Genomic DNA, 57,671 nt, shown 5'->3' with positions numbered 1-57,671 from the left:
CGGTGTCTTCTGTCACAACAACACTCTCGTTCTGATCGGAGAGATCATTGGCAGGAGTAATTGTCAGTTCCAGTGTGGACTGAACCGTGTCAGTACCATCAGTATCGACATAGGTGGCAGGAGGTACAGCGCCATCATAATTGGGGGCTGGTGTGAAGGTGAAACTGCCGTCAGCGTTAATGACGAGGCTGCCGACACCATCAATTGTGACAGTGGTACCTGCAGCAACGTTGACGTTATCCCCCCAGCTGAAGAGCAGCACAGACGCCGCATCAGGGCCATCCGTATTGACTGTGTTGGTGAGAACATTACCATTCAGTACCCCATCTTCGGGCACGGTAAGCTGCTCACCTTGATCCGCCAGTTCGTTGGCCAGCAGTGGTTCTGCCAACTGCCGAGTGTCAACAACAGGCTCGGTCTGGTAAGTGGTATCAAACCCGGCTACGGCAATCGTTGCATCACCGATTCTATCGATGATGACAAAGCCGCCATTACCACTTGCGCCAGCGACCCCACCGATCCCACCGCCGCCCGCAGCAGGCGCCCCACCGGCAGCAGCTGCCTCAAAGTTTTGGGTCGGGTCTACCCCTTGCAAGATCGATTGTTGCAATGCGGCAATATCGGGAGAGGTCGCACTCCCTGCATCCGAAGCTTGTGGCTGTCCCGGTACCTGAGCATCCGGGGCGGCTGCATCTGGGGTGCCAGATGCAGGAGAATCGTCATAGGGGGCAAGTACCAGCTTGGCATCATCTGCAATATTGAGCTTGGCGCCGGGCTGGAGGATTTCCCCCCTCTGCAGAGGGCGACTGCTACCATCGACCAGCAATATTTGAACGTTGCCTTCAACAGAAGAAACCACCACGGTTTTGTCGATTACTTGGGTACGCATATCCATTGCTCCAACATGACAGATCTTGATGTCTACACCATAGATGCCTGTCCGCCTCGCTTCCGTTGCAAAAATGTACAAGATGGGGTGAAACCGGAAGCAATGCTGAGCATTAAATCGAAGGATCTTTTTTTATATTGTTGAATCATTCACTTGGGAGGGATTCAAGTAAAGCCAAGCAAGGCTCATCAACTAAAAATCTTAATACTTATTTTTCATTCGCATAAAAAAAGGGTCCTTAACGGACCCCATTTTTGATGCTGATGGCTCAGGACAAAGGAAATGCAGGGTGTACGAAACCCTGATAACCATCGATATGCAACTTAGAGAGCAACTCGACCTGATGCTGATCCTCAACACGGGTTGCAATGGTAGTCACACCCGCATTGTGAGCGGCGCGGCAAACTGCGGCCAGGAAGGAGGTATCGGCCCCCGTTTCCATGACCTGACTGGTATAACCATGGTCAACCTTGACATAGGCTGGCGCCAGCTCCTCGAGATAACCCAGAGACTGGAAGTGGCGACCATAATGATCAACGCCCCACTGGAACCCATGTTCCTGCAAGGTATTCACCAAGGTGATCACATGCCCCTTGTGCTTCATGATGGCGGCCTCAGGTATCTCAAACAGCAACCTGTCCTTCAATTCGACGTGAGTCGACAGATACCCGGTCAACCAAGTCAAAAACTCATCAGAACAGAGAGAGCCAGCCGTGATATTGATGGCCAGCACCAGATCTGATTGCCGTTCAAACAGGGGCACGCAGGCATCCAGTACCGCCTGATCAAACTCACTGCCCAGCTTGAACTGCTCAATGGCTGGCAAGAATTGGCCGGCAAAGTAGTCGGTACCGTCGCGTGAAATAGAGGCAAACAACTCGGCATGCAGTCGTACCCCATTGTCGAAGCGGCAAGCTGGCTGGGCCTTAAAGCGCCACAAGTGCCGAGCAATGGCATCTTGCACCAGATCGCGCCAGGCCAGACGCCCCATCAAGCTCTGATCGGTACCGCCTTCCATCACAACGGCGCCACGGCGCTCATTGCGCGCCTTGCCCAAGGCATTGTCGGCCTTGGTCAGCAAGACCGACAGATCGTCATTACCGTCACGCCCCGCAATACCGATGACGGAGAGGGCATCTCCTTCACCCATCGGATTAACGACCAGGTCGGCAATTCGGCTGTTGATCACCTCCGCCAGGTCTTTCAACTGGGTCAGATCGTCGGTTGGACAAAGCAGCGCATATTCAGTGGCAGAAATCCGCGCCAGAGCCGCGCCATCCCACCCCTTCAACTGATCTTTCAAGGTCTGGGCGATGGACTTGACCATGTTGTCCCGCGCGGCAAAACCCTCTTCGCGGTACAAATCATCAAGCATATCGACCGCCACCAGCATGACACCGCCTTGTCCTGCTTCGGCAATCCATGCATTGACCTGACCGACAAAATAGGCACGGTTACCCAAGCCGGAGACGGCGTCCACATAGACACGCTCCCGCAATTGCACGGCCTCTTCCGCTTGCACTTTAAACTGCAGCGCCAACTTGCTGGAGAGGGTGTTGATGGCCTGTACCACCTGTTTCAACTCGTGGGTTTTGGGCTCTGGAATGGCGTGACCGAAATGGTGAAGCTCGATCTCCACCGCCTGCTCGCAAATCTGCTTGAGTGGCTTGAGCAGATAATTCAGTGCCCTCATCAGTAAAATGGTGGTGATTAAAAAACCGATCAGGAACCAGCTTGCCAGTTCGCTCATACCCCGCCACAGCTCGTAATAGGCTTGTCCTGGGTGGCCCACCACTTTCAGTTTGCCCAGTTGCAGCCAGCCGGATGTCAGAATTGACTCGTTGGATACTTCGGGAAACAAACCCAAGCCGATAAACCACTGTGGTACGCCCTGAATGTTGCTGGTGTTCTCTTGCTCGATGACATCTTTGGACGCCAGCAAATCCAATCGGATCAACTGATAATAGCCGCCATCAAATATGGCCTGGATGACCGATTCAGCTCCCACCTTGTCACCGTTTTCCAAATACGGGGTCAGCGCCAACCCGAGCGAGGTTGCGGTATTGATGACGGTGGTCTCCTGCTGCTGAGCCAGATAGGTTCGGGTCGAATTGAACTGCACCCAATAGGTAGCTGCAAACAACAAACCGAACAGGATCAACATGGTTGCCAATAATTGTCTGTAGAGCGTCATAGGTTAATCATCCAAATTCACCACAGGCCGAGCCAATCGCCCGGAAGTCATGCGATTGCGTAAATCACTCCATAATCCCAAGCGTGACGACTGCCCGGCCAGTTCCCCTTGACCACGCGCCTTCATCAACCACAAGTGACTACCGTTAAAGCTGTATATCGGCACCAGATCCGTGCGTTGGCTGGCAGGACGGATCGATCCGATCAAATTATCCAAAATCACAGGTTCGGAGGAAGGGGTGTCATAGTAGGCAACAACCATATGAAACTGGTTATAATCCAACGCCTTGACATATACCATCCGCATTTTCTCATCGGGAATACCAAGCTCCAGCAGGGTGAAGTATTTTGAAATGCTGAAGTCTTCGCAATCACCACCGGCCGCCCCCAGAAACTCCAGCGGGGTAGCCCAGTAATCTTTCTTGCGCCACAACTTGATGTCATCAATGAAGCGCATCTGGTTGAAAAACTGGTTTACCTTCTCCAGTTTCTGGCGCTCTGTCAGTCCGGCATCACGATTCTGCATGACCAGCGTACGCCAGCTTGTCACCCGCTTGCCTGCCCTGGCCCCATAGGTTTCCTCGGCGCGCTGAACCAGCTTGAGGTCTTCGGGTGTCAAGGGTTGACTGGCAGAGAGGATGAGCGGAAGCAAAACCAGCAACCACCACAGTGAGTAACGCAGCCAGCGAGCGCGCAACCCCAAGGCTGACGCCCTGCTAAAACCGCTTGCCTTCCACCACACCGTCACACTCATCCCATGGGCATCCAATGACTGTCACTGCACCGATCAAGCATTAGAGCATTAGAGACAAGGGATGGTAGCAGCAAAGCGCGACCATCCCTTTCACTCGCATCAAACCTGATGCGTTGTCCATTAGCGTTTGGCTTGCCAGTCGGCCGGCTGCTGCACGTTAAACGCGTTGAGCAGGCTACCTGTGGCGTTGAGGATACGATAGTCAGCCAACAGAGCGTCATACTCGGCGGTAATGTAGGTTCGGCGCGCCTCAAAGAGTTCGTTTTCGGTGTTCAACACGTCCAGCAAGGTACGCTGGCCCAGGCCAAACTGTTTCTTGTACGCCTGTACAGTGTCGTAGCTGGCGTCAACATGCTCTTTCAGAGAGGTCTTTTGCCTAGCCAGCGACTCTTTCGCGTTCCAAGCCAGACGAGTGCCTTCCTCTACTTGGCGGAACGCATTCAGATGAATGTCTTTCGCCTGAGAGTAGAGCGCAGATGTTGCATTGCTCTCTGCCACATCAGAACCGCCACGGAACAGGTTGTAACGCATCCGTACCATGGCGGTCAGATCATCGTTACGCCCTTTGACTGAATCGATATCCTCATTCCAGTTCTGATCTACCTCAAATGTCACATTGGGATAGAAACCGGATCTGGCGCCTTCATGCTGATACTTGGCTGCTTCGATATCCTGCAGGGAGGAGAGCAGGGTCGGGTGCACTTCGGTGGCCGTTTTCAATGCGGCATCCAGACTGGCGGGAATAAGCGCCCCATTGGGAACTGGTTGCACCAGATCCTTTGGCATCTCGTTAACGACGCGAATGAATTCGCTCTCCGCATCGCGATAGTTGTTCTCGGCGGCAGCCTCATTGGCATAGGCTCTGGCGACACGACCATCGATCTGGGTCTGGTCCGCAGTCGAGCCCAGACCAGAGTCGGTCCGCTTACTGATATCGCTGCGGATCTGCTCATGGGTTTCCAGGTTCTGTTTGGACAACTCCAGGAGCTCCTGCTGGCGCAGCACGTTGAGGTAAACCTCGGCCACCCGCAGCGCTGTGTTCTCTGCCTCGGAGATCATGGCCAGACGCTGAGCGTTGGCTTCGGCATCGGTCCGGGCCACGTTGCTGCTGACATCGAAACCGTCGAAGAGCATCTGGCGCAGACTGATCCCGGCCTCTTTGCGAGTCATGCTGTCATCCACACCAGCACCGCCCGCACGAGTGGTTGGGCTATCGGTCTTTTCATAACCCACACCACCACGCAGATCGATGGTGGGATAATAACCACCTTTGGCGCCATCATGCTGATACAGTCGCGCCTGATAGAGGTCAAAAGCTTCCTTGATTTTCGGATGGGTAGCCAGTGACTGTGCCACTGACTGTTCCAGCGTTTGGGCCAGGGTAAGGCCCGGGAACAGCACGGTGCCACTTACTAACATGGCAACAATCGTCTTCTTCATGGTATCTCCAGTCATGTTGTTTTTAGATTGTTGGCTTATCGTTCTCTCAGTGCAGACTGCCTAGCCCGTAATAGCGGCTTAAGCAAATAGTCTAGGACACTTTTTTTACCAGTAATAATATCTGCACTGGCTAACATACCGGGGATGATGGGAAGTGCATTAAGCTCATCGCCCAAGTAGCTTTTCTCGGTGCGAACTCGCACCAGGTAGAAGGAGTTGCCATCTTCATCCTGGATGGAGTCAGCACTTATCTGTTCAACCTTTCCATGTAATCCTCCATAGATAGTGAAGTCATAGGCAGTGATCTTGACCACGGCGGCCAGCCCTGGTCGCAAGAATGCGATGTCTTTCGGGGACACCTTGGCCTCGACCAGCAAGGTGTCTTCCAACGGCACGATTTCCATCAAATCCATCCCTGGTTGCACCACACCACCCAGGGTATTGATCTTGAGCTTCTTGATAGTGCCTTTGAGCGGCGCAATCACACTGGTCCTATCAACCCGGTCCTGCAACCCGACCTGCCCCTCGGAGAGCTGGCTCAGTTTCCCCTGCCGCTCGTTGAGTTCAGTTTGTGAGTCGGCCCGAAACTTCAACGCTATGTCATTACGCTTGGAAATACTTTCTCTCAGCACTGAGTTGAGTTTGGGAATAATAAGCCGGTTGCTCTCCAGCTCCCCCTGCATCTCGTTGACCTGGCGTTCCAGCTTGATGAGCTCTACCTGGGGGACTATCCCTTCTTTGGCCAGGGGACGACTGATGTTCAACTCCTGCCGGGCCAGATCGACACTGCGTCCGACGGTTCTTATCTTGGCATTGAGCTCGATCAGTTCCTGCTCTTTCTGCTCAATCTGCTGACCGAGTATATAGAGCTGGTTGTTCAGGTTATTGAGTCGCTCATCCTGCACCGATTTTTCACGGGCAGCGTACTCGGCAAACACATTCTCGAATCCATCTGGAAAAGCGATCGGCTGCTTGTCGATGACCACCTGTTCACGCCAGCCCAGATTGGGGTCAGTCTTGACCACAACGCTCAGGATCTCGGCCTTTAGCCGCGCGATATCACCCTTGAGGGTCACCAGCTCTTGCTCACGCTCCCGAAAATCGGAACGGAAACGGGTGTCATCGATTCGCAGCAGCGGCTGCCCCTTCTCAACGATGTCACCCTCCTTGACGAAGATCTCCTTGACGATTCCCCCCTCCAAGTTCTGGATCACCTGCAACTGACGGGATGGGATGACTTTGCCCTGCCCGACCGTCACTTCATCCAGCTCGGCCCAGGCAGCCCAGACGATGGCGCTCATAAAGAACAGGAAGCAGGCCCACAACAATACTCTTGCCCGGGTCGGGGTACTCAGCAGAACGGCAGCAGCGCCATCATCGACAAACTCCAGATGTTCGGGTGCGGGCAGCACTGTATCGGACGGCGACTTTTTGAACAGACCAAATTTAGCCATTGGACGCCTCCTGCACTCGCACCTTGCCTTCCTTCAACTGTTGCAACACTACATCTTTGGGTCCATCTGCCACTATTTGCCCCTGCTCCACGACGATGACCCGCGATGCGACATCAAGCATGGAGGTCTTGTGAGTAATGAGGATCAGGGTGGTTTCCGGTCCCAGTCGTGCCAGCTCATGCTTGACCTGCATCTCTGACTGGTTGTCCATGTTGGAGGTGGGTTCGTCCATCACCAGAATGGGGGGATCATTGAGCAAAGCACGAGCCAGCAGGATCGCCTGACGCTGACCGCCAGAGAGCTGACGTCCCCCTTCTCCTATCTGCCTGTCCAGACCATTCGGGTCACGGTTGGTGAAGTTGGTGACCCCGGCCCGTTTGGCCGCGCGCAGAACCCGCGCATCGTCCACCAGCGGATTACCCAACATGATGTTGTCACGTACCGAGCCAAAAAACAGGGTCACATCCTGGGGGACACAACCGATATTACGCCGGATCACAGACGCGGGCAGTTGATCCAATTCGAACCCGTCGAGACGAACCGAACCATCAGTGGGTCGATAAAGCCCCATAAGAATCTTTTCAAGCGTGGTCTTGCCCGCCCCGATCCGACCTATGATGGCCACCTTCTCACCCGGCTCAATACGCAGATTGATATTGTGCAGCGTGCTTGTCTCCATCCCCGGATACTTGAACGACACATTATCAAATTCGATCCGGCCGGCGATGATAGGGTGATGGATGTACTGCTTACCCTCCTCCTGCTCACCCGGCGTCATCATGATCTTCTCCAGGATCTCCAGCGCGGATTTAGCCTGGTTGTAACGGGTGGAGAGAACCGAGAGTTGCACCATAGGGGCGATAGCGCGGCTGGAGAGCATGACGGCGGCAATCATGCCGCCCATGGTGACCAACCCTTCCGATATCTGATAGACACCGACGATCACCAGGCCCACTGTCACTACCTGCTGGATGTAGCTGGCCAGGGATGACATGGAGTTGGTGATACGGCGCGTCTGCACACCCCAGGTCGATATATGGGATACCGCCTGCTCCCAGCGATGCTGGAACATGCTCTCGGCGCCGAAAATCTTGACGGTCTCCAGCCCGGAAATACTCTCGATCAGGTTGGCGTTTTTCTGGGAAGCGAGCCGCGATCCCTCTTCGATGGACTGTTTGAGCGGCGCCTGGATATAGAAGCTGTAGGCCACCAGGATCAACATGGCGACGATGGGCACCACCACCATGACGCCAGCAAACATCCAGATGATAAAGAGGAAGAAGAGCGCAAAGGGCAGATCGATGAGGGTCGAGACAGTGGCGGAGGTGAAAAACTCCCGCACGGATTCGAACTCCTGCAGGTGTTTGGCAAAGGCACCGGTGGAGGCAGGTCTGGACTCCATCCGCATACCCATTACCTTGGCGAAGATCTTGGCCGACAGCAGCACGTCTGATTTCTTGCCCGCGATATCGATAAAATAGCTGCGCAACTGACGCATCACGAAATCGAAGGTAAACACCACCATGGCCCCCGCCGCCAGTACCCAGAGCGACTCGAACGCCAGGTTGGGGACTATCTTGTCATAGACGTTCATCGTGAACAGCGGGCTGGCCACCGCAAACAGGTTGATCAAGACGGAGGCGATCAGCACATCCCGATAAATGCCACGGGATTCAAACAAGGTACTCCAGAACCAGTGTCCATCACGGGTCTCCAGCACCTTGGGGGAACGATCATCAAACTTGAACTGTTTTTTGACGAAGAAGAGCCTGCCCAGATACTCATCACCCAGGTGGGCTATGCTGAGCCACTCGGCCGCATCCCCTGCTTGAGGAAAAATCACCTTGCCCTGGGTTCTTTCTTCGTTCCACTCCAGCAGTATGCAGGCACCGCCGTTGCGCATCTGCAGCACGCAGGGCAACAACAGGGAGGAGATATCGGCAAGGGGCTGGATCACTTCCCGTGCAGACAGCCCCCCCCGTTCGGCGGCGCGACTGAACAGGTTCGGGGTCAGCAGGCCGGATACCAACGGCAATCCAGTGGTCAGGGCATCCCTGCTGTTGGGTACGCCATAAAAGCGGGTCAGGAAGACCAGGCTCTCCAACAACTCATCAATACGGTTAGTTTCTGCTTGCATAGCATCCTGTCACTGCATGATTAGGCCGACTGTGGTGGTCACACATCGCTGTCCGGCGAACGCGATCTCGTGGAATAAAGAACCCTGACTCCACGGCAAGAGATCAACAGCCTGATTAACGTTAAAACACAGGTAAATGACACTGGATGGCATCGTCAGACCTGAGAGGCATTACGCCCAAAGGCGGTACGGCTTGTTCGGTTCTTAATAGCGACACAAGATGGCGCCATGTCCGGTCTATCCCGCCGGTCCATTGGAAATAATACAAGATCATTGATAATGATTTCTTTTTCAAGCCTAGTCATATTATCAAGGCAACTTTACTGCAACTATACTGCAAAGACTGAATTTCATCTAATAACCCTCTGTTTTTTTGACGAAACTTGATTGATCACGCAATACATCCGGCGAGGGAAAAAGGTCGCCCCAGCCTCTGCCCCTGAGCGCCGGAACGAGCCAGTTCACTAGCAATATTGGCCATGGCTGTCCAGCGATTCTCGCACCAGACAGGCGCCAACAAGGTCGGACGACGAGCCGAGGCCGAGATGCGGTGATAAACCACCTCGGGGGGCGTGTGCTGGATCATGGCCACGGCTGCCTCCACATATTGCTCCAGAGTCAGCACTTCCAGTCGACCCGCCAGCCAGGCCTGGCCGAGGGTACTGCCCTCAACCACATGGAGCGGATGCAGCTTTATCCCCTCCAGGCCCGTCTCCACTATGCGGTGCAATGTATCCAGGCTGTCCATGGGTACTTCACCGGGCAGGCCGACGATCAGGTGGGCACATACCTTGATCCCACGCCGATGAGCTCGCTCGACCGCATCGGCATAGGCCGCGTAGCCATGACCCCGGTTGATGCGATGCAAGGTCTTGTCATTGGCACTCTGCAATCCCAGCTCCAGCCATACCTCGTAGCCACGGGCCTGATAGCTGGCCAGCAAGTCCAGCACAGCATCCGGCACGCAATCGGGCCGGGTGCCGACACACAACCCCACCATGTCGCTGACCGAGAGCGCCTCTTCATACATACGCTGTAGATATTCAACTTCGGCATAGGTGCTGGTATAAGCCTGAAAGTAGGCGAGATAGCGCTTGGCACGGGTCACTTCATCCCGGCGCGCCAGCAGTTGCTGCACCACCGAGAGCTGCTGGGCTGACTCGTCGGCAAAAGAGGAGACATTGCAGAAGGTGCAACCACCGCGGCCCAGGGTGCCATCCCGGTTGGGGCAGGTGAAGGCGCCATGAATGGAGAGTTTGTGGATCTTCTGGCCGTGGCGTTGCTTGAGATCCTGACCGAATGTATTGACGAGTTCGTGTAACTGCATGGCACCTCCGCTAAAGGAGCGTCATTGTACGAGCTTGCGCAAACAGGGCGCTGAGCTGGATCAAGGGAGGCGAGGGTCAGAAAACATATAAATATTCACCAATATTTGGATAAATATTGGCAAGTGGGTAGCTATTGACGCTTTCGAAACACGTCAGCTAAAAAGCGCCCCCAGGTCACAACCGAATAGCAGCACGCTAACCACCTGTTGAACAATGAAATTTTTCTCATAGTCCCGTTGGCGACAAATGCAAGATACAGGGTGCATAATTGTGATCGTCACCGCTCACCGATCGGATAAATTGGTAAAATTACTACAAATCCCCGTCCCCACTGAGTCAACCAACAAACCCCAAGATATCAGTATTAAATCCCGCAAAAACAAAAACAGCCAGAGCAATAGCCAATTCAAGCCCCATATACACCCGCACCCCGACATTTTGTTATGAGTTTGTAATATTGAAAACAGCCGGGATGTCCAATTGACCTTGCCGAAAAATCCCATTAGTTTGGAGATTCGCCACGTCAGGCGGACGGAACCACAAGAGCCAATCGCAATTTATGCAGTTTGCGATGCAAGGCCGAGCAAGGGAGAAATGCAATGTCACTATATGATCCAAAGCTGGAGAGGGATAACTGTGGCTTCGGCCTGTTGGCCCACATGGAAGGTGAAGCCAGCCACAAGCTTGTCCGTCTCGCGATGTCAGCATTGGCTCGCATGCAGCACCGCGGTGGCATCTCCGCCGACGGCAAGACCGGCGATGGCTGCGGTCTGTTGCTACAAAAACCGGACAGCTTCTATCGCGCGATCGCCGAAGAGAGAGGATGGCACCTGGGCCGCAACTATGCCGTCGGCATGCTGTTCCTGAATCCGGACCCCCTGTTGGCCCAGCAGACCCGCGACATCATCGACGAGGAGCTGGAAAGAGAGACCTTGAGTCTGGTGGGTTGGCGCAAAGTGCCCATCGATACCAATGTGCTCGGTCCCATCGCCAAAGCCTCCCTGCCCAGCATTGAACAGGTCTTTGTCAACGCACCACCCGGCTGGGTCGACAAGGATCTCGAGCGCCGCCTCTATATAGTGCGTCGCCGCATCGAGAAGCGCATCAGCGACGACTACTTCTACGTGGTCAGCCTCTCCAACCTGGTCACAGTCTACAAAGGACTGTGTATGCCGGTGGACTTGCCGCGCTTCTATCTGGATCTCGCCGACATTCGCATGCAGGCCGCCATCTGCGTGTTCCACCAGCGTTTCTCCACCAACACCAGCCCGCGCTGGCCGTTGGCGCAGCCATTCCGCTACCTTGCCCACAACGGTGAGATCAACACCATCGCGGGCAATCGCCAGTGGGCCAAGGCGCGCAGCTACAAGTTCGCCACCCCGCTCATTCCGGATCTGCAAGAAGCCGCCCCCTTCGTCAACACCACGGGCTCCGACTCGTCCAGCCTCGACAACATGCTGGATCTGTTTCTGGCCGGTGGTATGGACCTGTTCCGCGCCATGCGCCTGCTGATCCCGCCTGCATGGCAAAAACACCCGAACATGGATGACGACCTGCGCGCCTTCTATGACTTCAACTCCATGCACATGGAGCCCTGGGATGGCCCGGCTGGCATCGTCATGACAGATGGCCGCTACGCCACCTGCGCGCTGGACCGCAACGGCCTGCGTCCGGCACGCTATGTCATCACCAAAGACAAGTTCATCACCCTGGCCTCCGAAGTCGGCACCTGGGATTACACCCCGGACGAGGTGCTGGAGAAGGGCCGGGTCGGCCCGGGCGAGCTGTTCGTGGTGGATACCCGCAACGGCAAGGTGTGGACCAGCTTCGAGATCGATGACGATCTCAAGAGCCGTCACACCTACAAGCAGTGGATGGACAAGCATTGCAAACGGCTGGTGCCGTTCGAACAGATGGATGATGCCAGCACAGGTGCCCGCGAGCTCTCGGACGATCAGCTCAAGACCTATCAGAAGCTGTTCGGCTACTCCTACGAGGAGCTGGATCAGATCATCCGCGTGCTGGGCGAGAACGGCCAGGAGGCGGTGGGTTCCATGGGGGATGACACCCCGATGGCAGTGCTCTCCTCCAGCCAGCGCACCCTGTATGACTACTTCCGCCAGATGTTCGCCCAGGTGACCAACCCGCCCATCGATCCCCTGCGGGAAAACCACGTCATGTCGCTGGCCACCTGTATCGGTCGCGAACAGAACGTCTTCAACGAGACCTTCGGCCACGCCCACAGGGTGCTGTTCCAGTCACCGATCCTGCTCTATTCCGACTTCCATCAGCTGCTGGCGCTGGAAGGGGAGCACTATCGTCATGCGGTGCTGAGCCTCAACTACCAGCCCGAAGAGGGGCTGCAAGGGGCGCTGGAGCGGCTGTGCAACGACGCCGCCGACAAGGCGCGTGGCGGTACTGTTCTGCTGATCCTGTCGGATCGGGACGTCAGTGCCAATACCCTGCCCATTCCTGCCGCCATGGCGGTGGGCGCGGTACAGCGCACCCTGGTAGACCACAACCTGCGCTGCGACGCCAACATTCTGGTGGAAACCGCCAGCTGTCGCGATCCGCACCACTTCTCGGTATTGCTGGGCTTTGGCGCCACCGCCATCTACCCCTACCTCGCCTACGAGACGCTGGCCAAACAGGTCGAGGAAGGCGTGCTCAAGATGAGCCTGCGCCAGGCCATGCTCAACTACCGCAACGGCATCAACAAGGGGCTCTACAAGGTGATGTCCAAGATGGGCATCAGCACGATCGCCAGCTACCGCTGCTCCCAGCTGTTTGAAGCCGTTGGCCTCTCCAGCGCGGTGGTCGCCATGTGCTTCCGGGGCGTCTCCAGCCGTATTCAGGGCGCCGATTTTGCCGACATACAGCAGGATCAGCTCAACCTGGCTCGTCAGGCCTGGTTGCAACGCAAGGCCCTCACCCAGGGCGGCCTGCTCAAGTTTGTCCACGGCGGCGAGTACCACACCTACAACCCGGACGTGGTACAGACCCTGCAAACCGCGGTGCGCTCCGGCAACTATGCCGATTACAAGGAGTACGCGCGGCTCGTGAACGAGCGCCCTGTCTCCACCCTGCGCGATCTGCTCGCCCTGAAGACGGTCGACAACCCGGTCGCGCTGGATCAAGTGGAGCCTGCGACCGAACTGTTCCCCCGCTTCGACTCCGCCGCCATGTCCATCGGCGCCCTGGGGCCTGAGGCCCACGAGGCACTGGCGGTCGCCATGAACCGGCTCGGCGGCAAGAGCAACTCGGGCGAGGGTGGCGAAGATCCCAAGCGTTTCGGTACCGAGAAAAACTCCCGCATCAAGCAGGTGGCCTCGGGGCGCTTCGGCGTCACCCCCCACTACCTGATGAACGCGGACGTGGTACAGATCAAGGTGGCCCAGGGCGCCAAACCCGGCGAAGGGGGTCAGCTGCCCGGTGACAAGGTCACGGCCCAGATCGCCAAGCTGCGTTATTCCGTGCCCGGTGTCACCCTGATCTCGCCGCCGCCGCACCATGACATCTACTCCATCGAGGATCTGGCCCAGCTTATTTTTGACATCAAGCAGATCAACCCGGACTGCCTGGTGTCGGTCAAGCTGGTCTCCGAGCCCGGCGTCGGCACCATCGCCTGCGGTGTGGCCAAAGCCTATGCCGACTTCATCACCGTCTCGGGTTATGACGGCGGCACCGGCGCCAGCCCGCTGAGTTCGGTCAAATATGCCGGTTCTCCCTGGGAGCTGGGCCTGGCCGAAACCCAGCAGGCCCTGGTGGCCAACGGCTTGCGCCACAAGGTGCGGTTGCAGGTGGATGGCGGTCTCAAAACCGGTCTGGACATCATCAAGGCGGCCATCCTCGGCGCCGAGAGCTTCGGCTTCGGCACAGGCCCCATGGTGGCGCTCGGTTGCAAATACCTGCGCATCTGCCACCTGAACAACTGCGCCACCGGCGTCGCCACCCAGGATGAGAAGCTGCGCCGCGAGCACTTTACCGGCCTGCCGGAGATGGTGATGAACTACTTCCAGTTCATCGCACAAGAGACGCGCGAGCTGATGGCCCAGCTGGGTGTGACCCAGCTGACGGATCTCATCGGTCGCACCGATTTGCTGCAGGCCCTGCCAGGGCTCACCGCCCGTCAGGCCAAGCTGGATCTCTCCGGCATACTGGCGAGCCCGGTGGCACCGGCAGGTTCCAGCCTGTTCAGCCAGCAGCACAACCCCACCTTCGACAAGGGTCCGCTCAACCTCAAGATGGTGGAAGACCTGCTGGCGGCGGTCGAGCACAAGTCTGGCGGCGAATTCCGCTATGACATCCGCAACACGGATCGCTCCGTGGGCGCCCGCCTCTCCGGCGAGATCGTGAAACGCCACGGCAACCAGGGCATGGCGGCCGATCCGGTACGGATTCACTTCAACGGCACCGCAGGCCAGAGCTTCGGCGTCTGGAACGCGGGGGGCCTCGAGATGATACTCACAGGCGATGCCAACGACTACGTGGGCAAGGGCATGACAGGCGGCAAGCTGGTAGTCAAACCCCACGTCGGCGTGGCGTTCAAGTCCCACGAGGCGGCCATCATAGGCAACACCTGCCTCTACGGCGCCACTGGCGGCAAACTCTACGCCGCAGGCACTGCTGGCGAGCGTTTCGCAGTGCGCAACTCCGGTGCCCTGGCGGTGGTCGAGGGGATTGGCGACAACGGCTGTGAATATATGACTGGCGGTATCGTCACCATACTCGGCGCCACCGGCGTCAACTTCGCGGCGGGCATGACCGGCGGTTTTGCCTACGTGCTGGACGAGTGCGGCAATTTCGCCAAGCGCACCAACCCCGAACTGGTGGAACTGCTGGACGTGGCAGACCTCGCCATCCATCAGGAGCACCTGCGCGGCATCATCACGGCGCACCTCAATGAGACCGGCAGCTCACGCGCCGAGGAGATCCTGGCCCATTTCGACACCTATGTGCCCAAGTTCAGGCTGATCAAACCCAAGTCCAGCGACGTCAAATCCCTGCTTGGCCACACCAGCCGTTCCAGTGCAGAACTCAGAATCCAGGCGCAATAAGGAGGGAACCCTATGAGCCAGAACGTATTCCAGTTTATCGATGTCCAGCGGGTTGACCCGCCCAAGAAGCCGCTCAAGATCCGCAAGATCCAGTTTGTGGAGATCTACGAGCCCTTCAACCAGGCCCAGGTCGGCATGCAGGCGGATCGCTGCCTCGACTGCGGCAACCCCTATTGCGAGTGGAAGTGCCCGGTGCATAACTACATCCCCAACTGGCTGAAACTGGCCAACGAGGGGCGCATCCTGGAGGCGGTGGAGCTTTCTCACCAGACCAACAGCCTGCCGGAAGTGTGCGGCCGGGTCTGCCCGCAAGACAGACTGTGCGAAGGGGCCTGCACCCTCAACGATCGCTTCGGCGCCGTCACCATAGGCAACATCGAGAAATACATCACCGACAAGGCGTTCGAGATGGGCTGGCGCCCGGATCTCTCCAATGTGGTGAAAACCGACAAACGGGTAGCCGTCATAGGTGCTGGCCCGGCCGGGCTCGCCTGCGCCGACGTGCTGGCGCGCAGCGGTGTCAGCGCCGTGGTGTTTGACAAGTACCCCGAGATCGGCGGCCTGCTCACCTTCGGCATCCCCTCCTTCAAGCTGGAAAAAGAGGTGATGCAGCGTCGGCGCGAGATCTTCGAGGGGATGGGGATCGAGTTTCGCCTCGAAACCGAGGTGGGCAAGGATGTCACCTTCGCCGACTTGCTCGGTGAGTTCGACGCCATCTTCCTCGGGGTCGGCACCTACAAATACATGAAGGGCGGTTTCGACAACGAGACGGCCCCAGGGGTGTATGACGCCCTGCCCTACCTCATCTCCAACGCCAACCGGCTGTTGGGCTTTGAGAAGGCGCAGGCCGATTACATCGACTTCGCCGGCAAGCAGGTGGTGGTGCTCGGCGGTGGCGATACCGCCATGGACTGCGTCCGTACCGCCATCCGCCAGGGTGCCGACAAGGTGATCTGCGCCTACCGTCGCGACGCCGAGAACATGCCCGGCTCCAAGCGGGAAGTGAAGAACGCCCAGGAGGAAGGGGTGGAATTCATGTTCAATCTGCAGCCGGTCGGCGTCGAACTCGATGCCCATGGCCGCACCTGCGGCATCAAGGTGGTGAGCACAACGCTCAGTGCTCCCGATGCCAACGGCCGCCGCAATCCTGTGGTGATCGCGGGTTCCGAGCAGGTGCTGGCGGCCGATGCGGTGGTGATGGCGTTTGGCTTCCAGCCCAACCCGCAGCCCTGGATGGCGGAATACGACATCGAGCTCGACAGCCGGGATAGGATCAAGGCCCGTGAGCAGGCGGACTATGCCTTCCAGACCAGCAACCCCAAGGTGTTCGCCGGTGGCGATGCGGTGCGCGGCTCGGATTTGGTAGTGACCGCCATCTACGAGGGCCGCAAGGCCGCCGAAGGGATCATGGACTACTTGTCCGTTTAATCTGCCGTTTGAGCCGCGTCCAATACCCTCCCCAAGCAAACAGCCCCGCAGATGCGGGGCTGTTTTTTAGGGCGCGTACTTTTTTCATGATCCACTTCGTTATGTTGATAAACACCCAGCATGCTTGCCAAATAAAACACATTGGCGCCATGCAATTGTTTTTTCCCAAACCAGGATCCGTAGCGGACTGATTATTATCATTCACTGCAATATCAAAGACTAATCCGGCTGGCTATCGGCATGGACAACACATAACGCGGACCATTCCATTGCCAAACAATGAAATGTGGGGATATGCAGCGAAATAATGGATACGGGAATAAATGGAAGGTAACAACACAACATACTCATTCCCCCCAGGGTGGCATGGCTCACCCTGGGGGTCGGGATCAGGCGAGTTGCGACTCCCGGGGGATCGGGGTCACCCAGGGACGACGCCAGTGGGGAGCCTCGTGGAGATCAGGCCAGAATTCGGTCTGGTGCAGGATGGCGTCCCCGCACACAGAGTGAAAGGTGATGGCACGAGCCTGTACCAGGCCATCGGTGATCAACACCTCGGTCACCACCTCCCGCCCCTGCTCCAGCAGGCGGACCACCTCAAAATCCCAGGGACCCGCCGCCGGATAGCGGCGGTTGATCTCGATGAAGTTGCAGCGCCCCGCGATCCGCTCGCCCGACTGCGGCCAGTCACAGACATAATCCTCGCACAGCCACCTGGCCGCCTTGGCAAAATCGTTGCTCTGCATGGCCTGCCAATAGGCCTCTACCACAGCTTTTGGTTCCATGGTCTTGAATTCCATGCTCACTCTCCCTACAGACGCACCACCAGCCACTCCCCCTTGCCTACCGGCACCAAGGTGCTCTGGAAGGCCGGATCGCGCTGCACCTCACTCATCCACTCGCTCATCTCATCCCGATGGGAGATGGCGTTGTCCACCACCAGCAGGCCACGAGGGGCCAGCAGGCGCCGGATCTGCGGCCACCAGGCCCGATAGTGCTGACGATCTGAATCCAGGAAGACAAGCTGATAACCTTCCGTCGGCAGCTCGGCCAGCAGGGCCCCCGCCTCGCCCCCCAGCTGGGTGATCCAGTGGCTCAGGCCGGCACGCTGGAAGTTGGTGCAGGCCAGCGCACGCTTGCCCTCATCCAGCTCTATGGTCGTGACCCGGCCATCGAGCCTGCGTACCGCCTCGGCCAGCCAGAGGGTGGAGTAACCATTGGAGGTGCCTATCTCCAGCACGGCGTCGGCCCCTCTGGTCTGTACCAGCACCGCCAGCAATTCGCCGGTATCGCGGGTGATATTGAGCATCTTGCTGCCACGGGTCTGCTGCTGGCTGTCGTTGTATGCGCCAAACTGCTCCAGCTCCCGTTTAAGCTGTTCCAGTGCCATGTATCCTCCTTCACGGTTAAACGAGTCGGCCCTGTGCATGGCATGGTTGGGTCGACACTCATGTTCATCATGTTTCTGATCACGCGTCGGACGGCGGCGTCTCCCCCAGCAGATAGCGGGGACCGGCACCCTGTCTTGCTGCCTGATCATCCGGGTTATAAAGGGCGCAGTGCTCGAGCGACAGGCAACCGCAGCCGATGCAGGAGGTGAGCTTGCCCTTGAGCTGCTGCAGGGCCTCGATACGCTGATCGAGCAGCCCTTGCCACTGGCTGGCGATTTGCTCCCAGTCGCGGCGATCCGGTGTGCGACCATCGGGTAAACCGGCGAGGGCATCGGCAATGTCGCCAAGGCTCAACCCCATCCCCTGCGCCACCCGAATAAAGGCGATCCGGCGCAACGCATCCTGCGGATAGAGACGTTGACCCCCATCGCTGCGCACGCTGCGAAGCAGCCCCTTCTGCTCGTAAAAACGCAAGGCACTGGCGTTGACGCCGGAGCGCCTGGCTATCTGGCCTATGGCTAACCACTTGCGATCCGCATCCATCCTTGACCTCAAGTTAGCTTTAACTTGCACAATCCTCTCTCCCTCAACGAAAGGAGTCAAATGGATTATGCACTATCTTCATCGCCTGCTCGACGCCAACCGTGCTTTTGCCCTCAATGGCCGGGGTACCACCAACCACTGCCCGATGGCGCTGCATGCCCTGCACGAGATGGGAGCCAGCTCCCGCCAGCTGCAACACTTCTTCGATCATTGGCAGGCAACCCATGCGCTGCCGAGCGTGGAAATAGGTCAGGGGGAGGATGAAATCCGCTTCGTCAGGCTGCGTCAGCAACTGGCAACGCGGCTTGCCACCCAAGGCTGGCAGCCCACCTTTGAAACCCTGCTGGCACGCCGGCTTTCCCCTGCGGGAGGGGCCTTTCATCCCCTTATCCGCTTCGCCTGCGCCCTTGAAAATGGCCATGTGGGTGAGCAGGCCTCGGCGCTGGCCGCCTGGCAGTGCCGCTCCCTGATACTGCCCGCCGGAGAGGCCGCACCCAGCCGGGATGTCGCCAGCCTGCTGGCCGGGGTATCTGAACAGTGGGAGGGCGCGAGCTGGCAGGGAGAGTGGATCACAGAACGATTGCAGCAGGTGGCAGAGGCGCCACGCTGGCCGGGCACACTGCCACGCTCACTCGTCGAGTCGTCGGCGGTATTGGCCCAGCTGGCCGATATCGCCCTGAAGCTCTATTGGCAGACCGGCAATTTCACCGTGCTGCACATGGTGACCGGCAGCCGGGCAGCCATCTTGGTCGGGCAGCAGTTGCCCGGCGAGTGGCAAGCGCCGTGGCAAACCCTGATGTGGCAGGCGGTGGCGGCCGCTTATCTCACGGTCGGGGCGCCCGCGTTACGATCTCAACGCTGGCCGGACACCACTGGGCTGGATTGGGAGAGGGTGTTGCCGCGGGCACTGGCTAGCCTGGACGATCATGTGATCAAGCTGGTGCACTGCTGCTGGCGGGAACGGGAAACTTCGCCTCGTTATCTGGCGGTGGCGGCCCGCGCTGTGGGGCTGCTGGATGCGAGCAGCGGCAAGGCGTGACAAGCCCGCCCAGGGCGCAGCTGCTGGCCGGGCAACGCGGCGCAACCCTCAGGGTCAAGGACTGGGTGTGATACCGAGGTGATAAAGGCCAGGGCGCGACAGATCGTAGACCTGAGTCAGACCCACATCCGCCTGGCTCTGCTGGCCCGGCCCCAACATGGGCAGTAGCCACTTGAGCCGGCGGATGGGCTAGTCACCCGTGTTGATCAGCATCTGGCCGGGGGTTGGGAACAACCGGGGAAGGCGCTCGCCGTCAGGCTTTCGCCTCGGCCAGCAGCGCCAGCGCGGGCTGCAGGTTGGCCGGCACCAGACAATACGCCTTGTGGTGCTTGACCAGCGTGGTCTTCTTGTTGCCCTGGCTCAGCAGCAGGCCGTGGCGAAAGGCTGCCTCGGCCAGTTGGGTTTCATCACAGCGCGCATAGAGGGTCAGCGGCTTGACAAGCTCCCCCTGGACCAGGTGCTCGCCATATTCGCGGCTGGAGATCACCAGGCTGGATTGGCCCTGCCCCTGCAGACGCAGCTTGGCGCTCACCTCGCTGTCGGTAAACACTAACCAACCCGCGCTTTCCAGCTCGGCCAGCATGGTGGCCAGCTTGGTGCCGAGCTGTTGGGAGTCCGCCTGCACACGGGCGTACTGGAAGGCGATACGCTCCAGCAAGCCCTTGAGGTCGGCGCCAGCCCCCAGGGTGCGGCCCTGCTGGATCCAGCCTTTCAGATCCTCCATCACCAACCGGGAGAAGCGCTTCTCCTTGAGGGAGTCCGCCATCCAGGTGCAGAGAAAATGGCTCTCCTGAGCCGGGGTGCGCTTGCCCGCCTTCTGCTCGGCGGTACGCGCCAGCTCGGCAAGGCTCTGGGTGGCCATGTCGAGCAAGGCCTGATTGTAGTTGGGAGGTGTCATCACGAGTCCTCAGAGAGACGGGCGGGCCAGAGGCCGGGTCATCAACAGCATAAAGGCGCCAGTGGCGCCTTTATAGACAAAATCGCCCCGTCCGGCCTGCCCTGACAAGGGGAAGGCCCGGGCGGGGTTGGGCGCGCTTATTTCGGCTGGCGCGGCTTCTTCATTGCCGCCAGACGCTTGAGGCGCTGGCCCTGCAGCTTGGCTTCGGCCATGGCCTGGGCGGCGGCATTGTCATCGCGCTGGGGGCGCTTGCCGAAGCGACGACGCTCCTGCAACTGCTTGATCAGCTCGTCACGGTTGCCCACCTGGTAGCCCGGCACCATGACGCGGCGGATCTTCTGGCCGATCAGCGCCTCGATCTCGAGCAGGGTGCGCTCTTCTTCGCGGCTGACGAAGGAGATGGCCATACCGCTCTTGCCGGCGCGGCCGGTACGACCGATGCGGTGCACATAGTCTTCGGCCAGGAACGGCAGATCATAGTTGACCACGTACTGCAGATCCGGGATATCCAGACCACGGGCGGCCACTTCAGTGGCGACCAGCACCCGCACCTTGCCTTCCGTGAATTCACGCAAGGCGCGGCGACGGCTGCCCTGGGCCTTGTCGCCATGCACCACGGCGGACTTGATGCCATCCAGGTTCAGCTCGGCCACCAGCTCGTCGCAGCTTTCACGGGTACTGGCAAACACCAGCACCTGCGGCCAGTTCTGCTTGCCGATGAGCTCGGAGAGCAGCTCGCGCTTGCGCTTCTGCTCCACCGGATAGACGGTGTGGGTGACAGTGTCAGCGGTGGAGTTCTGCTTGTTGACGCTGATGATCTGCGGCTTGTCCAACATGACGTTGGCCAGCTTCTTCACCCCGTCGGAAAACGTGGCGGAGAAGAGCAGGTTTTGGCGGTCCTTGTTGACCGCTTGCAGGATCTGCTGCACATCGGCGCTAAAGCCCATGTCGAGAATGCGATCCGCTTCGTCCAGCACCAGACACTCGACGCCAGAGAGGCTGAGGTTGCAGGCGGTCAGGTGCTCCAGCAAACGACCTGGGGTCGCCACTATGATGTGAGCACCCGCTTTCAGCTTCTTGGCCTGCACATCCTGCTTGCCGCCGCCAACGAGCGTCAGCACAGTGACATCCAGGTACTTGGCGAAGTCATTGATGTTGCTCGCCACCTGGGCCGCCAGCTCGCGGGTCGGGGTCAGGATCAGCACACGGGCGTTGGACGGTTGCAGCTCGGCCGGCTTGTCCACCAGGCGCTGCAGTATCGGCAGGGCGAAGGCGGCAGTCTTGCCGGTCCCCGTCTGGGCACTGGCCAGCACATCGAGACCACGACGTATGGTCGGGATCGCCTGGCGCTGCACAGGGGTCATCTCCTGATAACCGCAATCTGAGACGGCACGCAAAATCTCGGGGGCAAAATCGAACGATTCAAATCTCATAAATTGGGTTCCTGTGTTCCAGCTGGGCTGTGTTTGGCTTGCGGCTCGGCGTAGGCGAGGCGGAGGTTGATACCACCGGTGGCTGCGTCCGACATCAAGTCAGAAAGTGAGCCGGAAAATGGCGGGCGCGAAGTGTAACAGATAGGCATCACAAATTCTGCCTCAAATGACCTGAGTTTTTATCCTCCTGCCAGGTACCTGCTTGAACGGGGATAGGCGACCCTGGCGGTTAGCTCGGCACCGCACCTTGGCCAGGTGAACATTCACAAAAAACACGCGGGTGACCTTGGCCACCCGCAGCCGATCAGCGGATACGGTTGGTCGGGCGCTTGAACAGCCGGATGGCAATGGCCGCCATGGCGATGACGAACAGGCCAAGGGAAGTCACCAGCAGACCCTTGGTTATCAGCTCGTGATACTGCTCAAACACGGGGGCCGCCATCACGAACTTGCCCACCAGACTCAGCAGCAGGGCCCAGAGGAAGGCGCTGGCAAAGCTTGCCATCATCACCCGCGGCAGATGCAGGCGCGAAACCCCCATCAGCATGGGCGTCAGCACCCTGACAAAGGGCACGAAACGGGAGGAGAACAGAGCCCAGAAACCGTAGTTCTGCAGCAGACGCGAGGCTCGTGGCAGACTGCCAGCGGGGATCATCCGCTCCACATGGCCCATGAAGGAGGTGCCGTGCAGCGCATGGCCCTGCAGATAGGCGATCAGGCTGCCAAGCCCGGCGGCAAGGGGCAAGTAAATCAGTGTGACTTCGGGGCCAAGCACCCCCATGCCCACCAGACCACCGGCCAGCAGCACCAGACTGTCACCAGGCAGGGGCAAAAAGACGAAGCTTGATTCGAGAAAGAGGATCACCACCAGACAGGTGACGAGCAGGCCCACCGCCTGCATCTGGATCAATTGGTCAAAGTCCTGTTGCCATATGGCAAGCAGTATATCCTGCATCTGGTGACTCCCATCAACGTCAGTGAGCATCCATCCTGGGGAACCGGATGGCCCCCGCTGCGGCTGACACACCCTGTCGCCATCTGTTTTTCCTCCTTGAAAGACTTTCGTTATACACCCGTTCAAGTGAACAAAAAATTAATGCAGCGGAGATAATCGGCTCGGCGCGACGAAAAACTCACTGGGCTATGACTCGAGTTCGACAGCAGCAAGTACCACATCAACGTGACCCGCACCCGGTTGGTGGCCTGCGGTATGTTCAGCCACAACACCAGCGGCTACGGCGTCGGGCTGAAGCCACCCCCTTCCTGCTCCTCCCTTCGCCGATCACCCCGCCTTTTTCTGTGGCACTGGCGCAGAAAAATAGTGATGCACCACTCAGTTGGTGGAAGCGGTCACACATTCACCTCAGTCAACTCGCTAAAGTAGTTCACTTCGACACCCTATTTTCCGTATGACGCTGACCCGGTCGCCCCAGCGCTGGCCAAGGCCAATTAAAAAGCCTCCGCTGTCAGGGACTGGTTTCGGGGAGCAAGGAGAAATGAAATGGACTTTACCGCTCTAATAGCCGTTGTTTTGGCTCAACTCTGGTATCTGCTCCCGCTACTGTTGCTGGTAACCATCGCCAAAAGCCCCTGGTTCAAGGGCATGATCGGAGAGTGGCTGATCAACGTCAGCATCCGGCTCTTTCTCGACAAGCAGGAATATCAGCTGCTGAACAATGTCACTCTGCCGCTCGAGCAGGGCACCACCCAGATCGATCACGTTATCGTCTCCCGCTTTGGGGTATTTGTGATAGAGACCAAAAACATGAAGGGGTGGATCTTCGGGGATCCAAGACACAAGCGCTGGACCCAGCAACTCTTTCGACGCCGGCACGGTTTTCAGAACCCGCTGCATCAAAACTATCTGCATGTGATGACGCTCAAAACCCTGCTGGGACTGGCAGATCACCAGCTGCACTCGATCGTCTATTTTATTGGCGACTGCACCTTCAAGACCCCCATGCCAGACAACGTCATGCGGCGTGGTCTGGTCAGCCATATAAAAAGAAAGACCACTCCCGTACTGACCCCTGCCGAAGTCTCCCACATTGTCGAAACCATCCAGCAAGAACGACTGGCCGCCAACTGGCAGATCCATAAACAGCATGTTGCACAACTAAAGGCGCGCCATACCACTCCACATAGCAAACCAATGGCAGCCAAAACTGTCCCCGTGAACTTGGCTGCATATGACCCGGTGGAGATAAGCCAGACACTCGGCGATCACACCCCCGCCTGTCCAAAATGCGGCAGCCATATGGTATTGCGAACCGCTACTCGGGGTGAAAACAAGGGCAATCAGTTTTGGGGGTGTAGCGGATTTCCAAAATGCAGGAGCGTTATTTTATTACACCGTCAGCCCCCTAAATCGGAGATGACGATAAAGCATCATTAAACGAACCAGAGCAATTGACGCTGTGCTGGAAATTTATTTTATGTCTACACCCTAGCGCCGCTTTAAAACCCCTTGGTTTGGATACATCAGTACATTTATGGAGCAATATCATGCAAGTGTTTCTAGATAAGCTAATGGCTCGTTTGCATAGCCGATACACAAATATTTTCTCTCACTACTACCCTGCACATGGCTCTACCGGCTTCACCGAACGAAATCTCACCAACAACTTTGTTTCTGCGCTGGAAAGTCTCTATCCCGACTCATGCGTCTCATGGTTTGAGGCTCCAATCGGCCTCACAGCCAAGAAACATATGGATGCTGTGGTGTTCACTAAAAATGAGCTATTTCTTATTGAGGCTAAGCGCTTTACGGCACCTCAATCAAAAATTCACAGTGTCAGAAATGATATTGAGCGAATGCAATCCAATGAAGCACTTCTGCTGATTGAAAAAGGTTTTATCAACCCGATACAACGCCAGCGTTATGCGGTGATACTGGCCGATGTCTGGACAGAAACTAAAAGTAAAAAAGATATCGTTAAAAGTTGGCCAACCTGCCTCAAGAGTGATCCGTTCCTGTATAGCAAAGTACTAGAGTTCAATGCGCTCCCTGTAGAAGGAGAATGGAAACACAATTACAAGCTGTTGGTCGCCGTTAAAAAATTAAATTAATGCTGCTATATCAACATAAAACAAAGGTGGCCACTGGCCGCCCTTGTTACTCCGATGACAGAGATCCCAACCGTTTCAGGCAGGTTTGCTGGCGCCACTGCACCCGTTTGGCAAACCAGGCGGTGGTGAGGTTGCGGGTGATCTTGGGGCTCTTCAGGGAGATGCCCGGCAGCACGGCGCGGGGTTGCCGCTTGCCGGCTTGCTTGTCGGCCAGGGTAAAGACCCTATGGTAGAGATCGGTCTTGGCAAATTCGGCGGTATCCCCCAGTTTCAGGCTCTGGTGAATGGCCTGTTTGCTCATATTGACCCGGCTGGCAAGGGTATAGACCGCCAGCTCCGTCTTGCCCGGCAGATCTGAGTCGTAGCGAATAAGGTCTCCGTCCAGCGCCAGGATTTTACCACTTAAACGGCTGACTGCGGCCTGAAAAGCGGCGTTGCGGCTGGCGTACCAGCCTGCATTGAAGTCGGCGAAGCGGTAGAGGGCATCCGGGTAGTCTGCGGGATAACCAAGCAGGTGCTTGGTACCAAACCAGATGCCGCCACGGCGGGTAAAGACTTCGTGGCGAATGGAGTCCTTGACGGGGTAAGGGTAGCCACGGGCGTTGGCCTCGGCGAAGGCGATGCTGACCTGCATGGGGCCGCCGGTGCGCACCGGGTTCATGTTGCCAAACAGGGTCTTGCCCATGGGCACCTCCCCTATCATGTCCTCGAAGATCTCGCTCATCTCCCGCTCGGTGCGAAGCTTGTCAATACGCTCGGCATAGCTCTTGCCGGTGGGGGAATGGATGCTGAGCGCAGTGCGCACCATAAACTCGGGGATCAGCAGCTTGCCGGCACGGGCGTTGATCTCCTGCCAGGCGATCTTGCCAAGGCCCGGCACCACGGGATCGGCCTGAAAGGTGGACTCCTGCTCGACCACCGCCAGCACTGAGCAGACGTTCTCGTCGGTCACGGCCAGATCCTGTTTGGCGAGGGCCGTGACTATGTCCTGCGCCCAGCCGTTACGATCCACGGTACGGGCTGGCAACAGGAGCACTATGCGCGACTGCATGCTGGCCGGGGCTCTGGGGGTCTGGGCCTTGGGCAGAGCGGCGGGTTTGGTAATGGCCAGGCCTGTGATGGCGGCACTGCCAGGTTTGCGGGTATCGCCCTGACTGGCCGGTTCGCTGGCACAGCCAGCCAGCAGCAAGGCGGCCAGCAGGGGCCCGACATGATGAGGATAACGAGTGAGATGATGCATGAAAGCTTCCCGATGGATGAGGCGCCACAGGCTTGAGCAGACAAGTCCGAGCCCCAGCAGCTGGGCATTGTAGAGGATTGATGGGGGGATCTGAAGAATTGGGGGATCTGAAGACAGGAGCCTGACCAGCCAGATAGCACCGGCCCCCGTCCAACCAGGCCCCCGCCGGTTGGACGGGGGCCTTGCCGATGTATCGGCCATGACCAGAGGTAAAGACAGTGTCCCGGCAGCAGCTCAGGGGGCGGATCAAGCCGTCTGGCGCAGGGCCTCAATTTGCGCCGCGCCATTGATCACCGCCTGCAAGGAAGCGTTGACCACGTCGCGACCGATGGCGACCCCGCACATGCGCTGGCCATCGACACTCAGCAGCACATAGGCGGCGGCGCGGGACTCGGTGCCGGCGCTGAGGGCATGTTCCGAGTAATCGAGCACGTCTATGTGCATCCCGGTCTGGCGCTCCCAGCCGTTGACCAGCGCAGTGATGGCCCCCTCCCCTTCACCGCACAGTTGCAGTGCGCCGTTCGGGGTCTGCAACTCGAGGCGCAGACTCTCCTGACTGTCGTGACCAAGCTGGAAGCGACCGATGCGATAACCGTGCACCGGCTCGAGGTAGTGCTGCTCGAACAGGGCACGGATCTGCTCAGGGCTTATTTCGCTGCTGCTTGCCTCGGCCTGCGCCTGTACCCGGCGACTGAAGTCGATTTGCAACCAGCGCGGCAGTTGCAGGCCAAGGTCGCGCTCCAGCAGATAGGTGACGCCGCCCTTGCCGGACTGGCTGTTAATGCGGATCACCGCCTCGTAGCTGCGGCCCAAGTCTGCGGGATCGATGGGCAAATAAGCCACATCCCAATAGGCATTGGGCTTCTCTGCTGCCAGGGATTTGCGAATGGCATCCTGATGGCTGCCGGAAAACGCCGTGTAGACCAGCTCGCCCGCGTAGGGGTGGCGCGGGTGCAGGGCTATCTGGGTGCAGGCCCCCACGGTGGCGACGATGGCATCCATGTCAGAGAGATCCAGCTCGGGGTCTATGCCCTGGCTGTAGAGGTTCATGGCCATGGTGACGATGTCCATGTTGCCGGTGCGCTCGCCATTGCCGAGCAGGGTGCCCTCAATGCGATCGGCCCCCGCCAGCACCGCCAGCTCGGCGGCAGCCACCCCGCAGCCCCGATCGTTGTGGGTGTGGATGGAGATGCTCACCTCGGGACGCGCCTTGAGGTGGCGGCAGAACCACTCCACCTGATCCGCAAACACATTGGGGGTGTTCACCTCCACCGTGGCTGGCAGGTTGAGGATCATGGGACGGCCTGCGGGGCGCCACTCGTCGATGACGGCGTCACACACCTCTAACGCGAACTCCACCTCGGTGCTGCTAAAACTCTCGGGGGAATACTGAAAGCTCCACTCTGTGCCGGGGTTGCGCACCGCATGGTCGCGCACCCAACGCGCCCCCTGCACGGCGATGGCCTTGACCCCCTCGCGCCCGGTGTTGAATACATAGTTGCGCTGGGTCGGGTTGACCGAGTTGTAGACGTGGACGATGGCGCGTTTGGCCCCCTTGAGCGATTCGAAGGTACGGGCAATGAGATCCTCACGGGCCTGCACCAGCACCTGTATGGTGACATCGTCCGGAATGAGATTGCGCTCGATGAGCTCACGCACGAAGTCAAAATCGGGCTGGGAGGCGGCAGGGAACCCCACCTCGATATGCTTGAAGCCCACATGGACCATCAGTGCCCACATTTGCAGCTTCTGGGCCACCGTCATCGGTTCGACCAGCGCCTGATTGCCATCGCGCAAGTCCACAGCGCACCAGCGCGGCGCACGCGTCATCACTCGGTTGGGCCATTGACGGTCCGCCAGCGCGATCACGGGGGCGGGGCGGTATTTGCGATGATCGAAGCTCATATTCAGATTCCCTTGGCTGATGTCCTTGAGGCGCGGCGCCGTTGCGGGCAATGAAGGTGAGCAACGACGCGACTGGGCAGGCAAGCTGACGGGGTAAGGAGGGGGAAGCGGGCTTGCGTGGTAACGCTGGCCCTGACGGTTGCGTGGGTGGTAACCCCACAACCGGTTTCCTGTGGTCCCTATGGATAAAGGGGCCGGCCTCGGCTGCCGGATAAGCAACTGGCCCTGAGCCTCGCACCCCGCGGTTGCGGGCGCAGACGACCTTGTTTGATGAGAAATCAGTATATAGAGGTGGGCCGGGCGAGTGATTGCAAAGATTGCAAACCAGAGCCGCCAATGCGCAATCATTATCACTTTTATGCTGTTAATAGGGTGTATATCACCCTCCGCTGACCATATCCCCTCTCCCATGCGCACCTTTCCCCCATGACGGAGGCTGGTCAGAGCCGCCAAAAAAACAGAAACCCCGCCATCGCTGGCGGGGTTTTTCAGGGTGCGCGTGTGTTGTGCAACGAGGAGCAGGAAGATTCCCCTGCCCTTTATTGCGCAATCCTTAGCGGTTCTTCACCTTCTGGTGCAGCTCCTGCACCGAGTTGACGTTGGCGGTGGCATCCATACTGATGGCCATGCAGGTGGCAAACGCCTCATTCATGGTGGTGGTATAAGCCACTTTGTTCTGCAAGGCGGCGCGGCGCAACTGCTTGGAGTCCTGGATCGCCACCCGCCCTTCGGCGGTGTTGACGATATAGGTGTACTCGCCATTCTTGATGCGATCCAGAATGTGCGGGCGACCCTCGTGCACCTTGTTGACCAGGCGCGGGTTGATGCTGGCTTCGCCCAGGGCGACTGCGGTGCCGTGGGTGGCATCGAGCTCGTAGCCCAGCTCCAGCAGCTTGGCGGCCAAATCCACAACCTGCGCCTTGTCGCTGTGGCGTACCGACAGCAGGGCGCGGCCCTCTTTCGGCACGGCGTGGCTGGCACCCAGCTGGGCCTTGGCATAGGCCTCGGCAAAGCTGCTGCCCACTCCCATCACTTCACCGGTAGAGCGCATCTCTGGCCCCAGCAACGGGTCAACCCCCGGGAACTTGGCGAAGGGCAGTACCACCTCTTTCACCGAGTAGTAAGGCGGGATGATCTCCTTGGTGAAGCCTTGGCTCTGCAGCGACTGACCGGCCATGACGCGGGCGGCGATCTTGGCCAGCGGCGCACCGGTCGCCTTGGAGACAAACGGCACGGTACGGGCAGCGCGCGGGTTCACCTCGATGAGGTAGATGTCATTACCTTTAACCGCGAACTGCACGTTCATCAGGCCGATAACGCCGAGCTCCAGCGCCAGCTTGCGCACCTGCTCGCGGATCTCGTCCTGAATTGCCTTGGACAAGGTATAAGGCGGCAGGGAGCAGCCGGAGTCACCGGAGTGGATACCGGCCTGCTCGATATGCTCCATGATGCCGCCGATGACCACATCGGTGCCGTCGCAGATAGCATCCACGTCCAGTTCGGTCGCGTCATCCAGGAAGCGGTCCAGCAGTACCGGCGATTCGTTGGAGACGCTCACCGCCTCGGCGAAGTAACGGCGCAGGTCAGTCTCGTCATAGACGATCTCCATGGCGCGGCCACCCAGTACGTAAGAGGGACGAACCACCAGCGGATAGGTGATCCGCTCTGCGGTCAGCACCGCCTGCTCCAACGCGGTGACGGTGCCGTTTTCCGGCTGCTTGAGGCCGAGGCGCTCAACCGCAGACTGGAAGCGCTCGCGGTCTTCGGCGCGGTCGATGGCATCCGGGCTGGTACCGATAATCGGCACGCCGTTGGCTTCGAGTGCTCGGGCCAGTTTCAGCGGGGTCTGGCCACCGTACTGGACGATCACGCCCTTGGGTTTCTCGATGCGCACGATTTCCAGCACATCTTCCAGGGTCACCGGCTCGAAGTAGAGGCGATCCGAGGTGTCGTAATCGGTGGAGACGGTTTCCGGGTTGCAGTTGACCATGATGGTCTCGTAACCGTCTTCGCGCAGGGCCAGCGCCGCATGCACGCAGCAGTAGTCGAACTCGATACCCTGACCGATACGGTTCGGGCCGCCGCCGATGATCATGATCTTGTCACGATTGGTCGGGGCCGCCTCGCACTCCTCGTCATAGCTCGAGTACATGTAGGCGGTGTTGGTGGCAAACTCGGCCGCGCAGGTATCGACCCGCTTGTAGATTGGGAAGATATTGTGGCGGGCACGCAGTTTACGCACCTCGGCCTCGGCCACGCCGAGGATCTTGGCCAGACGGGCGTCGGCAAAGCCCTTGCGTTTCAGGGCGCGCAGGAAGTCGGCATCGAGACCGGCCATGCCGCGCTCTTTCACCTGCTCTTCCAGCTTGATGAGATCTTCTATCTGCACCAGGAACCAGGGGTCAATCTTGGTCAGCTTGAAGATACCGTCCATGGAGAGACCGGCGCGGAATGCATCGGCGATGTACCAGATCCGGTCGCAGCCAGCGTCCTGCAGCTCGTGACGGATACGGGTCAGGGAGTCCGGAGCATTGAGGTCAACCATGGGGTCGAAGCCGGTCTTGCCGGTCTCGAGGCTGCGCAGCGCCTTGTGCAGTGACTCCTGGAAGTTACGGCCAATGGCCATCACTTCACCGACCGACTTCATCTGGGTAGTGAGGCGGTCGTTGGCACCGGCAAATTTTTCGAAGTTGAAGCGCGGCACCTTGGTGACCACGTAGTCGATGGCCGGCTCGAAGGAGGCCGGGGTGCGACCACCTGTGATGTCGTTCATCAGCTCGTCCAGGGTGTAACCTATGGCGAGCTTGGCGGCGATCTTGGCGATGGGGAAACCGGTCGCCTTGGAAGCCAGCGCAGAGGAGCGCGACACCCGCGGGTTCATCTCGATGATGACCATGCGGCCATCTTTCGGGTTGATACCGAACTGGACGTTGGAGCCACCTGTCTCGACCCCGATCTCGCGCAGTATCGCCATGGAGGCGTTGCGCATGATCTGGAACTCCTTGTCGGTCAGCGTCTGGGCTGGCGCGACCGTGATGGAGTCACCGGTGTGGATGCCCATGGGGTCGAAGTTTTCGATGGTGCAGACGATGATGCAGTTGTCGTTGCGATCCCGCACCACTTCCATCTCGTACTCTTTCCAGCCGATCAGCGACTCATCGATGAGCAGCTCTTTGGTCGGCGACAAGTCCAGACCGCGCTCGCAGATCTCGACGAACTCTTCGGTGTTGTAGGCGATGCCACCGCCCGAGCCACCCATGGTAAAAGAGGGGCGGATGATGCAGGGGAAGCCAACCATCTGCTGCACGCCCCACGCCTCTTCCATGTTATGGGCGATACCGGCGCGCGGACACTCGAGACCAATGCTCTTCATGGCGATGTCGAAACGACGGCGATCTTCGGCCTTGTCGATGGCATCGGCGGTGGCACCGATCATCTCGACACCGAACTCGGCCAGCACACCGTGTTTTTCCAGATCCAGCGCGCAGTTCAGTGCTGTCTGGCCGCCCATGGTGGGCAGCACGGCATCCGGGCGCTCTTTCTTGATGATCTCGCGTACCACTTCCCAGGTGATGGGCTCGATGTAGGTGGCGTCCGCCATCTCCGGATCGGTCATGATGGTGGCCGGGTTGGAGTTCACCAGAATGACGCGGTAGCCCTCCTCGCGCAGGGCTTTGCAGGCCTGGGCGCCGGAGTAGTCAAATTCGCAGGCCTGGCCGATAACAATGGGGCCGGCGCCGAGGATCAGGATGCTCTGTAGGTCGTTACGTTTTGGCATGGCTTCTCTTTTCCTCTTAAGCGCGATACTGCTTGATCAATTCAATAAAGTGGTCGAACAGACCGGCACAGTCGTGCGGGCCCGGGCTCGCTTCGGGGTGACCCTGGAAGCTGAAGGCCGGACGGTCGGTGCGGTGAATACCTTGCAGGGATCCGTCAAACAGGGAGACGTGAGTGGCGCGCAGGCAGTCTGGCAGGGAGCTCTCGTCCACGGCGAAACCGTGGTTCTGGGCGGTGATCATCACTGTGTTGTCATCGAGGCTCTTGACCGGATGGTTGGCGCCGTGGTGGCCAAACTTCATCTTGACGGTCTTGGCACCGGAGGCCAGACCCAGCAGCTGGTGACCCAGGCAGATACCGAACACCGGGGTGTTGGTATTGAGGAAGGTCTTGATGGCCTCGATGGCGTAGTCGCACGGCTCGGGGTCACCGGGGCCGTTGGAGAGGAAGATGCCATCGGGATTCATCGCCAGCACCTCGGCGGCCGGGGTCTTGGCCGGCACCACTGTCAGACGGCAGCCACGATCCACCAGCATGCGCAGGATGTTGCGCTTGACGCCAAAGTCATAGGCCACCACGTGGTATTTGAGTTCATCGGCCGCCGGGGTGACATGCCCCTTGCCAAGCTGCCAGCTCCCTTCGGTCCAGGCGTAGGGCTGCTCAACCGTAACTTCCTTGGCCAGATCCATCCCCTTGAGACCAGGGAAGGCGCGGGCCTGTTCGAGGGCCTTCTCTGCACCGAGCAGACCGTCATCTACCTGTTTACCGGCCAGAATGCAGCCAGCCTGGGCGCCTTTCTCGCGCAGGATACGGGTCAGTTTGCGGGTGTCGATGTCGGCGATGCCAACGATGTTGTGAGACTTGAGGTAATCGGAGAGGGATTGCTGATTGCGGAAATTGGAGGCAAGTATCGGAAGGTCACGGATGATCAATCCCTGAGCGTGGATTTGACTGGACTCTTCATCTTCGCTGTTGGTGCCGGTGTTGCCTATATGGGGGTAAGTGAGGGTGACTATCTGACGGGAATAAGAGGGATCGGTGAGGATTTCCTGATAGCCCGTCATCGACGTATTGAAAACCACTTCACCAACGGAACATCCCTCGGCGCCTATCGACACGCCTTTGAACACAGTTCCATCTTCCAGCACTAGCAATGCAGTGTGATTCAAGACAACCTCCAGTTATTTAGCTTTAAATTCAGCAATTTACCTGGGTGTTGCGGGTCCGGACCCTGTGTAAAACAGGGCTCAAACCCGGCAGATTTCTGGCAAATTGGGCGCATTCTACTTAAAAACGATCGCATTTCAACGTCTTTTCTCGTTTTAAATGCATCTAAATTCAATAAAAAAGCAACATTACCCATTATCTATGCACTATGTTGCTTTGCAACCCCCTCCGCCAAAAGAAAAGGCAAAACCTGATGCAAAAGGGAGCGCTCATGCCACTCAACCCACAAAAATCAAATCTTAAACCTTAAAAAACAATGAATTGAAATTCACAAAAAAAATTAATATCGAGTTAAAAGAGCTTTTTATTGCCCATTCAGTGGCAAGAAAACGTGTAAAACGTTTTTCTCGTTTTGAATTTTTAGTCTTTTTCATGTCATGTAAAAAATGCGGACACAGGGGGCATTGAGGCTCAATCCCATTACCCTTTGATGACATTTGGGCAATGAGCGGATGGGATGGATTGGGTAAAGAAGCAGTTTAGGCCATTTCACATACAAAACAGGATGTAAGTGCCATTTATACAAAAACAGATGAAAAACCCCGGCGAACCGGGGTTTGGCAACACTGTCAGGAGGAACCATTGCAGTCCACCTGCCGCCACCTTGGCCACTCACTTGAGGTCGAGCACATCCTGCATGTCGTAGAGACCGGCACTCTGCTGGCCCAGCCACTTGCCGGCCCGCACGGCCCCATTGGCGAAGGTGAGACGGCTGGAAGCCTTGTGACTGATCTCCACCCGCTCGCCGATGTCGGCAAACATGACGGTGTGCTCCCCCACCAGATCGCCGGCGCGAATGGTGGCAAAGCCGATGGTGTTGCGATCCCGCTCACCGGTGATCCCCTCACGGCCATAGACGGCGCACTCTTTCAAGTCACGTCCGAGGGTCTTGGCCACCACTTCCCCCATGGAGAGCGCAGTGCCGGACGGTGCATCCACCTTGTGCCTGTGGTGACCTTCGATGATCTCGATGTCGGTGTAATCCCCCATCACCTTGGCCGCCTGCTCCAGCAGCTTGAACACCAGGTTGACGCCGACCGAGTAGTTGGAGGCGAACACGATGCCGATCTGCTTGCCGGCCTCTTGCAGGGCCGCCTTGCCCGCATCGTCAAAGCCGGTGGTGCCGATCACCATCTGCTTCTGATGAGCCAGTGCAAACGCCAGGTTGGCCAGGGTTACCTCAGGACGGGTGAAGTCGATGATGAGATCAAACTCATCCCGCACCTTGTCCAGGCTGTCGCTGATCACCACCCCCAGGGTGCCCAGACCATTGAGCTCACCGGCATCGAGACCGATCACGGCAGAGCCAGGTCGCTCCAGCGCTGCCCCGACCACCACGCCATCGGCGTTGGTGATGGCTTCCAGCAGCACCTTGCCCATACGACCATTACAGCCCATCACGGCCACACGGATCGGATTGTCCATCTCCACCCTCTCATCTGTTTATTATGGAAAGAGACCGTTTTACCAGCCTGCGCCCGCTTTGAAAAGCCGTGAGACACGCTCTTTGGTTCTGGCTCGACAGTGAACCGCTCAACATGGCTAATGCACAGGCTTGCCACTCCCCCCACAGACTGACGGTTTGAGGTTTGCTAGAGACGGCACCATATGATAGGTTTCCGCCGATAAAAAGCTGCAATTGACGCCCATAGCTAGGAAGTAAACATATGAATACGAGATTGCTGTGCGTACTGGGCCTGCTGTCGCTCGGCCTTGTCACCCTTGTGGCGGCGCTGCTGTTTGGCGGGCCAGGTCCGGCGCCGGAGATGACCAGTATCAGCGACCCCTTCAAACACATTGATTGGCGTAACATCCCCTCATCTTCCAGATACAAGGCCCGAGACGGTACCGAGCTCGCCTACCGGCACTACGCCTCCGCCGGCAAGCATATCAGGGGCAGCGTGGTACTTGTTCATGGCTCCTCGGCCAATGGCCAGAGCATGCACAAGATGGCAAGTGCCTTCGCGCAAGCGGGATACGACGCCTACGCCCTCGATATCCGCGGCCATGGCGAGTCGGGCCAGAGAGGCACGATAGCCTACATAGGCCAACTGGAAGACGATCTGGAAGATTTCGCCGCAGCAGTGGCCCCGAGTCAACCCGCCACCCTCGCGGGCTTCTCGTCCGGCGGTGGCTTTGTGCTGCGCGTCGCCGGTGGCTCACGACAAACCCTGTTCGACAACTACCTGCTCCTCTCCCCCTATCTCGGCCCCACGGCCGCCAACTACCGACCAAACAGCGGCGGCTGGGTGAGTGTCGGCATTCCTCGCCTCATTGCCCTGAGCATCCTCAACGGTTTCCATATTTCCGCACTCAACCATCTGACGGTGCTGAACTTTGCGCTCAATGACGAAGCGAAAGCTCTCCTGACCCCCTCCTACTCATTCAACCTCGCCGCGAACTTCCAGCCAGAGCGCGACTACCGGCAGAATTTGCGCAATGTACAGCGCCCCTGCGCCGTGATCGCGGGCACCGATGACGAAGCGTTTAAAACCGACCAACTGGAACCCGAGTTAAGAGCACTCGGCATTCCATGGCCCGTCACCCTGGTGCCAGGTATCAGCCACATTCCCCTGACTCTCGATAGCCACGCCCTGGCTGCAGCCGTTCAAGCAGTGGGGGAAATGGCGCAGTAACAGCGCCACCTTGACCGAATATCAGCGCCGCCTTGTGGTCTGTAGATGCCAGTGCAACGCTCGCTATACTCTGCAGGCGGCGTTAAAGCCCAATCCCAAACGCACAGAGCGTCCGGATATCCAGTACCCCCACATGCCCCGTCAGCCACATCCCATGTCAGTGAAAAATGCGCAGATAACCCGCCCCATGACACCGAATAATTAACAATATTAATTGATTTATCCGAACATACTTTTGATATTTTAATGAATGCTGAACTGATCAATAAAAACACCTATCCGTCTGGACGTCTATCTTGACCGGATGGCCCCGACTCACTACTGTAGGCGCCCCATAGCGGCAGGATGCCCGCCAGGCTCACCCCCGTTCATCAGGGCTGGCTGCGACAGGGAGGTCATGTTCAACCACAGAGGAACACATGATCCAGACCCAACCCAGTGCCAGAGCCCTGCTGCCTCTTCTGGCCTTTCTCGCGCTCTTTATCGGTACCGGCACCTGGCTCACCCTGCAGGGGGTCGAGTTCGCCTTCTACCAGTTGCCCGCCCCCGTAGCTGCCCTGCCCGCCGTCATACTGGCGCTGATGCTGGGGAGAGAGGGGTTCAACAAGAATCTGGAGACCTTCTTCAAGGGGGTCGGTGACAGCAACATCATGGCGATGTGCCTCATCTATCTACTGGCGGGCGCCTTTGCCACTGTGGCCAAGGCCACCGGCGGGGTGGATGCCACTGTCGCGCTGGGCCTGTCGCTGATCCCGGGCTGGTTCCTGCTGCCGGGGCTGTTCCTCATCTCTGCCTTTATTGCCACCGCCATGGGCACCTCCATGGGCACGATCGGGGCCGTGGCACCCGTGGCCCTTGGCGTTGCCCAAGCCGCCGGGATCGATCCCGTGCTGATGGCCGGCACCATTCTCTCCGGCGCCATGTTCGGCGATAACCTCTCCATCATCTCCGACACCACCATAGCGGCAACCCGCAGCCAGGGCTGCGAGATGAAGGACAAGTTTCGCGAGAATTTCAAGATTGCCGCCCCCGCCGCCATCGCAGTGATCCTGCTCTATCTGACCCTGGGATCCGTGGGAGAAGCCCCCGCCACGACAGCCCATGCGGATCTGTTCAAGGTAATGCCTTACCTGCTGATCCTGGTGCTGGCCCTATCCGGCATGAACGTCTTCATGGTGCTGGGCATTGGCATACTGGCCGCTGGCGCTGTGGGCATGGTCAGCGGTTATCCGCTGGGCCAGTTCAGCAAGGACATCTATCAGGGCTTTACCAGCATGCAGGAGATCTTCCTGCTCTCCATGCTGCTCGGGGGTCTCGGCACCCTGATGGAACGCCAGGGCGGGCTGGCCTGGATCAGCGAGCGGATCAGTACCCTGATTGCCCGCTTCACCCGCCAGCACGATGGCGAGCAGAACGAGAGGGCGGCCGAGCTCGGCATCGCCGGCGTAGTGGGACTGACCAACCTCTGTATCGCCAACAATACAGTGGCCATTATCGTCGCCAGCAAGGTGGCACGGGAGCTGGCGGAGCATCACGGCGTCACCCCGCGCCGCGCCGCCTCCATGCTGGATATCTTCTCCTGCGTGGTACAAGGGTTGCTCCCCTGGGGCGCCCAGGCGCTGCTGCTGGGTTCCATCTTCGCCCTCTCTCCGCTCTCGGTGGTGAGCATGAGCTTCTATCCCATGGCCCTGGCGTTGGCGGCTATAGTGGCCGTGTTCGTCAAACATCAGATGGCCAAGGGCTCTGACAAGTAATTACATCCGCTGCCGGGCGGGGCATTGAATCCTGCCCGGCGGCCCATTTCAAGTAGGGCTGGTCGCACTGTTCATACCCCGCCAGCCTTGTTAAGGTAGCCCAGCCCGTTGCGGCAACCCATCTGCACCACACAGGTGCACACAAGAGGAGCCCCCATGCCGGATGATACCCAGCCTGAAAGACAATCCCTGCGCCAGCTCATCCGCCAGCGCAGAAAGAGCCTGAGCCAGGCCGAGCAGCAGGCAGCCGCCCAGCAGCTGGTTGCCCAGTTCAAGCAACATCCGGAGATCCTGGCCGCCAAACGCATCGCCCTTTATCTGGCCAACGACGGTGAACTCAATCCCCTGCCCGCCATCCACTGGCTGTGGGCCCAGCAAAAAGAGGTCTACCTGCCGGTGCTGCACCCCTTCACTCCGGGTCACCTGCTCTTCTTGCGCTATACCGCCACCAGCCCCATGACCCGCAATCGCTATGGCATCGCCGAGCCTGAGCTGGACATGTCCCAGGTGGTGCCTCACAGCACCCTCGACCTTATTTGCACTCCGCTGGTGGCGTTCGATGGCGAGGGCAACCGGCTCGGCATGGGCGGCGGCTATTACGATCGCACCCTCGCCTGCTGGCATGAACACAGGCTGGGCCCCAAGCCGCTGGGGATCGCCCACGACTGCCAGCAGGTGGAAACGGTACCGCAGGAGGAGTGGGACGTGCCGCTGCCGCAAATCATCACCCCCAGCCGCTGCTGGCAATTTCCATGACCACCGGGCAGTCGGCCCGCCCTGACTGCCAGCCCCTTTCTGTCTTGGCTTTGGCCTGCTCCCTGTTGCGCTCGATACCGCCACTTCCGCCCATCCCTCTGGCCCACCCGGGCGACAGGGCTCAATAAACAGGCAAACGATTTACATCTTGGGGATTTTTGGACCGGAACGTGAGCGCTGTGGTCGCTCTGAGGGGGATGCTTGGATATAATGCGCCCGCTTTTTCCCAAAGGATCCATCATGACTCAAGATGAAATGAAGAAGGCGGCCGGTTGGGCTGCGCTCAAGTACGTGGTTCCCGGCACCATAGTCGGGGTAGGCACAGGCTCTACCGTCAACCACTTCATCGACGCGCTGGCGACCATGAAGGGCCAGATCCAGGGGGCCGTATCCAGCTCTGTGGCCTCCACCGAGCGCCTCAAGGGCCTTGGCATCCAGGTGTTTGACCTCAACGACATCGATGCCCTCTCCGTCTATGTGGATGGTGCCGACGAGATCAACGCCACCCGCGACATGATCAAGGGCGGTGGCGCGGCCCTGACCCGCGAGAAGATTGTCGCCGCCGTGGCCGACAAGTTCATCTGCATCATAGATAACACCAAAACCGTGGACGTGATGGGCCAGTTCCCGCTGCCGGTGGAAGTGATCCCCATGGCCCGCGAATACGTGGCCCGCGAGATCCGCAAGCTTGGCGGCAATCCGGTGTGGCGTGAGGGGGTGGTGACCGACAACGGCAACATCATACTGGACGTCAAGGGAATGGCCATCAAGGATGCCAAAGGGCTGGAAGTGCAGCTTAACGCCATTGTCGGTGTGGTCACCAACGGCCTGTTCGCCCACCGCGGTGCCGATGTGGTGCTGATCGGTACGCCGGACGGCGTGGTTACCCAGTAACACAGACGGACGGGGGGGACGCTGTTTGGCATGGCACCCAGGGTCATGCCCCAATATCGTCCCCTGCATGGATGACGGCGCCTGATGGCGCCGTTTTCATTTATCCCTCAATGAGTTGCAAACTGTGGTTTACAACTATCGTTGAAAACTTCAAAGAATTTGACTTTCGTCACAAATATTCCCTCTCCCAACCGTTTTTGTTACTTTACGGTTTTCTTCACACACCATATCTGCACTCATTTTCTTTGCATACATAAAGGGATCGTCATGACTGCCAAGTTTTCGCTGGACAAGGATAAGATCAAGGTACTGCTGCTGGAGGGAGTCCATCCCAACACGGTGGAAACCTTTCGTGCGGCCGGTTACACCAGCGTGGAGTACCTCAAGACCTCCCTGTCGGAAGAGGATCTGATCGAACGCATTCGTGACGTGCATTTCGTGGGCCTGCGTTCCCGTACCCAGCTCACCGATAAGGTGCTGGACGCCGCTGGCAAGCTGGTCGCCATCGGCTGCTTCTGCATCGGCACCAACCAGGTCGACCTCGATGCCGCCCACCTGCGTGGTATCCCCGTCTTCAACGCCCCCTTCTCCAACACCCGCTCGGTAGCCGAACTGGTGCTGGGGGAGATACTGCTGCTGCTGCGCGGCATCCCGGAGAAAAACGCCAAGTGCCATCGCGGCGTGTGGGAAAAGCTGGCCAACCGTTCGGTCGAAGCCCGTGGCAAAAAGCTTGGCATCATAGGCTACGGCCACATAGGCACCCAGCTCGGCATCATCGCCGAGAGCATAGGCCTGAAGGTCTACTACTACGACATCGAGAACAAGCTCTCCCTGGGCAACGCCATCCAGGTGCCGAGCATGGTCGAGCTGCTCAATATGTCGGATGTGATCAGCCTGCACGTACCCGAGACGGCCTCCACCAAGGATCTGATCGGTACCGAGCAGCTGCGCATGATGAAGCCGGGCGCCATCTTCATCAACGCCTCCCGCGGCACAGTGGTAGATATCAATGCGCTGGCTGACGTCATCAAAAGCGGCCACCTCGCGGGCGCCGCCATCGACGTCTTCCCGAGCGAGCCCACGTCCAACGACGAGGAGTTTCTGACGCCGCTGCGCGGCCTGGACAACGTGATCCTGACCCCGCACATCGGTGGTTCCACGCAAGAAGCCCAGGAGAACATAGGGTTGGAGGTAGCCAACAAGCTGGTGAAGTATTCCGACAACGGCTCCACCCTCTCCGCCGTCAACTTCCCGGAGGTCTCACTGCCGGGCCACAAGGGTTCCAGCCGCCTGCTGCACATTCACCGCAACCAGCCGGGCGTCATGAACCAGATCAACCAGATCTTCGCCGAAGAGGGGATCAACATCGCCGGTCAATACCTGCAGACCAGCAGCCATATCGGCTACGTGGTGATCGACGTGGAGACGGAGCACAGCGAGAGGGCGCTGGCCAAGCTCAAGGAGATCAATGGCACCATCCGCGCGCGGATCCTGCACTGATGCCCTGAGCCCCAACGCTCGGCCAACAAAAAGCCCGTCTCGATGACGGGCTTTTTTATGCTAGAAGTGCCAGGAGGAAGGTTGCTCTGGCAACCTACCACCAGCCCAGCAGATTGCGCCCCACCAGCGCCCCCCACACCAGCGCATTGAGAGCCAGCGCGATAAAGACGGCGGCGGAGCCGAGATCCTTGGCGCGGCCCGACAGCTCGTGATGCTCCGAGCCCACCCTGTCCACCACGGCCTCGATGGCGGAGTTGAGGATCTCGACAATCACCACCAGCCAGCTGATGACAATGAGCAGCAGGATCTGGTTGAGGGAATCCCCGAGCCAAAAGGCCAGTGGCATCAGCAGCAGGATCAGTATTAGCTCCTGCCGGAAGGCAGCCTCGTTGATCCAGGCTGACTTGAGCCCCTTCATGCTGTAACCGGTTGCATTGATGATGCGGGTGACCCCGCTTGCCCCTGGCTTTGCCACGCTATCTACCTTATTTGGAATCGTTTGGGGATTCACATCCTATCAGAGCCCCACAAGGTTTCAATCGGGGGGGTTTTGCTTTATTTTATCCCTTTGCATTTTCGGCACGCCGTCGAGCAACAGCCCACGCCACCCACTCGAGAATTGAGTCGTATGTCCATTCACACCGATGAATTGCGCACCCGTCGCCTGGAGTCCCTGATCACTCCAAGCGAGCTCGCGCACGCCTTCCCTATCAACGACACCATTGCCCAGAATCTGCTGGATGCCCGCCGCGAAGTGGAAGCCATTCTGGCCGGTGAGGATCAGCGCCTGCTGGTCATCGTCGGCCCCTGCTCCATCCATGATCCGGCCGCCGCCCACGCGTACGCCCGCCGCCTCAACATCCTGCGCGAAGAATATAAAACCAGCCTGTGCATAGTGATGCGCACCTACTTCGAGAAGCCGCGCACCATAGTCGGCTGGAAGGGGCTCATCAATGATCCGCGCCTCGATGGCAGCTTCGACGTCAACGAAGGGCTGAAATTGGCCCGCAAGCTGCTGGTCGACATCAACGAGATCGGCATGCCCACCGCCACCGAGTTCCTCGACATGGTGACCGGCCAGTACATCAGCGATCTCATCACCTGGGGCGCCATCGGCGCGCGCACCACCGAATCCCAGGTGCATCGCGAGATGGCCTCCGCCCTCTCCTGCCCGGTCGGCTTCAAGAACGGCACAGATGGCAACACCCGGATCGCCATCGATGCGGTGCGTGCCGCCCGCCACAGCCACATCTTTTATTCCCCGGACAAAGACGGCAAGATGACCATCTACCGCACCGCCGGCAACCCCTTTGGCCACGTGATCTTGCGTGGCGGCCACAGGCCCAACTACGACACCGCCAGCGTCGACGAAGCATGTGAAGCGCTGGCCGACGTGGGCATGCCCGAGCGCCTGGTGGTCGATTTCAGCCACGGCAACAGCATGAAGGATCACCGCCGTCAGCTATTGGTAGCCCAGGACATCTGCGATCAGCTGCGCCGTGGTCGCACCGGCATCGCCGGCATCATGGCCGAGAGCTTCCTGGTGGAAGGGCGTCAGGATGTGGAGAACGGCTGCGCCGCCACCTTCGGTCAGAGCATCACGGATGCCTGCCTGTCGTGGAACGACACCGAAACCCTGCTGGCGATGCTGGCTGAAGCGGCGCAGGTGCGGTTGGATAAAACCAGACAGGGTTAAAGTAAGCTGCATCTTATCTGGATAAACAATGAGAGGGAGGGTGAGCCGCGCAAGCCGCGACCCACCCTGCATCCGTTTTGCCTGACACGCATTGGGCTTCGCTTAGCCCCATGCCAACGCGCCTCTCACAAGCTGGGCATAAACCAGACCCGACCGGCCGCCTCGACGCGGTCTGTCTTTATCTGAAACACCCGCTCCAGCAACGCCTCGTCGATAAGCTCTGCCCCCCCCTCGCTCACCACTCGCCCCTGTTGCAGACAGAGGATCCGATCCGCCCAGTCGATGGCCAGGTTGATATCGTGGATGGCGAGCACCACCAGCAAGCCCTCACGGGCCAGCGTCTTTAGCAGTCGCAACAGCGCCAGCTGATGGTGCAGATCGAGCCCAGCCAGCGGCTCGTCCAACAGCAGCACCTTGCCGGTCGGGTTGAGGCTCGGCCACAGCTGCAACAAGGTACGGGCAATCAGCACCCGCTGCTGCTCTCCTCCCGACAGTCGGCTGAAGTCCCGGGCCAGCAAGCTTTCCAGCTCCAGCGCCTCGCACAACGCCTTGATCGCCTCGTTTTGTCTGGCAGGCGCAACCCCCTGATCGAGCCCCAAACTCAGCACCTGAAACACCGGTATATGAAACAGCTGGGGCTGGCGCTGGGGCAACATGGCGCGCCGTTTGGCCAGCTCCGGCCAGCTCAGGTCAGTGAGCACGTCCCCTCCCAGCAGTACCGAGCCCTCGGCGGGCAGGATCCCCGCTAGCGCACCGAGCAGGGTCGACTTGCCACTGCCATTGGGACCGAGCAGCGCCACCAGCTGGCCGCCATGCCAACGTAGATCGAGGGGAGAGAGCCGCCCTGCAATGGCGAGCGCGCGCGCCTCCAGCAGCGGCGCAGCAGCACGATCAACAGAGATGGGATCAGCGGGCGACATCGGCATCTTGCCTCAATAGCAGGTAGATAAAGAGTGGCGCCCCCACCGAGGCAGTGATGACGCCGATGGGTAACTCACCTGCACTCAAGGCCGAGCGCGTTACCAGATCGGCCCCCAGCAGCAGGGCTCCGCCCCCCAGCGCCGAGGCGGGCAACAGGAAGCGCTGGTCGCTACCGCCGCACAGGCGCAGCAGATGGGGCACCACCAGCCCGACGAAGCCGATGACACCGCACAGGGATACCGCAAGACCGGTGAGCAGACAGACCGCCAACACCAGCCGCACCCGCATCCTGTCGACGTCCAGCCCCATCAGACGGGCCTGGGTCTCCCCCAGCAGCAGTTGCTGCAAGGCCTTGCCCTGCCAGCAGATCCAACCCAGGGTGAGCGGCAGCACCAGCCACCACCAGGCGATCTGCTGGCTGCCGTAGGCGAGGCTGCCCATCATCCAGAACATGTACTCGCGCAGGGAGCCATCGTCGGCAAAGTACATCAGCCAGGTCATGGCCGCATTGGTGAGGATGCCGATGGCGACCCCAAATAGCAGCAGCCGAGCATGACCGAGCCGTGCCCGGCGCGCCAGCCGAATGAGCAACATGGTCACCAGCAGCGCGCCACCGAAGGCCGCCAGCGACAGCCCCCAGCCCGGCAGATAGACGCCGAGGGATTTGGCCACCGCCATCGCCACCATGGCAGCCAATCCCGCCCCGCTCGAGACACCGAGCAGACCGGGTTCGGCCACCGGGTTGTGCAGCATCACCTGCAGCACGGCGCCGCCACAGGCAAGCGCGGCCCCCGCCAGCAGGGCCAGCAAGGCGCGTGGCAACCGCAGCTCCAGCAGGATGCGCTGTTCGAGCTCCCCCATGGGTTGCCAGGGCAGCAGCACGAACTCGCCCCAGGCGAGGGAGAAGAGAAACAGCGTGAGGGTCAACAGCACCAGGCCGAGCAACCAGCCCCGCTGCCAGCGTCGCTGGCGGGCGAGCAGAGAGAGATACACAGAGGATCCCCGAACGTGAACAAGGCCCGGCGCCGATGCAGGATTGACCAGCCCGGCACACAAGGATGAAAAACGCATGATAACAGCGTGTTACCACCCGAGGTCAAGGCTGGTAAGCCTTGGCCAGGGCCTGGATTTCGCCGCTGGCCACCAGTGCCTGCAGCGCCAGCACCAACGGCTTTCTGCGCGCCTGATGGGGTGAGTGCTTGCTCATGCCCATGCACCAAGTAAACAGCAGACCAAGCACACCCCAGCTTGTCTTGCCCATCCTGTGACCTCTCGTGTTACCCCATCCTTGATGGATTAAAAAAAACCTGCGGCCCCACTTATAGAAACCCGCGACTCAGAGATAAAATGCGATTGATTTTAAAGGAGATCCAATGAACCCTATCATTACCAGTATCGGTCTGCTGCTATGCAGCAACGTCTTCATGACCTTCGCTTGGTACGCCCACCTCAAGAGCATGAACCACAAACCCTGGATCATCGCCGCCCTGGTGAGCTGGGGTATCGCCCTGTTCGAATACCTGTTGCAGGTGCCCGCCAACCGCATCGGCCATACGGTGATGAGCGTGGGCCAGCTCAAGATATTGCAGGAGGTGATCACCCTCACCGTGTTCGTCCCCTTCTCTATCTTCTATCTCAAGGAAGACCTGAAATGGGACTACCTCTGGGCAGGGCTCTGCATCATGGGCGCAGTGTTTTTTGTGTTTCGCGAGAAACTGACCGGCGCCTGAGGCTGTACACTCAATCACATCCCCCATCACGACATCTCCTTGATAGACGAGGCAAAAAATGGAATTGCGAGACATGTTACAGATCCTGGCCCAACAGGACGGCTCCGACCTCTATCTGTCAACCGGCGCTCCCCCCTGCGCCAAGTTCAATGGCGGATTACGTCCCCTTCTGGAGACACCACTCGAGCCGGGCGAGGTAGCAAACATTGCCGCCGCGATCATGGATGGCGAGCAGAAACTGCAATTCGAGAAGGAGCTGGAGATGAACCTCGCCATCTCCCTGCCCCAGATCGGCCGTTTCCGGATCAACATCTTCAAGCAGCGCAACGAAGTCTCCCTGGTGGCCCGCAACATCAAAACCGAGATCCCGCGCTTTGAAGATCTCAAACTCCCCCCGGTACTGCTCGACACCATCATGGAGAAACGCGGCCTGGTGCTGTTTGTGGGCGGTACCGGCTCGGGCAAGTCGACATCACTTGCCGCGCTTATCGACCATCGCAACCGCAACAGCGGCGGTCACATCATCACCATCGAGGATCCGGTGGAGTTCGTTCACCGCCACCGCAAGAGCATCATCAACCAGCGGGAGGTGGGGGTAGATACCCGCAGCTTCCACGCCGCGCTCAAGAATACCCTGCGCCAGGCGCCAGACGTGATCCTTATCGGTGAAATCCGCGACCGCGAAACCATGGAGCATGCGCTGGCCTTCTCCGAAACCGGCCACCTTGCCATCTCCACCCTGCACGCCAACAACGCCAACCAGGCGCTGGACCGTATCATCAACTTCTTCCCGGAGGAGCGCCGCCCGCAGCTGCTCAACGATCTGGGCAACAACCTCAAGGCGTTTGTCTCCCAGCGGCTGGTCAAAACCACGGACGGCGGCCGCCGGGCGGCGGTGGAGATCATGCTCGGCACCCATACCATCCGCGACATGATCAAGCGCGGTGAATTTGGCGGTCTCAAGGAGGTGATGGAGAAATCCAAGGCCCTCGGCATGGTCACCTTCGACAGCGCCCTGTTCGATCTGGTGGTCGAAGGGGTGATAGAAGAGGAAGAGGCGGTGAAAAACGCCGACTCGGCCAACAACCTGCGCCTCAAGATCAAGCTGTGGAAAGATAAGGGCCAGATAGCCAGCAGCAGCGATGCAACAGGTTGGAGTCTGGAACCCACCAAGGATGAGAAAGACGATCTTTTCTAGTGCAAGTCCCCCCCGTTAAACAGACACCCGCTTCGGCGGGTGCTTGTTTAAAAAACGCTGTTTATTCAAAGTAATCCCCCCCTTTCAGCCCGCTGACAACCTGACATCTGGTGAACTATCGCGCTGCCTGCGACAATTTCTGCCACCTCAAATGACAAAATCATCACTTGCTCGAAAAAACGGATGAAAAGTGTGAGTGAAAGCACTTTCAAACAAGCTTCAAAGGAGGCACTATCGAAGAGATGTATCAATAAAGGGGTATTCAATGTTGTTACAACCTGCCAATACAGCAAAATCCAGACAATTGCTGAACGAGACCATGGCTTTGGTTCTCGCAGGAGGGCGGGGCAGTCGCCTCAAGCAGTTAACGGACAACAGGGCGAAACCGGCAGTGCATTTCGGCGGCAAGTTCCGCATCATCGACTTCGTACTTTCCAATTGCATCAACTCGGGGATCCGCCGGGTCGGCGTAGTCACCCAGTACAAGTCCCACAGCCTGCTGCGCCACCTGCAATCGGGCTGGTCATTCCTGCGCTACCAGATGAACGAGTTCATCGACTTGCTGCCAGCCCAGCAACGGGTGGACGAGGTCAACTGGTATCGCGGCACCGCCGATGCCGTCTATCAGAATCTGGATATCATTCGCGATCACGGCCCCAAATATGTGGTGGTGCTGGCGGGGGATCACATCTACAAGATGGATTACGCCGCCATGCTGCTCGACCATGTCAACATGGGTGCCAAGGTGACAGTGGCCTGCATCGAGGTACCGCGTACCGAGGCGAGCGCCTTTGGCGTGATGGCGGTGGATGAGGATCGCAAGATCAACGCCTTCGTCGAGAAACCGGCCAATCCGCCGGCCATGCCGGGCAAGGCCGATACGGCGCTGGCCTCCATGGGGGTCTATGTCTTCGAGGCAGAGTATCTCTATCAGCTGCTGGAAGAGGATCTGGCCAACCAGGCCTCACACCACGATTTTGGCATGGACGTGATCCCGCGGGTGGTCAAGGAGGGCACTGCCTACGCCCATCCGTTCAGCATGTCCTGTGTCGGCTGCTGCCCGCAAAAGCGCCCCTACTGGCGCGATGTGGGGACTGTGGACTCCTTCTGGGAGGCCAACATGGATCTCGCCTCCGTGATGCCCGAGCTCGACATCTATGATCAGGAGTGGCCCATCTGGACCAGCCAGAACATGACGCCCCCCGCCAAATTCGTGCAGGACAGAAATGGCCAGCATGGCATGACCATCAACTCCATGTTCTCCGGCGGCACCATCGTCAGCGGCTCCTTCATCGTGAGCTCTGTACTGTTCAACCATGTGCGGGTCGACTCCTTCTGTACCCTGGATCAGGCAGTGATCTTCCCCGGTGTAGAGATAGGGCCCGGCTGCCGTTTGCGCCGGGTGGTCGTTGACAAAGGCTGCAAACTGCCTGAAGGCTTGGTGGTGGGGGAAAACGCCTGCGAAGATGCCCGTCGCTTCCACCGCTCCGAGCAGGGCATAGTGCTGGTCACCAAGGAGATGTTGGCCAAGCTGTGAGCCCCAGCACCTGACGCAAAAAAGGAGCCGCCGGCTCCTTTTTACATTGGCTTACCGCTAGCCCCGTACCTGGCAGGCACGCCGATGAGGCTGCCCACTCCCCGCGCCAGCGCATGAACCACAATCTGCACAATGGACTTACCGACCCCATCCAGCGGCTGGCCATCGCCATGGAACCAGCGACCTATATACGCCCCCTGCGCCACCAGGCAGCCTGGTTGCTCCAGCCATCAAGAAGACCTGCCACTGACCCAATGCTGTTCACTGAGTAGCCCCTGATCGGCTCGCAGAGTGAGGCTGAACATCCCCGTGAGCATCAGAAAGGTAAGAGAGCCACCGTGGACGAGAGACTTGTTGTGTTGAAACCAGCGAGTGATGGGCTGAAGCACCTTGCCCATGCATGCTGACTTGAAGAGGATGGTGGTGCCCAGCTCACCACCACCTCAGAGGGCTCCATTCAAGCCTCACTGATGTAGGTAACAATGCCCCTGAACAACCAAAGAGGCCGACAGCCATGTCGGCCTCTTTCTTGTCAGCACACCCCGCCTTTCATCGCATCCAAATATCGCCACGCGCTGCTGCCAGCATCCCGCACAACGCAATTGACTTATCTATCTATAATCATCATCTGGGTGGCATATGTGACCTTATTTATCAAGGAGAGAGATATGGAGAGGGCGATACACCGTTTTACACTGCACTCACTCTGGTCAGGGCTCGGGATCCGCACCCGGATCCTCTCCGGGGTGGCCATTCTGATGATCATCGCCATCAGTTGCATCACCCTGATCCTGGAGCAGATCTCCCACAATCAGGCACAGCAGCGGGTCGAACGCTACGAGCTGCCAAGCAGTGTGGACCGGATCGCCAACCAGCTGACCGCCCAGCTGATCCAGCATCTGACCGAAGCGCAGGCGCTGGCCAACAACCGCTTTGTTATCGACTGGCTGACCGCCGGCATGCCAGAGCAAGAGTGGCCCGCCATAGAGCGCTACTTTCAGGATCTTCAGCAGCGCATCGGTGGCAATGTCTTTATCGCGCCACGCCAGAGCAGTACCCTGATCAACTTCAGTGGCAGTACCACAGCCCAAAAACAGTTGAGCGAGTCAGACCCGAAAGATGAGTGGTTCTACGGTTTTCTCAAACGGGGCAAACCGTACGAGTTGAACCTCGATATCTCGGATTTCGACCAGAGCGCCTCCCTCTATATCAACACAGCCGTGACCGCAGCAGGCAAGACCCTGGCGGTGGCGGGCACCTCCATTGACATGAGCGCCCTGAGCAAGCTCATCAGCGGCTACCGGATTGGCAAGAGCGGTCAAGTCTATCTGGCCGATATGGAGGGCAATATCGAGATCCACCCCGAGCAGGAGCAACAAGGCTCCGCCCACCATCAGCAATCCTTCCTCGACACCGTCAAACGGCTCATCCCCAACGCCCGGGAGCAAGTGGCGGTGGAAGCGCTGACGCTGGAGGGGCAGACCTACCTCATTGCGGTACGTTACATCCCCACCCTCAACCGGCTACTGATTGGCGAGATCAACGGTGCCGAACTGGAAGAGGGGCTGCTCGCCTCCCGCAAGCTGATCATCATGGTGTCACTGGCCATCGGCGGGCTGGCGATGCTGGCTTCGGCCTGGCTGGCTCACTCCATCAGCCGCCCCATTCGTCAGGCGGCCGATGGCATGCACCACATCACCGCCGATCGGGATCTGGTGACTCGCCTCGACTTCTCTGACAAATCCGAGCTGGGGATGATGGCCCAGAGCTTCAACCAGCTGATCCAGAGCCTGAACCAGAGCTTCTCCCGCTTCCAGCAGTCAGGCAGCGCCCTCTCGGCGCAGTCATCCCAATCCATGCAACAGGCCCAGGCGCTGGCGGGTGAAGCCTGCCAGCAGGCCCAGAGTATTCAGGAGCTGACCAATGTGGTCTCCATCATCGGCAACAACGCCGAGCAGATCGCCACCCGCTCGGAGGGAGTCAACGAGGTGACCCGGCGTATCGCCAGCCACATGATCGCCATCGAGCAGGATGTGACCCAAAGTGCCGAGCAACTCGATACCTTGCGCAACAGCATCGGCAGCTCCTCCGCCCTGCTGGAGGAGGTGGTCAAAGACAGCAACAACATCACCCAAATCATGAATCTGATCCGCGATGTGTCGAACCAGACCAACCTGCTGGCCCTCAACGCCGCCATCGAAGCGGCCCGCGCGGGGGAGATGGGCCGCGGCTTTGCCGTAGTTGCCGACGAAGTACGTCAACTGGCCGTGCGCACCCAAACTGCAACCAAGGATGTGCAGGATCTCATCTTGCGCCTGCAAGAGGGTACCCGTCAGGCCAGCAGCTCGATGGCGGACTCCCGCACCCTGAGCGAAGAGGGTTATAGCAGGATGCATCAGACCAGAGAGGTGCTGATCGATGCCACCAGCCAAATCAACCAGACCGCCCTCGAGATCAACGAGATCAGCGCGCTGGCACAGGCCCAGAATCAACAGATGGGGCAGGCCAGAACGGCGCTGGATGAGCTCGCCATGGTGGCCGAACTCCAGCGGGAACACGCGCAGGAGAGCAATATAGCCAGTAGTGAGCTGTTTGAGCTGGCCAAGGCCATCGACGAGCAGATCCGCCAATACCGGATTGGCTAGGTCCAGTCCCTCCCCCCTCTCAGTAACCAGCACGCCACCGCAAGGTGGCGTTTTCATTTTGCGAATCATTTTGCGCGCGATCCCGAAACGGGAATGCGGCGATAATCCACAAATCATTGATAGTTAACGGGAAAAAAGGTGGAACGGCCATTGCTTAGTGATATCAGACCCAACAGAGGGATATCGCCATGAAATCGACCACCACTCAAGCACCCGTAGCCCAGCCATCCGTCGCTCAAAAAGAGGCTCTGACCCCCCGAGAAGGAACCTTTCTGATGATGGTGGCCCAACTGGTGGTACTCACCAGCATCGTACTGGCGACCACCGCGGGTGGACTCTCCTGGCAGTGGACCCTGCTGCTGGCCATTGCGCCCGTGATCGGCGGCGCCCTGCTCAGCCGGGTGTGGGGCAAATTGCCTCGTTAAAGCCGTCTCGCCGCACACACCTTCCCGAACTCGCGGCCGACCCTCAACTCGGCCGTCTGTTTATCTGCTTGGCCGTACGACGTGGCGTTACAGGGTATGGCTTCTCAGCTGCTCTTTGAGAAAATCGAGCCAGACCCGCAGCCGGATGTCGCGCTGGGCATCGGAGTAAAACACCGCATTGATGGGGCGCGAGGCGCCGCTGTTGCTGCGCGCCAGCACCTCCACCAGAGCGCCGCTGGCCCGATCCGGCCCTGTCATAAAGTCCGACAGGCAGACGATCCCCTGCCCTGCCAGCGCCAGCTGACGCAAGGTTTCGCCGCTGCTGGCCCGCAGACTGGGGGTGATGGCAAAGCGATCCCCCTGCTCGGCACTGAGCAGCGGCCAGTGGTTGAGGTGATCGGGATGCAAAAAGCCCAGCAGCTCGTGGCCAGCCAGCAGATCCGCCGGCTGGCGCGGGGTACTGCGCTCGCTCAGGTAAGCGGGCGATGCCAGCAACCTTAGCCGCGAGTGGCCAAGCGGCAGGGCGCGCAGGGAAGAGTCGGCCAGCTCGCCGATACGGATGGCCATGTCCACCCGCCGCTCCATCAGATTGATAAAGCCCTCCGAGCTGTGCAATTGCAGCTCGATGGCGGGGTAGCGACGGCGAAACTCACCGATGATGGGCACCAACCGGTGCAGGATAAAGGGGGTGGCCGCATCGACCCGTAATATCCCCGCCGGCTGCGCCTTGCGCATCAGCAGGTGTCCCTCCGCCTCGCTCATCTCGGTCAGGATCTTCACCGCACGCTGATAGAACCAGCTCCCCTCTTCGGTCAGGCTGACCCGGCGGGTGGTGCGGTTGAGCAGCACGGTCGAGAGCTTCTCTTCCAGCCGCTTGATGCCACGGCTCACCACAGAATTGTCCATCCCCAGGTTCTCCGCCGCCTGGCGAAAACTGCCCGCCTCCACCACCGCCACAAACAGGGTCAGTTCATCAGAATGGGTCTTCATTGCTGTTATCCGGACAAGAGTGATGGGCCTTTATAGGTGCAGCCGCGCTGGATTAGCAAGTGAGCTCTGGTGCCACATCTTCGTTTGCACAGATAAATAACGAGCGGCCTTCATGTAGCAACAGGGCGGCTATCAAACGGCGTTTATGACCGTTATCACGGGTGGAGTGGATAATTTTGTGAATACGGCGCCGTTGTGGTCGCGGCAAGGGTGAAAGTACGGGTATCAATTAAGTCCTTTTCGTGTATTTTGTTTGGCGACTAATCAGATCAACGGGACTGAGCTCCCTTCTTCCAGTGATCTGCTATTCGGAACGACTATTTAACTACGGTCATTGAACCTATTTACAGATACATCCAGTTACAAAAAAACCACTTTTATATACGCTATATGCGCGGTGAATCACATTTCCTTCCTACCTAATAAATGTTTGATTGACACAATTTTTTGTTTACATTTAATAGATGCGAACGAGCCCACACAGGATGGAGCTATTAATATTAAATTTAATAGTGAAATGAAATTTTCGACATGATACAGGCTCAGTAGATACAACCAATCACAATAGGTGTTTAAAAATGAAGAAAACAAAAATAGCAATTTTATTGATTACCTTGACATCATTATCAACCCCCACGCTAGCTTTAGAAACAATGAGCTCTTTTGCTACAAGAGCAAACATTGACACAGATAATGTAAATTACATAAATTTTAACAAAAAGTTAATTGAGTCACGTAAAAACAATGATCGTCACACACCTAGCTACAACGACATAATACAGAAGACTTTAGAAGAAGGGGAAGTATTTCTATTTGATTTTAGTGACATTAAAAAGAAAGAAGATATTGAAGTCGCGAAAGAGAAATTCAGAAAAACAATTCCAATTTCTTTTGATGAAAATGCCATCGTGGTCAGTCGACATAATGGCAAAGTCATGCTAACTCCCATAGATACAGACAAGGCCGAGCTGATTCACGATACCTTATATAAAATAGAACAATTAAGTGATTTGAGTGACATCTCTCCAGCAACTAATTTTAGCTATCAAGGTGAATTCAACCAACAAATCCCTATGATTGAGTATTACCTCAATCTCAATAACTCAAGTGTTATACAGAACTCAACCTGTGGAGTTAGCTGGGATGGTAGTACCATATCCACCTGTAAAGACAGAGATATCGACTTAATATTCTTGGTATCGCTAGCAAGCTCCGAGAAATCTGGGATGTCTAATAATGGTAAATTCGTAAGGGTTAGCATTGGTAAAGAAACTCAAGGCCGTGGGATCACGCTAAACCATGAGGCCATCAGAACAATTAAAAACAAAGAAAAATATAGTAGCACTGAGTTCATGAGTGCTCCAATTATTGAGGCAGCAACCTTCACTGTTAAATCAGACAAAAATTCACCATCTAAAGCAAGAGCCCGTATCTTCAATTCGTTCCCTGAAAATATCAATCCTGAAAGCAGTATTAGCCAGGGGAATAAAGTCACTTATAATGCAACACTAAGTGTTACGGCGAAGCAGCCTACGCTCACCACAAGTGTCACCTCAGAACAAAGTCGCAATGTTACGATCGCATCAAGAGAGTATGCAGTATCAAAAAGATTACTTAATGACCCCAGCGGCAGTGATGAAGCAATTTTTTCATGGGAGAGGAAACAGTTTAATAATGCCAAAGATAACATGAGGTGGTATGGCGCTCAAAACTCTTTAAATAGAAAAGACCCATTGATGTATGACAATATATCTCAAATGTCTTACGAGAATTTCATGCCTAGCTTTGATGTTACCTTTGTGAACGATGAAAAAGGAAAGGCTGGCACAGGAACGTTTAACATTGAAGCCGTAATTACACCCAAAGTATTCAAAGCATATGGCGATGTTATCTGTAGTACCACCCCAATTTGTAGAACAAAATTCAGAGGCGAGTCTATCCAGGCACCGCCATTGAAAGCAAATATTTCATTTAAAGTGGATTGGGATAACCCTGTATTTATTGGTCAGTGGCCAGTAAATCTACAATTGGGAGGAGTATCAAGCAAATGCACTAGCATCATTGGAAACAATAACTCACCAACATTCACTTTTGAGACCTGTGATATTAACAACAATAAGAAACAGGGTTTCTTTATGGATAAATTTGGAAGACTACAAAGTATTTCCGCCATTGGGTACTGCTTAGAAAGAACATCAGATGATATCAGCAAGCACGGCGTATCCATGGGGCTATGTAATGACAATATGAAGCTTGAGCAGCATTGGGTATGGGATGGTGACACCCTGATTAACCAGCTTTATAAAGAGCAAGTTTTCGTAAATATTAGCAATAACGATGTTATTCTTGCAAAGGACAAACCACAAGGTAGCAACCCAATTTCTTATAGTCGTTTCCTGGAGTTATTTACCCCGATGTAGGAACCCCCACACTTCAATAGCGAAAAAAGTTAATGAAATTAATTTTCAAGGGTGCATGATGCGCCCTTTTTTCATTGTCATAAATAATCGTTCATGCACAGGTCATTAAGAAAGCGCACTATTTAAAACGCTTTTCAAACATCCTGTTTTGTATCAATGTCATCTGCTTGGTCCAACGGACATTTTTAGCCAAATAAACGGAGACCCACGCCACCCCCTCCCTGATCTCACCCATCGCACGATGCGCAACTGCTTCTAATATCGGCAACCACCACGTAACGCTATACCTCGCCGCTTTCAGTCTGGATAGTCCTTCGTTCATCAGCGTATGAGCCCTCCGTCGCTTCATCTCTAACGACGACTGGCTAGCCCTCCCCTTCTGCAAGGGTTTTCCGGCCGGTCACAAAGCCCTTGAGCCGTTGTGCAATTTCCACTCCTTCGGCGCAGCTAAAGCACAACACTCCGCCAAAGTCGGGGTCTGGCGGAGTGTTATTTTGTGGCTATACCTCAGGGGGATCCATTTCCTTCTGTAGGGAGCAACCCAAACATGTTGAACTGGATCCTGGATTCAGAACTGGCCATTCAGACCCAGGCGGATAGTGTCGTTACGCTCGTTCGTGCCAAGAGCTGTTTTGTACGAAACCCCCACTTGCCAGACGCGTCCGAGGTTAAAGTCCACGCCCATTTCCAAACTAGCAAAATCGCTGTCCACCGCGTCGGGCTTGAGCTGGTACAGGGTGCCTTCGTCACCCTGATCGATGTAGCGCATCTTGTAGTCGCTACTGTTACTGAAGTTGTGGCCCCAGGCCAGGCCGACCTTGGGCGTGACCAAACCGATTTGGGTCGTCAGATCGTAGCTCGATCGCACGCCGAGGTAGGAGGTGAAGTTCTGCTGGCGCTGCTTGTCGTAGGACAAGCCGTAAATGCCGCCGCCACTTTCACGGTAGGCATCCAGGTATGTGCTGCTGGCGTTCAAGCGGCCGTAGGGCGTCAGCGACATAGGCCCCTGGCGGTATTCATTGCTGGCAGTCAGGGAGGCGAACAACTGATCGGCATCCCGCGAGCCACGGACATAATCATCGGCGCTGCCAGTGATGTAGCGGCGCGAGTCGAAGCTGATGCGGTTGTAGCCCAGCAGGCCGTCGGCATGCACCTGCGGTGCCAAGTTCAGGCTCAGGTAGGTGGCGATGCCGATAGAATCCCCATCGCTGCGAGTGTCGTGTTTACCGATGTCACTGCGGTCATTGCCGTAGCCGATACCGACACCAGCAATGGCGGTCGGCGACAGACGATAGTCGACACCGACGCCCAGGCTCAGGGTGGTGAAGCTGTTGTCCTGCGCACCCTGTGCATGGGTCGAGCCGACGCTGACGAAGCCGTCGCTCCAGAACGCCATGGCATCCTGTTTGCAGTTGTTCTGCCGGGAGGTAGCGACTTCGCGTTTCTCCTGCTCGGTCTGGTTAGCCGAGTTCTCCAGCTGGCTCTGGACGGCTTTGGCGATCTGGCCCAACGGTACGTCGCGGCCTTCGTTGCGCAAGCTGGCATTGAACGAATTGCGGTCGCAACTCATCTGGTGCAGCTGTTCAAGACGCCGATTGAAGTTGTCCATCTGGATGGTGGCAAAACGCTCGGCTGCGCGGGTCTGGGCGTTGAGCAGGCCGATGACCTCTTCGTCTTTGGTCGGGTCCGGGCGCTCCTGGATCATGAAGCTGACAGTGCTCACGGCACGGGCTCCGCTACCATTCTCCAGGCTGAAGCTGACGACCGCAGTGCCGACGAAGGCGGCCGAAGGCACGAAACTCATTGAGAAGCGGCCGGTCATCATCGCCCGTCCAGCCGATGCCGGTGTGACCGACCCCAGTGTAGCCTGGGTGAACGGGCCACCGGTGGCGCCCTGGGTCAAGTCGACGGTGGCCGACTGGCCCGCCGCCAGGATCTGGCTGGAGGCCGGCACGTTGATCTCCATGGCGGCGATGGTGATCGAGTAGGCCTGGGAGCAGCTGGCGCCGTTGGCATCGGTAACAGTAATGGTCAGGTTACTGGTGCCGGTGGTGCTCGGCGTGCCACTGACCAGACCGCTGGCGCTGTTCAGGCTCAGGCCCTCCGGCAGGCTGCCGTTGCTGATGCTGTAACTGTAGGGCGCGGCGCCGCTGGAGACGCTCAGGGTCGCGCTGTAGCCCGTGCCGACGGAGCCGTTGCTCAGTGAGCCAGGGCTCAAGGTAATGCTCGGTGCACTGACGGTAATGGTCACCGTGGCCGGGCTGGAGGTGCCGCTGGCGTTGGTGGCTGTGTAGGTGAAACTGTCAGCGCCAGAGAAGCCAGCAGTCGGGCTGTAGGTGATGCTGGTGCCGCTGGCGCTGGCGGTGCCATGGCTGGCAGCGCTGGCCACGGCAACGCTGCTGGCGGCACCGCTGATGTTCAGGGTGATCGGGTTGGCGCTGCTGTTGGCCGCCACCGTGGCGCTGACGGCGTTGGCCACCGGTGCTTGGGCGCCGATGGTGAGCGTGTAGGCCTGCACACCGCTGGCGCTGTTGGCGTCGGTGGCGGTCACGCTCAGGTTGCTCGTGCCGCTGGCGCTTGGTGTGCCACTGATCACCCCGGTGCTGGTATTCAAGCTGAGGCCAGCCGGCAGAGCACCTGCAGTGATGGCGTAGGTGTAAGGCGCTGTGCCGCCGGAGGCACTCAGGGTCTCGCTGTAGCCCGTGCCGACGGAGCCGTTGCCCAGCGTCGTCGGGCTCAGGCTGATACTCGGTGCACTGACGGTAATGGTCACCGTGGCCGGGCTGGAGGTGCCGCTGGCGTTGGTGGCGGTGTAGGTGAAACTGTCGGCGCCAGAGAAGCCAGCTGTCGGGGTGTAGGTGATGCTGGTGCCGCTGGCGCTGGCGGTGCCATGGCTGGCAGCGCTGGCCACGGCGACGCTGCTGGCGGCGCCGCCGCTGATGTTCAGGGTGATCGGGTTGGCGCTGCTGTTGGCCGCCACCGTGGCGCTGACGGCGTTGGCCACCGGTGCTTGGGCGCCGATGGTGAGCGTGTAGGCCTGCGAACCGCTGGCGCTGTTGGCGTCGGTGGCAGTCACGCTCAGGTTGCTCGTGCCGCTGGCGCTTGGTGTGCCACTGATCACCCCGGTGCTGGTATTCAGGTTGAGGCCAGCCGGCAGAGCACCGGCAGTGATGGCGTAGGTGTAGGGCGCGGTGCCGCCGGAGGCGCTCAGGGTCTCGCTGTAGCTCGTGCCGACGGCGCCGTTGCCCAGCGTCGTCGGGCTCAGGCTGATACTCGGTGCACTGACGGTAATGGTCACCGTGGCCGGGCTGGAGGTGCCGCTGGCGTTGGTGGCGGTGTAGGTGAAACTGTCGGCGCCAGAGAAGCC

At 58.3% G+C, this 57,671-nt stretch carries 40 protein-coding genes and 4 pseudogenes (1 of these 44 running past the window's edge); 18 read left to right on the top strand and 26 right to left on the bottom strand.

Going from position 1 to position 57,671, the window contains the following annotated elements; genetic code table 11:
• The 7 genes from BN1129_RS24170 to mnmL all read right to left on the bottom strand — a co-directional run.
• On the bottom strand, positions 1-970 hold part of the coding region annotated (locus tag BN1129_RS24170) for a retention module-containing protein (protein ID WP_244463026.1) (this coding region is incomplete at its 3' end). 1,270 nt of the annotated region lie to the left of the window's left edge; 970 of 2,240 annotated nt are visible.
• 187 nt (positions 971-1,157) lie between these two features.
• Positions 1,158-3,083 (bottom strand): EAL domain-containing protein, encoded by a 1,926-nt coding sequence (locus BN1129_RS07325; protein WP_042035570.1) that lies wholly within the window; start codon positions 3,081-3,083, stop codon positions 1,158-1,160.
• A gap of 3 nt (positions 3,084-3,086) precedes the next feature.
• Positions 3,087-3,836 carry a transglutaminase-like cysteine peptidase gene (locus BN1129_RS07320; RefSeq protein WP_042035569.1) on the bottom strand — a complete coding sequence of 250 codons (750 nt, stop codon included), beginning with the start codon at positions 3,834-3,836 and terminating at the stop codon, positions 3,087-3,089.
• Between the two features lie 120 nt (positions 3,837-3,956).
• The gene (locus BN1129_RS07315; RefSeq protein ID WP_042035568.1) at positions 3,957-5,276 is read right to left on the bottom strand and encodes a TolC family outer membrane protein; all 1,320 of its coding nucleotides are present in this window, start codon (positions 5,274-5,276) and stop codon (positions 3,957-3,959) included.
• A 35-nt stretch (positions 5,277-5,311) separates the two neighbouring features.
• Positions 5,312-6,730, bottom strand: a complete 1,419-nt coding sequence (locus BN1129_RS07310; RefSeq protein ID WP_042035567.1) for an HlyD family type I secretion periplasmic adaptor subunit — start codon at positions 6,728-6,730, stop codon at positions 5,312-5,314.
• A complete protein-coding gene (locus BN1129_RS07305; RefSeq protein ID WP_042035565.1) occupies positions 6,723-8,867 on the bottom strand; it encodes a type I secretion system permease/ATPase in 2,145 nt (714 codons plus the stop codon). The genes BN1129_RS07310 and BN1129_RS07305 overlap by 8 nt, the downstream gene beginning before the upstream one ends.
• Before the next feature lie 391 nt (positions 8,868-9,258).
• On the bottom strand, positions 9,259-10,194 hold the full coding sequence (gene mnmL / locus BN1129_RS07300) for a tRNA modification radical SAM protein MnmL/YtqA (protein ID WP_042035563.1): 936 nt from the start codon (positions 10,192-10,194) through the stop codon (positions 9,259-9,261).
• Between the two features lie 600 nt (positions 10,195-10,794).
• Between mnmL and gltB the strand changes: the two genes are divergently transcribed.
• Positions 10,795-15,252 carry a glutamate synthase large subunit gene (gene gltB, locus BN1129_RS07295; RefSeq protein ID WP_042035562.1) on the top strand — a complete coding sequence of 1,486 codons (4,458 nt, stop codon included), beginning with the start codon at positions 10,795-10,797 and terminating at the stop codon, positions 15,250-15,252.
• 12 nt (positions 15,253-15,264) lie between these two features.
• Entirely contained in the window at positions 15,265-16,680 is a 1,416-nt protein-coding gene (locus BN1129_RS07290; RefSeq protein ID WP_042035561.1) for an FAD-dependent oxidoreductase, read from the top strand.
• A gap of 389 nt (positions 16,681-17,069) precedes the next feature.
• On the opposite strand, the gene BN1129_RS07285 is transcribed toward BN1129_RS07290, so the two are convergent.
• The 3 genes from BN1129_RS07285 to soxR all read right to left on the bottom strand — a co-directional run bounded on the left by BN1129_RS07285 (position 17,070) and on the right by soxR (position 18,614).
• The gene (locus tag BN1129_RS07285; protein WP_042035559.1) at positions 17,070-17,480 is read right to left on the bottom strand and encodes a nuclear transport factor 2 family protein; all 411 of its coding nucleotides are present in this window, start codon (positions 17,478-17,480) and stop codon (positions 17,070-17,072) included.
• A gap of 11 nt (positions 17,481-17,491) precedes the next feature.
• Positions 17,492-18,070, bottom strand: coding sequence for an O-methyltransferase (locus tag BN1129_RS07280; RefSeq protein WP_042035557.1), 579 nt, complete (start codon positions 18,068-18,070; stop codon positions 17,492-17,494).
• Positions 18,071-18,149: 79 nt separating this feature from the next.
• The gene (soxR, locus tag BN1129_RS07275) at positions 18,150-18,614 is read right to left on the bottom strand and encodes a redox-sensitive transcriptional activator SoxR (protein ID WP_042035556.1); all 465 of its coding nucleotides are present in this window, start codon (positions 18,612-18,614) and stop codon (positions 18,150-18,152) included.
• Positions 18,615-18,681: 67 nt separating this feature from the next.
• Between soxR and BN1129_RS07270 the strand changes: the two genes are divergently transcribed.
• On the top strand, positions 18,682-19,653 hold the full coding sequence (locus tag BN1129_RS07270) for a questin oxidase family protein (RefSeq protein ID WP_042035554.1): 972 nt from the start codon (positions 18,682-18,684) through the stop codon (positions 19,651-19,653).
• Positions 19,654-19,906: 253 nt separating this feature from the next.
• Here BN1129_RS07270 and BN1129_RS07265 read toward each other — a convergent pair whose 3' ends face one another.
• From BN1129_RS07265 to BN1129_RS07255, 3 genes are all read right to left on the bottom strand, one after another.
• Positions 19,907-20,551, bottom strand: a complete 645-nt coding sequence (locus tag BN1129_RS07265; RefSeq protein ID WP_042035553.1) for a DUF2913 family protein — start codon at positions 20,549-20,551, stop codon at positions 19,907-19,909.
• A gap of 137 nt (positions 20,552-20,688) precedes the next feature.
• Complete coding sequence (locus tag BN1129_RS07260; RefSeq protein ID WP_042035552.1) at positions 20,689-21,984, bottom strand: DEAD/DEAH box helicase; 1,296 nt, start codon at positions 21,982-21,984, stop codon at positions 20,689-20,691.
• Between the two features lie 304 nt (positions 21,985-22,288).
• Complete coding sequence (locus tag BN1129_RS07255) at positions 22,289-22,939, bottom strand: DedA family protein (RefSeq protein ID WP_042035551.1); 651 nt, start codon at positions 22,937-22,939, stop codon at positions 22,289-22,291.
• Between the two features lie 546 nt (positions 22,940-23,485).
• Between BN1129_RS07255 and BN1129_RS07250 the strand changes: the two genes are divergently transcribed.
• A complete protein-coding gene (locus BN1129_RS07250) occupies positions 23,486-24,379 on the top strand; it encodes an NERD domain-containing protein (protein WP_042035549.1) in 894 nt (297 codons plus the stop codon).
• Between the two features lie 110 nt (positions 24,380-24,489).
• Positions 24,490-25,053, top strand: a complete 564-nt coding sequence (locus tag BN1129_RS07245) for a hypothetical protein (protein WP_042035547.1) — start codon at positions 24,490-24,492, stop codon at positions 25,051-25,053.
• A 46-nt stretch (positions 25,054-25,099) separates the two neighbouring features.
• On the opposite strand, the gene BN1129_RS07240 is transcribed toward BN1129_RS07245, so the two are convergent.
• The 5 genes from BN1129_RS07240 to dapB form a co-directional block, all read right to left on the bottom strand.
• On the bottom strand, positions 25,100-26,293 hold the full coding sequence (locus BN1129_RS07240; RefSeq protein ID WP_042035546.1) for a DUF1615 domain-containing protein: 1,194 nt from the start codon (positions 26,291-26,293) through the stop codon (positions 25,100-25,102).
• Positions 26,294-26,539: 246 nt separating this feature from the next.
• Positions 26,540-28,198, bottom strand: a complete 1,659-nt coding sequence (gene leuA, locus BN1129_RS07235) for a 2-isopropylmalate synthase (RefSeq protein WP_042035545.1) — start codon at positions 28,196-28,198, stop codon at positions 26,540-26,542.
• Between the two features lie 553 nt (positions 28,199-28,751).
• On the bottom strand, positions 28,752-31,976 hold the full coding sequence (gene carB, locus BN1129_RS07230; protein WP_042035544.1) for a carbamoyl-phosphate synthase large subunit: 3,225 nt from the start codon (positions 31,974-31,976) through the stop codon (positions 28,752-28,754).
• 16 nt (positions 31,977-31,992) lie between these two features.
• Positions 31,993-33,144 carry a glutamine-hydrolyzing carbamoyl-phosphate synthase small subunit gene (gene carA, locus BN1129_RS07225; RefSeq protein WP_042035543.1) on the bottom strand — a complete coding sequence of 384 codons (1,152 nt, stop codon included), beginning with the start codon at positions 33,142-33,144 and terminating at the stop codon, positions 31,993-31,995.
• A gap of 670 nt (positions 33,145-33,814) precedes the next feature.
• Positions 33,815-34,627 (bottom strand): 4-hydroxy-tetrahydrodipicolinate reductase, encoded by an 813-nt coding sequence (gene dapB, locus BN1129_RS07220; protein ID WP_042035542.1) that lies wholly within the window; start codon positions 34,625-34,627, stop codon positions 33,815-33,817.
• Between the two features lie 242 nt (positions 34,628-34,869).
• Here dapB and BN1129_RS07215 point away from each other — a divergent pair, with 242 nt between their 5' ends.
• From BN1129_RS07215 to serA, 5 genes are all read left to right on the top strand, one after another.
• The gene (locus tag BN1129_RS07215) at positions 34,870-35,838 is read left to right on the top strand and encodes an alpha/beta hydrolase (protein ID WP_042035541.1); all 969 of its coding nucleotides are present in this window, start codon (positions 34,870-34,872) and stop codon (positions 35,836-35,838) included.
• 419 nt (positions 35,839-36,257) lie between these two features.
• Positions 36,258-37,592 (top strand): Na+/H+ antiporter NhaC family protein, encoded by a 1,335-nt coding sequence (locus tag BN1129_RS07210; protein WP_042035540.1) that lies wholly within the window; start codon positions 36,258-36,260, stop codon positions 37,590-37,592.
• Between the two features lie 156 nt (positions 37,593-37,748).
• Positions 37,749-38,348: a 5-formyltetrahydrofolate cyclo-ligase gene (locus BN1129_RS07205; RefSeq protein ID WP_042035538.1), complete on the top strand. Its 600-nt coding sequence runs from the start codon at positions 37,749-37,751 to the stop codon at positions 38,346-38,348.
• Positions 38,349-38,588: 240 nt separating this feature from the next.
• Positions 38,589-39,242, top strand: a complete 654-nt coding sequence (gene rpiA / locus BN1129_RS07200; RefSeq protein WP_042035537.1) for a ribose-5-phosphate isomerase RpiA — start codon at positions 38,589-38,591, stop codon at positions 39,240-39,242.
• A gap of 267 nt (positions 39,243-39,509) precedes the next feature.
• On the top strand, positions 39,510-40,742 hold the full coding sequence (serA, locus tag BN1129_RS07195) for a phosphoglycerate dehydrogenase (protein ID WP_042035536.1): 1,233 nt from the start codon (positions 39,510-39,512) through the stop codon (positions 40,740-40,742).
• 94 nt (positions 40,743-40,836) lie between these two features.
• Here serA and BN1129_RS07190 read toward each other — a convergent pair whose 3' ends face one another.
• The gene (locus tag BN1129_RS07190; protein ID WP_042035535.1) at positions 40,837-41,217 is read right to left on the bottom strand and encodes a diacylglycerol kinase; all 381 of its coding nucleotides are present in this window, start codon (positions 41,215-41,217) and stop codon (positions 40,837-40,839) included.
• Between the two features lie 153 nt (positions 41,218-41,370).
• On the opposite strand from BN1129_RS07190, the gene BN1129_RS07185 reads away from it, so the two are divergent.
• Entirely contained in the window at positions 41,371-42,438 is a 1,068-nt protein-coding gene (locus BN1129_RS07185) for a 3-deoxy-7-phosphoheptulonate synthase (RefSeq protein ID WP_042035534.1), read from the top strand.
• Positions 42,439-42,563: 125 nt separating this feature from the next.
• Here the strand turns inward: BN1129_RS07185 and BN1129_RS07180 are convergent, their stop codons facing one another.
• The 3 genes and pseudogenes from BN1129_RS07180 to BN1129_RS23200 all read right to left on the bottom strand — a co-directional run.
• On the bottom strand, positions 42,564-43,358 hold the full coding sequence (locus tag BN1129_RS07180) for an ATP-binding cassette domain-containing protein (protein WP_042035571.1): 795 nt from the start codon (positions 43,356-43,358) through the stop codon (positions 42,564-42,566).
• A complete protein-coding gene (gene btuC, locus BN1129_RS07175) occupies positions 43,345-44,352 on the bottom strand; it encodes a vitamin B12 ABC transporter permease BtuC (protein WP_042035533.1) in 1,008 nt (335 codons plus the stop codon). The genes BN1129_RS07180 and btuC overlap by 14 nt, the downstream gene beginning before the upstream one ends.
• Positions 44,353-44,455: 103 nt before the next feature.
• A pseudogene (locus tag BN1129_RS23200) lies at positions 44,456-44,572 on the bottom strand (ABC transporter substrate-binding protein); the annotation flags it as partial.
• A gap of 160 nt (positions 44,573-44,732) precedes the next feature.
• On the opposite strand from BN1129_RS23200, the gene BN1129_RS07170 reads away from it, so the two are divergent.
• The 6 genes and pseudogenes from BN1129_RS07170 to BN1129_RS07150 all read left to right on the top strand — a co-directional run bounded on the left by BN1129_RS07170 (position 44,733) and on the right by BN1129_RS07150 (position 50,894).
• The gene (locus tag BN1129_RS07170) at positions 44,733-45,089 is read left to right on the top strand and encodes a DMT family protein (protein ID WP_042035532.1); all 357 of its coding nucleotides are present in this window, start codon (positions 44,733-44,735) and stop codon (positions 45,087-45,089) included.
• Positions 45,090-45,147: 58 nt separating this feature from the next.
• Positions 45,148-46,287 carry a type IVa pilus ATPase TapW gene (gene tapW / locus BN1129_RS07165; RefSeq protein ID WP_042035531.1) on the top strand — a complete coding sequence of 380 codons (1,140 nt, stop codon included), beginning with the start codon at positions 45,148-45,150 and terminating at the stop codon, positions 46,285-46,287.
• Positions 46,288-46,552: 265 nt separating this feature from the next.
• Complete coding sequence (gene glgC / locus BN1129_RS07160; RefSeq protein WP_042035530.1) at positions 46,553-47,824, top strand: glucose-1-phosphate adenylyltransferase; 1,272 nt, start codon at positions 46,553-46,555, stop codon at positions 47,822-47,824.
• Between the two features lie 92 nt (positions 47,825-47,916).
• Positions 47,917-48,096, top strand: a pseudogene (locus BN1129_RS24575) (WbuC family cupin fold metalloprotein); the annotation flags it as partial.
• Between the two features lie 396 nt (positions 48,097-48,492).
• Positions 48,493-50,469 (top strand): methyl-accepting chemotaxis protein, encoded by a 1,977-nt coding sequence (locus BN1129_RS07155; RefSeq protein WP_042035529.1) that lies wholly within the window; start codon positions 48,493-48,495, stop codon positions 50,467-50,469.
• 188 nt (positions 50,470-50,657) lie between these two features.
• Complete coding sequence (locus BN1129_RS07150) at positions 50,658-50,894, top strand: hypothetical protein (protein ID WP_042035527.1); 237 nt, start codon at positions 50,658-50,660, stop codon at positions 50,892-50,894.
• A gap of 87 nt (positions 50,895-50,981) precedes the next feature.
• On the opposite strand, the gene BN1129_RS07145 is transcribed toward BN1129_RS07150, so the two are convergent.
• Positions 50,982-51,884 carry a LysR substrate-binding domain-containing protein gene (locus BN1129_RS07145; protein WP_042035526.1) on the bottom strand — a complete coding sequence of 301 codons (903 nt, stop codon included), beginning with the start codon at positions 51,882-51,884 and terminating at the stop codon, positions 50,982-50,984.
• A 97-nt stretch (positions 51,885-51,981) separates the two neighbouring features.
• A pseudogene (locus BN1129_RS23190) lies at positions 51,982-52,110 on the bottom strand (IS630 family transposase); the annotation flags it as partial.
• Positions 52,111-52,462: 352 nt separating this feature from the next.
• Between BN1129_RS23190 and BN1129_RS07140 the strand changes: the two are divergent.
• Positions 52,463-54,304 carry a hemolysin N-terminal domain-containing protein gene (locus BN1129_RS07140; RefSeq protein ID WP_042035525.1) on the top strand — a complete coding sequence of 614 codons (1,842 nt, stop codon included), beginning with the start codon at positions 52,463-52,465 and terminating at the stop codon, positions 54,302-54,304.
• Positions 54,305-54,422: 118 nt separating this feature from the next.
• Here BN1129_RS07140 and BN1129_RS24160 read toward each other — a convergent pair.
• A pseudogene (locus BN1129_RS24160) lies at positions 54,423-54,743 on the bottom strand (IS4 family transposase); the annotation flags it as partial.
• A 129-nt stretch (positions 54,744-54,872) separates the two neighbouring features.
• On the bottom strand, positions 54,873-57,671 hold a 2,799-nt coding region (locus tag BN1129_RS07130), incomplete at its 5' end, for an autotransporter family protein (protein WP_042035522.1).

The sequence above is a fragment of the Aeromonas popoffii genome (assembly GCF_000820025.1).
In the GTDB taxonomy this organism is placed as follows: Bacteria; Pseudomonadota; Gammaproteobacteria; order Enterobacterales; family Aeromonadaceae; genus Aeromonas; species Aeromonas popoffii.
This window is presented reverse-complemented; position numbering and strand designations above follow the sequence as displayed.

What these genes read in the sequence shown, in the direction of transcription:
- BN1129_RS07325 (WP_042035570.1), bottom strand. Translation starts at nt 3,083, where the DNA reads ATGACGCTCTACAGACAATTATTGGCAACCATGTTGATCCTGTTCGGT.
- BN1129_RS07320 (WP_042035569.1), bottom strand. Translation starts at nt 3,836, where the DNA reads ATGAGTGTGACGGTGTGGTGGAAGGCAAGCGGTTTTAGCAGGGCGTCA.
- BN1129_RS07315 (WP_042035568.1), bottom strand. Translation starts at nt 5,276, where the DNA reads ATGAAGAAGACGATTGTTGCCATGTTAGTAAGTGGCACCGTGCTGTTC.
- BN1129_RS07310 (WP_042035567.1), bottom strand. Translation starts at nt 6,730, where the DNA reads ATGGCTAAATTTGGTCTGTTCAAAAAGTCGCCGTCCGATACAGTGCTG.
- BN1129_RS07305 (WP_042035565.1), bottom strand. Translation starts at nt 8,867, where the DNA reads ATGCAAGCAGAAACTAACCGTATTGATGAGTTGTTGGAGAGCCTGGTC.
- mnmL (WP_042035563.1), bottom strand. Translation starts at nt 10,194, where the DNA reads ATGCAGTTACACGAACTCGTCAATACATTCGGTCAGGATCTCAAGCAA.
- gltB (WP_042035562.1), top strand. Translation starts at nt 10,795, where the DNA reads ATGTCACTATATGATCCAAAGCTGGAGAGGGATAACTGTGGCTTCGGC.
- BN1129_RS07290 (WP_042035561.1), top strand. Translation starts at nt 15,265, where the DNA reads ATGAGCCAGAACGTATTCCAGTTTATCGATGTCCAGCGGGTTGACCCG.
- BN1129_RS07285 (WP_042035559.1), bottom strand. Translation starts at nt 17,480, where the DNA reads ATGGAATTCAAGACCATGGAACCAAAAGCTGTGGTAGAGGCCTATTGG.
- BN1129_RS07280 (WP_042035557.1), bottom strand. Translation starts at nt 18,070, where the DNA reads ATGGCACTGGAACAGCTTAAACGGGAGCTGGAGCAGTTTGGCGCATAC.
- soxR (WP_042035556.1), bottom strand. Translation starts at nt 18,614, where the DNA reads ATGGATGCGGATCGCAAGTGGTTAGCCATAGGCCAGATAGCCAGGCGC.
- BN1129_RS07270 (WP_042035554.1), top strand. Translation starts at nt 18,682, where the DNA reads ATGCACTATCTTCATCGCCTGCTCGACGCCAACCGTGCTTTTGCCCTC.
- BN1129_RS07265 (WP_042035553.1), bottom strand. Translation starts at nt 20,551, where the DNA reads ATGACACCTCCCAACTACAATCAGGCCTTGCTCGACATGGCCACCCAG.
- BN1129_RS07260 (WP_042035552.1), bottom strand. Translation starts at nt 21,984, where the DNA reads ATGAGATTTGAATCGTTCGATTTTGCCCCCGAGATTTTGCGTGCCGTC.
- BN1129_RS07255 (WP_042035551.1), bottom strand. Translation starts at nt 22,939, where the DNA reads ATGCAGGATATACTGCTTGCCATATGGCAACAGGACTTTGACCAATTG.
- BN1129_RS07250 (WP_042035549.1), top strand. Translation starts at nt 23,486, where the DNA reads ATGGACTTTACCGCTCTAATAGCCGTTGTTTTGGCTCAACTCTGGTAT.
- BN1129_RS07245 (WP_042035547.1), top strand. Translation starts at nt 24,490, where the DNA reads ATGCAAGTGTTTCTAGATAAGCTAATGGCTCGTTTGCATAGCCGATAC.
- BN1129_RS07240 (WP_042035546.1), bottom strand. Translation starts at nt 26,293, where the DNA reads ATGCATCATCTCACTCGTTATCCTCATCATGTCGGGCCCCTGCTGGCC.
- leuA (WP_042035545.1), bottom strand. Translation starts at nt 28,198, where the DNA reads ATGAGCTTCGATCATCGCAAATACCGCCCCGCCCCCGTGATCGCGCTG.
- carB (WP_042035544.1), bottom strand. Translation starts at nt 31,976, where the DNA reads ATGCCAAAACGTAACGACCTACAGAGCATCCTGATCCTCGGCGCCGGC.
- dapB (WP_042035542.1), bottom strand. Translation starts at nt 34,627, where the DNA reads ATGGACAATCCGATCCGTGTGGCCGTGATGGGCTGTAATGGTCGTATG.
- BN1129_RS07215 (WP_042035541.1), top strand. Translation starts at nt 34,870, where the DNA reads ATGAATACGAGATTGCTGTGCGTACTGGGCCTGCTGTCGCTCGGCCTT.
- BN1129_RS07210 (WP_042035540.1), top strand. Translation starts at nt 36,258, where the DNA reads ATGATCCAGACCCAACCCAGTGCCAGAGCCCTGCTGCCTCTTCTGGCC.
- BN1129_RS07205 (WP_042035538.1), top strand. Translation starts at nt 37,749, where the DNA reads ATGCCGGATGATACCCAGCCTGAAAGACAATCCCTGCGCCAGCTCATC.
- rpiA (WP_042035537.1), top strand. Translation starts at nt 38,589, where the DNA reads ATGACTCAAGATGAAATGAAGAAGGCGGCCGGTTGGGCTGCGCTCAAG.
- serA (WP_042035536.1), top strand. Translation starts at nt 39,510, where the DNA reads ATGACTGCCAAGTTTTCGCTGGACAAGGATAAGATCAAGGTACTGCTG.
- BN1129_RS07185 (WP_042035534.1), top strand. Translation starts at nt 41,371, where the DNA reads ATGTCCATTCACACCGATGAATTGCGCACCCGTCGCCTGGAGTCCCTG.
- BN1129_RS07180 (WP_042035571.1), bottom strand. Translation starts at nt 43,358, where the DNA reads ATGTCGCCCGCTGATCCCATCTCTGTTGATCGTGCTGCTGCGCCGCTG.
- BN1129_RS07170 (WP_042035532.1), top strand. Translation starts at nt 44,733, where the DNA reads ATGAACCCTATCATTACCAGTATCGGTCTGCTGCTATGCAGCAACGTC.
- tapW (WP_042035531.1), top strand. Translation starts at nt 45,148, where the DNA reads ATGGAATTGCGAGACATGTTACAGATCCTGGCCCAACAGGACGGCTCC.
- glgC (WP_042035530.1), top strand. Translation starts at nt 46,553, where the DNA reads ATGTTGTTACAACCTGCCAATACAGCAAAATCCAGACAATTGCTGAAC.
- BN1129_RS07155 (WP_042035529.1), top strand. Translation starts at nt 48,493, where the DNA reads ATGGAGAGGGCGATACACCGTTTTACACTGCACTCACTCTGGTCAGGG.
- BN1129_RS07150 (WP_042035527.1), top strand. Translation starts at nt 50,658, where the DNA reads ATGAAATCGACCACCACTCAAGCACCCGTAGCCCAGCCATCCGTCGCT.
- BN1129_RS07145 (WP_042035526.1), bottom strand. Translation starts at nt 51,884, where the DNA reads ATGAAGACCCATTCTGATGAACTGACCCTGTTTGTGGCGGTGGTGGAG.
- BN1129_RS07140 (WP_042035525.1), top strand. Translation starts at nt 52,463, where the DNA reads ATGAAGAAAACAAAAATAGCAATTTTATTGATTACCTTGACATCATTA.